This window comes from uncultured Alistipes sp., assembly GCF_949296715.1.
GTDB lineage: Bacteria > Bacteroidota > Bacteroidia > Bacteroidales > Rikenellaceae > Alistipes.
The window spans coordinates 1-57,671 of record NZ_CASFQD010000013.1 but is presented as its reverse complement, the minus strand read 5'-3'; the positions used below and the strand labels follow the sequence as shown (position 1 = coordinate 57,671).

47 protein-coding genes, 1 tRNA gene and 1 riboswitch (1 of these 49 running past the window's edge) are annotated in these 57,671 nt (G+C 60.8%); of the genes, 24 read left to right on the top strand and 24 right to left on the bottom strand.

Annotation, left to right across the window (positions count from 1 at the left end; genetic code table 11):
- From Q1Y33_RS01720 to Q1Y33_RS01710, 3 genes are all read left to right on the top strand, one after another.
- Nucleotides 1–82, top strand: partial view of a DNA alkylation repair protein gene (locus tag Q1Y33_RS01720; RefSeq protein WP_300797640.1) — the final stretch only. Its footprint begins 602 nt before the window's first position; 82 of the gene's 684 nt are visible here — the last part of the coding sequence; the start codon falls outside the window, past its left edge; it ends in the stop codon at nucleotides 80–82.
- Nucleotides 83–157: 75 nt separating this feature from the next.
- Entirely contained in the window at nucleotides 158–877 is a 720-nt protein-coding gene (locus Q1Y33_RS01715) for a polyprenol monophosphomannose synthase (RefSeq protein ID WP_300797638.1), read from the top strand.
- Nucleotides 878–886: 9 nt separating this feature from the next.
- A complete protein-coding gene (locus Q1Y33_RS01710) occupies nucleotides 887–2,098 on the top strand; it encodes a glycosyltransferase family 87 protein (protein ID WP_300797636.1) in 1,212 nt (403 codons plus the stop codon).
- A gap of 120 nt (nucleotides 2,099–2,218) precedes the next feature.
- On the opposite strand, the gene Q1Y33_RS01705 is transcribed toward Q1Y33_RS01710, so the two are convergent.
- Complete coding sequence (locus Q1Y33_RS01705; RefSeq protein WP_300797634.1) at nucleotides 2,219–2,587, bottom strand: GtrA family protein; 369 nt, start codon at nucleotides 2,585–2,587, stop codon at nucleotides 2,219–2,221.
- Nucleotides 2,584–4,299 (bottom strand): glycosyltransferase family 39 protein, encoded by a 1,716-nt coding sequence (locus tag Q1Y33_RS01700; protein ID WP_300797632.1) that lies wholly within the window; start codon nucleotides 4,297–4,299, stop codon nucleotides 2,584–2,586. The genes Q1Y33_RS01705 and Q1Y33_RS01700 overlap by 4 nt, the downstream gene beginning before the upstream one ends.
- A 130-nt stretch (nucleotides 4,300–4,429) precedes the next feature.
- A riboswitch (cobalamin riboswitch) is annotated at nucleotides 4,430–4,624 on the top strand.
- Between the two features lie 154 nt (nucleotides 4,625–4,778).
- Here Q1Y33_RS01700 and nrdD point away from each other — a divergent pair.
- From nrdD to Q1Y33_RS01660, 8 genes are all read left to right on the top strand, one after another.
- Entirely contained in the window at nucleotides 4,779–6,896 is a 2,118-nt protein-coding gene (nrdD, locus tag Q1Y33_RS01695) for an anaerobic ribonucleoside-triphosphate reductase (RefSeq protein ID WP_300797630.1), read from the top strand.
- The gene (nrdG, locus tag Q1Y33_RS01690; RefSeq protein WP_300797628.1) at nucleotides 6,880–7,350 is read left to right on the top strand and encodes an anaerobic ribonucleoside-triphosphate reductase activating protein; all 471 of its coding nucleotides are present in this window, start codon (nucleotides 6,880–6,882) and stop codon (nucleotides 7,348–7,350) included. The genes nrdD and nrdG overlap by 17 nt, the downstream gene beginning before the upstream one ends.
- A 67-nt stretch (nucleotides 7,351–7,417) precedes the next feature.
- Nucleotides 7,418–8,185, top strand: a complete 768-nt coding sequence (locus Q1Y33_RS01685) for a threonine/serine exporter family protein (RefSeq protein WP_300797626.1) — start codon at nucleotides 7,418–7,420, stop codon at nucleotides 8,183–8,185.
- Nucleotides 8,182–8,688, top strand: a complete 507-nt coding sequence (locus tag Q1Y33_RS01680; protein WP_300797624.1) for a threonine/serine exporter family protein — start codon at nucleotides 8,182–8,184, stop codon at nucleotides 8,686–8,688. Before Q1Y33_RS01685 ends, Q1Y33_RS01680 begins: the two co-directional genes overlap by 4 nt.
- 9 nt (nucleotides 8,689–8,697) lie before the next feature.
- The gene (locus Q1Y33_RS01675) at nucleotides 8,698–9,432 is read left to right on the top strand and encodes a DUF6064 family protein (protein WP_300797622.1); all 735 of its coding nucleotides are present in this window, start codon (nucleotides 8,698–8,700) and stop codon (nucleotides 9,430–9,432) included.
- A 71-nt stretch (nucleotides 9,433–9,503) separates the two neighbouring features.
- Nucleotides 9,504–11,189: a hypothetical protein gene (locus tag Q1Y33_RS01670; RefSeq protein ID WP_300797620.1), complete on the top strand. Its 1,686-nt coding sequence runs from the start codon at nucleotides 9,504–9,506 to the stop codon at nucleotides 11,187–11,189.
- Nucleotides 11,190–11,390: 201 nt separating this feature from the next.
- Nucleotides 11,391–12,542 carry a DUF5036 family protein gene (locus Q1Y33_RS01665; protein WP_300797618.1) on the top strand — a complete coding sequence of 384 codons (1,152 nt, stop codon included), beginning with the start codon at nucleotides 11,391–11,393 and terminating at the stop codon, nucleotides 12,540–12,542.
- Between the two features lie 51 nt (nucleotides 12,543–12,593).
- On the top strand, nucleotides 12,594–12,719 hold the full coding sequence (locus Q1Y33_RS01660; RefSeq protein ID WP_300797616.1) for a hypothetical protein: 126 nt from the start codon (nucleotides 12,594–12,596) through the stop codon (nucleotides 12,717–12,719).
- 45 nt (nucleotides 12,720–12,764) lie between these two features.
- On the opposite strand, the gene Q1Y33_RS01655 is transcribed toward Q1Y33_RS01660, so the two are convergent.
- From Q1Y33_RS01655 to Q1Y33_RS01615, 9 genes are all read right to left on the bottom strand, one after another.
- Nucleotides 12,765–14,297: a bifunctional GNAT family N-acetyltransferase/carbon-nitrogen hydrolase family protein gene (locus Q1Y33_RS01655; protein ID WP_300797614.1), complete on the bottom strand. Its 1,533-nt coding sequence runs from the start codon at nucleotides 14,295–14,297 to the stop codon at nucleotides 12,765–12,767.
- A gap of 547 nt (nucleotides 14,298–14,844) precedes the next feature.
- Entirely contained in the window at nucleotides 14,845–15,810 is a 966-nt protein-coding gene (locus tag Q1Y33_RS01650; RefSeq protein ID WP_300797612.1) for a DUF4999 domain-containing protein, read from the bottom strand.
- Nucleotides 15,811–15,859: 49 nt separating this feature from the next.
- Entirely contained in the window at nucleotides 15,860–17,059 is a 1,200-nt protein-coding gene (locus Q1Y33_RS01645; RefSeq protein WP_300797610.1) for a DUF1735 domain-containing protein, read from the bottom strand.
- Nucleotides 17,060–17,103: 44 nt separating this feature from the next.
- Nucleotides 17,104–18,207 carry a glycoside hydrolase family 18 gene (locus tag Q1Y33_RS01640; protein WP_300797608.1) on the bottom strand — a complete coding sequence of 368 codons (1,104 nt, stop codon included), beginning with the start codon at nucleotides 18,205–18,207 and terminating at the stop codon, nucleotides 17,104–17,106.
- 27 nt (nucleotides 18,208–18,234) lie between these two features.
- Complete coding sequence (locus Q1Y33_RS01635) at nucleotides 18,235–19,761, bottom strand: SusD/RagB family nutrient-binding outer membrane lipoprotein (protein WP_300797607.1); 1,527 nt, start codon at nucleotides 19,759–19,761, stop codon at nucleotides 18,235–18,237.
- A gap of 13 nt (nucleotides 19,762–19,774) precedes the next feature.
- Nucleotides 19,775–23,071 carry a SusC/RagA family TonB-linked outer membrane protein gene (locus tag Q1Y33_RS01630; protein ID WP_300797605.1) on the bottom strand — a complete coding sequence of 1,099 codons (3,297 nt, stop codon included), beginning with the start codon at nucleotides 23,069–23,071 and terminating at the stop codon, nucleotides 19,775–19,777.
- 192 nt (nucleotides 23,072–23,263) lie between these two features.
- A complete protein-coding gene (locus tag Q1Y33_RS01625) occupies nucleotides 23,264–24,202 on the bottom strand; it encodes a FecR domain-containing protein (RefSeq protein WP_300797603.1) in 939 nt (312 codons plus the stop codon).
- A gap of 102 nt (nucleotides 24,203–24,304) precedes the next feature.
- On the bottom strand, nucleotides 24,305–24,898 hold the full coding sequence (locus Q1Y33_RS01620; RefSeq protein WP_300797601.1) for an RNA polymerase sigma-70 factor: 594 nt from the start codon (nucleotides 24,896–24,898) through the stop codon (nucleotides 24,305–24,307).
- A gap of 5 nt (nucleotides 24,899–24,903) precedes the next feature.
- A complete protein-coding gene (locus Q1Y33_RS01615) occupies nucleotides 24,904–25,218 on the bottom strand; it encodes a hypothetical protein (protein WP_300797600.1) in 315 nt (104 codons plus the stop codon).
- 240 nt (nucleotides 25,219–25,458) lie between these two features.
- Here Q1Y33_RS01615 and Q1Y33_RS01610 point away from each other — a divergent pair, with 240 nt between their 5' ends.
- The 7 genes from Q1Y33_RS01610 (at nucleotide 25,459) to Q1Y33_RS01580 (ending at nucleotide 38,183) form a co-directional block, all read left to right on the top strand.
- Entirely contained in the window at nucleotides 25,459–26,073 is a 615-nt protein-coding gene (locus Q1Y33_RS01610; RefSeq protein ID WP_300797598.1) for a hypothetical protein, read from the top strand.
- Nucleotides 26,074–26,345: 272 nt separating this feature from the next.
- Nucleotides 26,346–27,989 (top strand): DUF6377 domain-containing protein, encoded by a 1,644-nt coding sequence (locus Q1Y33_RS01605; RefSeq protein WP_300797596.1) that lies wholly within the window; start codon nucleotides 26,346–26,348, stop codon nucleotides 27,987–27,989.
- Nucleotides 27,990–28,190: 201 nt separating this feature from the next.
- Nucleotides 28,191–31,208 (top strand): TonB-dependent receptor, encoded by a 3,018-nt coding sequence (locus Q1Y33_RS01600; protein WP_300797594.1) that lies wholly within the window; start codon nucleotides 28,191–28,193, stop codon nucleotides 31,206–31,208.
- Between the two features lie 13 nt (nucleotides 31,209–31,221).
- Entirely contained in the window at nucleotides 31,222–32,703 is a 1,482-nt protein-coding gene (locus Q1Y33_RS01595) for a RagB/SusD family nutrient uptake outer membrane protein (RefSeq protein ID WP_300797592.1), read from the top strand.
- 33 nt (nucleotides 32,704–32,736) lie between these two features.
- The gene (locus Q1Y33_RS01590) at nucleotides 32,737–34,197 is read left to right on the top strand and encodes a SusF/SusE family outer membrane protein (protein WP_300797590.1); all 1,461 of its coding nucleotides are present in this window, start codon (nucleotides 32,737–32,739) and stop codon (nucleotides 34,195–34,197) included.
- Between the two features lie 17 nt (nucleotides 34,198–34,214).
- Nucleotides 34,215–35,975: a glycoside hydrolase family 66 protein gene (locus tag Q1Y33_RS01585; protein ID WP_300797588.1), complete on the top strand. Its 1,761-nt coding sequence runs from the start codon at nucleotides 34,215–34,217 to the stop codon at nucleotides 35,973–35,975.
- Nucleotides 35,976–35,987: 12 nt separating this feature from the next.
- Nucleotides 35,988–38,183, top strand: coding sequence for a glycoside hydrolase family 97 protein (locus tag Q1Y33_RS01580; protein WP_300797586.1), 2,196 nt, complete (start codon nucleotides 35,988–35,990; stop codon nucleotides 38,181–38,183).
- 365 nt (nucleotides 38,184–38,548) lie between these two features.
- Here Q1Y33_RS01580 and Q1Y33_RS01575 read toward each other — a convergent pair.
- Together Q1Y33_RS01575 and uvrC are read right to left on the bottom strand one after the other, a co-directional pair.
- A tRNA-Leu gene (locus Q1Y33_RS01575) sits at nucleotides 38,549–38,632 on the bottom strand.
- A gap of 212 nt (nucleotides 38,633–38,844) precedes the next feature.
- The gene (uvrC, locus tag Q1Y33_RS01570) at nucleotides 38,845–40,668 is read right to left on the bottom strand and encodes an excinuclease ABC subunit UvrC (protein WP_300797585.1); all 1,824 of its coding nucleotides are present in this window, start codon (nucleotides 40,666–40,668) and stop codon (nucleotides 38,845–38,847) included.
- 167 nt (nucleotides 40,669–40,835) lie between these two features.
- Here uvrC and Q1Y33_RS01565 point away from each other — a divergent pair, with 167 nt between their 5' ends.
- Together Q1Y33_RS01565 and Q1Y33_RS01560 are read left to right on the top strand one after the other, a co-directional pair.
- A complete protein-coding gene (locus Q1Y33_RS01565) occupies nucleotides 40,836–41,774 on the top strand; it encodes a hypothetical protein (RefSeq protein WP_300797583.1) in 939 nt (312 codons plus the stop codon).
- Between the two features lie 13 nt (nucleotides 41,775–41,787).
- On the top strand, nucleotides 41,788–43,134 hold the full coding sequence (locus tag Q1Y33_RS01560) for a DUF5723 family protein (protein ID WP_300797581.1): 1,347 nt from the start codon (nucleotides 41,788–41,790) through the stop codon (nucleotides 43,132–43,134).
- A 553-nt stretch (nucleotides 43,135–43,687) separates the two neighbouring features.
- Here the strand turns inward: Q1Y33_RS01560 and Q1Y33_RS01555 are convergent.
- Nucleotides 43,688–44,482, bottom strand: a complete 795-nt coding sequence (locus Q1Y33_RS01555; protein WP_300797579.1) for a patatin-like phospholipase family protein — start codon at nucleotides 44,480–44,482, stop codon at nucleotides 43,688–43,690.
- Nucleotides 44,483–44,575: 93 nt separating this feature from the next.
- The gene (locus Q1Y33_RS01550; protein ID WP_300797577.1) at nucleotides 44,576–45,109 is read right to left on the bottom strand and encodes a 5-formyltetrahydrofolate cyclo-ligase; all 534 of its coding nucleotides are present in this window, start codon (nucleotides 45,107–45,109) and stop codon (nucleotides 44,576–44,578) included.
- Between the two features lie 118 nt (nucleotides 45,110–45,227).
- Between Q1Y33_RS01550 and Q1Y33_RS01545 the strand changes: the two genes are divergently transcribed.
- The 4 genes from Q1Y33_RS01545 (at nucleotide 45,228) to Q1Y33_RS01530 (ending at nucleotide 50,965) form a co-directional block, all read left to right on the top strand.
- A complete protein-coding gene (locus Q1Y33_RS01545; protein WP_300797575.1) occupies nucleotides 45,228–45,932 on the top strand; it encodes a succinate dehydrogenase cytochrome b subunit in 705 nt (234 codons plus the stop codon).
- 34 nt (nucleotides 45,933–45,966) lie between these two features.
- Nucleotides 45,967–47,913: a fumarate reductase/succinate dehydrogenase flavoprotein subunit gene (locus Q1Y33_RS01540; protein WP_300797573.1), complete on the top strand. Its 1,947-nt coding sequence runs from the start codon at nucleotides 45,967–45,969 to the stop codon at nucleotides 47,911–47,913.
- Between the two features lie 39 nt (nucleotides 47,914–47,952).
- On the top strand, nucleotides 47,953–48,696 hold the full coding sequence (locus Q1Y33_RS01535; RefSeq protein WP_300797572.1) for a succinate dehydrogenase/fumarate reductase iron-sulfur subunit: 744 nt from the start codon (nucleotides 47,953–47,955) through the stop codon (nucleotides 48,694–48,696).
- 166 nt (nucleotides 48,697–48,862) lie between these two features.
- Entirely contained in the window at nucleotides 48,863–50,965 is a 2,103-nt protein-coding gene (locus tag Q1Y33_RS01530; RefSeq protein ID WP_300797570.1) for a hypothetical protein, read from the top strand.
- Between the two features lie 132 nt (nucleotides 50,966–51,097).
- Here the strand turns inward: Q1Y33_RS01530 and fsa are convergent, their stop codons facing one another.
- The 9 genes from fsa to Q1Y33_RS01485 form a co-directional block, all read right to left on the bottom strand.
- Nucleotides 51,098–51,754 carry a fructose-6-phosphate aldolase gene (gene fsa / locus Q1Y33_RS01525; RefSeq protein ID WP_300797568.1) on the bottom strand — a complete coding sequence of 219 codons (657 nt, stop codon included), beginning with the start codon at nucleotides 51,752–51,754 and terminating at the stop codon, nucleotides 51,098–51,100.
- A 109-nt stretch (nucleotides 51,755–51,863) separates the two neighbouring features.
- Entirely contained in the window at nucleotides 51,864–52,865 is a 1,002-nt protein-coding gene (locus Q1Y33_RS01520) for an adenosine kinase (RefSeq protein WP_300797566.1), read from the bottom strand.
- A 27-nt stretch (nucleotides 52,866–52,892) separates the two neighbouring features.
- Nucleotides 52,893–53,873, bottom strand: a complete 981-nt coding sequence (pfkA, locus tag Q1Y33_RS01515) for a 6-phosphofructokinase (RefSeq protein ID WP_300797564.1) — start codon at nucleotides 53,871–53,873, stop codon at nucleotides 52,893–52,895.
- A 153-nt stretch (nucleotides 53,874–54,026) separates the two neighbouring features.
- Entirely contained in the window at nucleotides 54,027–55,361 is a 1,335-nt protein-coding gene (locus tag Q1Y33_RS01510) for a PspC domain-containing protein (protein ID WP_300797562.1), read from the bottom strand.
- Nucleotides 55,362–55,373: 12 nt separating this feature from the next.
- Entirely contained in the window at nucleotides 55,374–56,183 is an 810-nt protein-coding gene (locus Q1Y33_RS01505; RefSeq protein ID WP_300797560.1) for a head GIN domain-containing protein, read from the bottom strand.
- A gap of 22 nt (nucleotides 56,184–56,205) precedes the next feature.
- Nucleotides 56,206–56,544: a PadR family transcriptional regulator gene (locus Q1Y33_RS01500; RefSeq protein ID WP_300797558.1), complete on the bottom strand. Its 339-nt coding sequence runs from the start codon at nucleotides 56,542–56,544 to the stop codon at nucleotides 56,206–56,208.
- 4 nt (nucleotides 56,545–56,548) lie between these two features.
- On the bottom strand, nucleotides 56,549–56,755 hold the full coding sequence (locus Q1Y33_RS01495) for a PspC domain-containing protein (RefSeq protein ID WP_300797556.1): 207 nt from the start codon (nucleotides 56,753–56,755) through the stop codon (nucleotides 56,549–56,551).
- Nucleotides 56,756–56,759: 4 nt separating this feature from the next.
- A complete protein-coding gene (locus tag Q1Y33_RS01490; protein ID WP_300797554.1) occupies nucleotides 56,760–57,296 on the bottom strand; it encodes a PspC domain-containing protein in 537 nt (178 codons plus the stop codon).
- A 175-nt stretch (nucleotides 57,297–57,471) separates the two neighbouring features.
- Nucleotides 57,472–57,671: hypothetical protein (locus tag Q1Y33_RS01485; protein WP_300797552.1), on the bottom strand; the 200-nt coding region annotated here is incomplete at its 5' end.

Genomic DNA, 57,671 nt, shown 5'->3' with positions numbered 1-57,671 from the left:
GCTGCAGAAAATCACCGAGTCGTGGCGCGTGGAAAAGGCCGACAAGCAGCGCATCCGCGCCATGAAACGACCGGCAAAATAACGAACCTCGCGGACAAATCGGACAAATCGGCAAAATAGTATTATATTTGCGGGTGAAAAACGAAACACCGACGCCATGCGCAAACTGGTAATCATTCCGACCTACAACGAAAAGGAGAACATCTCGGCGATGATCTCGAAGGTCTTTTCGCTGCCCGAACCCTTCGACATGCTCGTCATCGACGACGGGTCGCCCGACGGCACAGCGGCAATCGTCCGCGAACGCCAGCGGGAGTTTCCCGACCGGCTGCACCTGCTCGAGCGCAAGGGCAAGCTGGGTCTCGGCACGGCCTACCTCGCGGGCTTCCGCTGGGGGCTGGAGCAGGGCTACGACTACATCTGCGAGATGGACTGCGACTTTTCGCACAACCCCGACGATCTGGTGCGCCTCTACCGCGCGGCGGCCGAGGGCTACGACGTGGTCGTGGGCTCGCGCTACGTGCAGGGCGTCAACGTCGTCAACTGGCCCATGGGGCGGCTGCTGATGTCCTACTTCGCCTCGATGTACGTGCGCATCGTCACGCGCATGCCGCTGCGCGACGCCACGGCCGGCTTTGTCTGCTACTCGCGCCGGGCGCTCGAGACGATCGACCTGGACCGCATCCGCATGAAGGGCTACGGGTTCCAGATCGAGATGAAATACTCGGCCTGGAAGCTCGGCATGAAGCTGCGCGAAGTTTCGATCATCTTCACCGAACGCCGCGAAGGGGCCTCGAAGATGTCGGGCGGCATCTTCGGCGAAGCGCTCTTCGGCGTACTCAAACTGCCGCTGCGCAAGATCCGCGGCCGCAAATAATCCGACACCATGACATTGAAAAACAGACTCGCGCGGGTCGGGGAATTCTTCCTCTCCCCGCGCAACCTCTTTTTTGCAGGCCTGCTCATCGTTCTGGCGCTGACCTTCTCGGAGGTGCTGCGCGGGCGGCAGCGCAACTTCATGATCTTCGCCGAGTCGACCCGCATGTTCTGGGACCACATCGCCCCCTACGGCTCCAGCTGGCGCGAGGCGGTCCCGCACCTCGACTACTACCTCTACGGGCCGCTCTTCAACATCCTCTTCGCACCGTTCGCCTACCTGCCCGACCGCATCGGCCCGTTCGTCTGGAACGTCTTTAACTTCTCGCTCTGGTTCGCGGCCGTCTTCTCGCTGCCCGCACGCTTCACGCGCGAGGAGAAGTGCCGGTCGTTCCTCTACACGTTCCTCATCCTCGCCTGCACGCAGCTCTCGTTCCAGTACAACGTCACCGTCGCCTGCCTCTTCCTGTTCGCCTACTCGCTGCTGGAGCGCGGCGGCGCGAAGGAGGCCTTCCTGGCCGTGCTGCTCATCATGATCTCGGGCTTCACGAAGATCTACGGCATCTTCCAGCTCGGACTGCTGCTCTGCTACCCCCACCTGCTGCGCAACCTCGGCTACGCCGTCGCGATCGGCGCGGTGCTCACGCTGGCCCCCGCCGTCAACATGCCGCTCGACGAACTTCCCGGCTGGTACGGCGCCTGGGCCGACGCCCTCCTCTCGCACAAGGAGACCCGCCCGTGGATGAACATCTTTTACCTGCGGCCGCTGGGGCTGCTGCCCTACCGCGTCTACGTGCAGGCGGGCGTGCTGCTCCTGCTGGCCGCCGGGCTGCTGGCCAAACACCGCAGCTGGGCGCGGCCCGAGTTCCGCATCGGGGCGCTGGCCGTACTGATGGGCTACGTCATCCTCTTCAGCAACTCGAGCGAGGGCCACACCTACGTCATCATGCTCATCGGCTACCAGATGTGGTACTGGACCATGAAGCGCCTCGGGGCGCTCACGCGCTTCGACCGCATCCTCTACTGGGCAATCCTGCTCGTCGTCGTGGTCATGCCCGTCGACGTGCTGTGCCCGCCCGCCGTCATGCGGTTCTTCTACGATCCGCAGATCAACCTGTGGCTGCTCGTCGCGCTCTGGCTGCGCATGTGCCTGTCGGTGCTGCGCATGCCCGCCGCCGAAGAGCCGGCCCTGCAGGGCGTGCAGCTGCAGAAGAACCGCTGACACAGTCCCGCACGTCCGGACCGCTCCCGGATACCGGTCGTTCAGCACACGAAACGAAAGGACGCCCCGCCGCATGGCGGAGCGTCCTTTCGTTTGGCGCAACCTCCGGTCCCCGGCGGATCAGAAGTTGAAAAAGTAGTTCATAAAGAAGTTCCAGAAGGTCACCACGCCGATAGCGAAGAGCTTGGCAAGGTAGAAGTTGAGCCGGAAGCGGTCGTGCAGCACGTAGATCGTCAGGTTGTTGATCGCAAGGCCCACGAGCGAGATGCCCAGGAAACGCAGGTACTGGGCCGCGACATGCGGGTCGCTGCTGCCGAAGGTCCACAGCCGGTTAAGGATGTAGTTCGTCGTGGCGGCACAGAGGAACCCGAGCGAATTGGCCAGGTACTTGTTCAGGCGCAGCCACTCCTTGCAGAGGTAGGTGATGCCGAAGTCGACGAAGACGCCCGACCCGCCCACGAGGCAGAATTTGATGAACTGTTCGATCATAGATGTGCAACCTCCACGCGGAGGGGTTTACCGTTGAACCAGTTGACGTAGCCCTCGCGGCGCAGGGCGAAGCCGGCATCGAAATCCGTCCCGGCGAGCTCGTCGGGGACGCGCAGGGGCACCTCCAGCGTCAGATGGCTGCGGGCCGGGAGGGTGAAGGGCGCCGCCTCCACGGGGAACTCCTCGACGCGGAAGCGGCCGTGCTTCCACAGCATGACGAGCGAAAGGGGGCGGCCGTCGACCCGGATGTCGTAGTCATAGGGATTCTCCAGGTGCAGCGTGAGCGTCAGCTCCTCGCCCGGCGCGACCCGTGCGGGCAGCCCCTCGCAGGCGATCCCGACACGCCGCGTCGGGAGGTAGCAGCTGTCGACAAGCCACGTGAAGCGCCTGCCGTTGGCCAGCGCGACGCTCCGCACGGCCGACGTCGTGTCGGAGGCCGGGCGCGCCGCGGTCTCGACGAGCACCTCGCGCCCGGCGAAGCGGTCGTCATCGTCCCGGAACTGCCACTGGTGCGTGCGGTAGCGGATATTGGGCTGGCAGTAGGCCTCGCAGCCCGTATAGAAGCGGTACTTGGCCGCCACGGCATACCCGTGGCGGAAGACGACCGGGCGACCGTCGGCCACGCGGGCGATCTCGCCGTAGCTCGCGGCGTTGTCGAAGACCTCGAAGCGGATGTGCAGCGGGTTGAAGATCATCTCCAGCCGCACGAGCGCCACCAGGGCGATCGTCACACCGCCGGCCCGCATCAGGTAGCGGCGTGTGCGGGGATGGCGGCGTGCGTAGTCGAAGAGCACCCACAGCAGGCCGAACGTCGCGACGATGATCCACTGCGGCTGCACGTAGCCGCGCAGCGACGAGAGGAGGAAGAAGCCGATGAAGGCGGGCGGCAGCAGCTTCAGTGCCCGCTGCAGGGCGTTCCGTGGCCGGGTCTTACGCCAGGCCTGAACATAGAGCGGCACGAAGAAGGGGTTGAAGACCACCAGCACGTTGAGCAGGAACTCCACGGGGTAGTTGGGGCGGAAGACCGAGTTGCGCCCCGCGAGGTGGTAGGCGAACGACGCCCAGTCGTGTTCGTACTGCCAGAGCAGGTGCGGGACGAGGAGCACGAGGGCCACGGCGCCGGAGGCGTAGAGCCCGGGGCGCAGCAGCAGGCGCGGGTTGGCCGCCAGGCAGAAGATCACCACCAGCGCCCCGTGGTACTTGCTGTAGGCCATCGCGGCCATCGCCACGCCCATCCAGAGCCAGGCGAGGGGCCGCCGCTCGGCGAAGTTGCGGAAGGTCCAGAGGAAGAGCGCCGCGGTCATCATCAGCGGGCCGTCGGGCACGGCGATGAAGCCGTAGAGCTCGAGGATGAGCGTCGCGGCCGACAGCACGACATAGAGCGCCGCATCGCGGCGCGTGGCCTCCGCCGGGCGGATGAGCCGCCAGAAAACATAGAGGTAGAGCGGCTGCAGCAGCGTGAAGAAGAGGCGCACGCCCAGTTCGCCGCCCGCCATGAGGCCGCCCAACCGCACGAGCAGCGCCGTCATCGGGGGATGGTCGAAGTAGCCCCATGCGAGCCGCTCGGCGAACATGTGGTAGTAGGCCTCGTCGTTGGCCAGCTCCGTCAGGCCGGCCTGCAGCAGGTTGCACATCCACCACACGCCCAGCCACAAGGCCACCAGCGCGTCGGCTCCCAGCTGCGGAAATCTCTTTCGGACAATACGCTCCATAGCTGCGGCCAAAGATACGAAATTTTATCGCATTTCACGCGCACGAAGGCCACAAACCTTCGGCGCGGCGGCTGTTTACAATTTGTTCATTAAAAATCCGCGCCGCGGCTTGCCGATCCGGAAACTCTCCCTATCTTTGTCACGGCAAGGTTCCCAGCCGGCGGCTGCCGGCACGGGATCAAAAGGGAACGCCTGTGCGAATCAGGGACTATTCCCGTAGCTGTAAGCTCCATGCGGGCTGCGCACTCTCAATGCCACTGTCCTCGGACGGGAAGGCGCGCAGCGGGAGCGAGTCAGAAGACCTGCCTTGCCGCGAATGGGGTCCGCCTTCGGGATGTGGGGCGACACCGGAACTTTTGACTGACAATACACGATCTGTCGGAGACGCCACCTTTCCGCCCGTCGCAGGATACGCGGAGAGGAGGAGGGGGCGAACACTCCGCATGGAAGAGAGACAACAACCAAACACCGGGTGAACCATGGGTATTTCGGAACTTTATATCGTCAAGCGCGACGGCAAACGCGAGGCGTTCTCCGTCGAGAAGATCAAGCGGGCCGTGAGCAAGGCCTTCCTTTCGGTCGGGGGTTACGCCACGGACGACGACCTCACGGCCGTGTTGAGCCGCGTGCACATCGCCGACGGCATGTCCGTCGAGGAGATTCAGAACCAGGTGGAGGTGGCCCTCATGGCCGAGCGCTACTTCGCCGTGGCGAAGAGCTACATGCTCTACCGCCAGAAGCACACCGAGGAGCGCGAGGAGCGCGAGAAGCTGCGCTTCCTGACCGACTACTGCGACGCCTCGAACCCCGCGACGGGCTCGAAGTACGACGCCAACGCCAACGTCGAGAACAAGAACATCGCCACGCTCATCGGCGAGCTGCCCAAGCAGAACTTCATCCGCCTGAACCGCCGCCTGCTGACCGACCGCCTGAAGGAGATGTACGGCAAGGAGCTCGCGGACCGCTACCTCTACCTGCTGCGCAACCACTTCATCTACAAGAACGACGAAACCTCGATGGCCAACTACTGCGCCTCGATCACGATGTACCCGTGGCTGCTCGGCGGCACGCTCTCGATCGGCGGCAACTCGACGCGCCCGACGAACCTCAAGTCCTTCTGCGGCGGCTTCGTCAACATGGTCTTCATCGTCTCGTCGATGCTCTCGGGCGCGTGCGCCACGCCCGAGTTCCTCATGTACATGAACTACTTTGTCGAGCAGGAGTACGGCGAGGACTACTACCTGCACGCCGACCGCGTCGTCGACCTCTCTACCAAACGCCGCACGATCGACAAGGTCATCACCGACTGCTTCGAGCAGATCGTCTACTCGATCAACCAGCCCACCGGCGCACGCAACTTCCAGGCCGTCTTCTGGAACGTCGCCTACTACGACCGCTACTACTTCGAGAGCCTCTTCGGGGAGTTCGTCTTCCCGGACGGCTCACGCCCCCACTGGGAATCGCTCTCGTGGCTCCAAAAACGCTTCATGCGCTGGTTCAACCGCGAGCGCACGCGCACGGTGCTGACCTTCCCCGTCGAGACGATGGCGCTGCTCACGCGCGACGGCGACGTCATGGACCGCGAGTGGGGCGACTTCACGGCCGGGATGTATGCCGAGGGGCACTCGTTCTTCACCTACATCAGCGACAACGCCGACTCGCTGTCGTCGTGCTGCCGCCTGCGCAACGAGATACAGGACAACGGCTTCAGCTACACGCTCGGCGCCGGCGGCGTCTCGACCGGCTCGAAGAGCGTGCTGACGATCAACCTCAACCGCTGCGTGCAGTACGCCGTGAAGAACGGCATGCACTACCTCACCTTCCTGGGCGAGATCACCGACCTGGTGCACAAGGTGCAGCTGGCCTACAACGAGAACCTCAAGGAGCTGCAGCGCAAGGGCATGCTGCCGCTCTTCGACGCCGGGTACATCAACCTCGCGCGGCAGTACCTCACCATCGGCGTCAACGGACTGGTCGAGGCGGCCGAATTCCTCGGGCTGAAGATCGACGACAACGACGACTACGCCCGCTTCGTGCAGGAGGTGCTGGGGCTCGTCGAGCAGTACAACCGCCGCTACCGCTCGCGCGAAGTGATGTTCAACTGCGAGATGATCCCCGCGGAGAACGTCGGCGTGAAGCATGCCAAGTGGGACCGCGAGGACGGCTACGCCGTGCCGCGCGACTGCTACAACTCCTACTTCTACGTCGTGGAGGACCCGTCGCTGAACGTCATCGACAAGTTCCGCCTGCACGGCCGCCGCTACATCGAACACCTGACCGGCGGCTCGGCCCTGCACATGAACCTCGAGGAGCACCTCTCGAAGGAGCAGTACCGGCAGCTGCTGCGCGTCGCGGCGGCCGAAGGGTGCAACTACTTCACGTTCAACATCCCGAACACGGTCTGCAACGCGTGCGGACACATCGACAAGCGCTACCTGAAGGAGTGCCCCGCATGCCACTCGGCCAACGTCGACTACCTCACGCGCGTGATCGGCTACATGAAGCGCGTGTCGAACTTCTCGGCGGCGCGCCAGCAGGAGGCCGCACGCCGCTACTACGGGCACATGACCCCCACAGAGGATGGTGCGCTATCATAACTTCGACGTGGTCTTCGCGGAGATTCCCGGCGAGACGACCCTGGCGATCAACATCACGGGCTGCCCGAACCGCTGCCCGGGGTGCCACAGCCCCCACCTGCAGCGCGACGCGGGGCGCCCGCTCGACGACACGGAGCTGCGCGCCCTACTCGGCCGCTACGGCGCCGCGGTGACGTGCGTCTGCTTCATGGGCGGAGACGGTTCGCCGCACGAGATCGCCCGCCTGGCACGCCTTGTGCGGCAGGAGCGGGCGGTGCTGCGCACGGCGTGGTACTCCGGGCGGGCCGACCTGCCCGAAGGGTTCGACGCCGCGGCCTTCGACTACGTGAAGCTCGGGCCGTGGATCGAACGGCTCGGGCCGCTGACTGCACCGACGACCAACCAGCGCCTCTACCGGCGGTCGGACGACGGGACGCTGTGCGACATCACGGAACGGTTCCGGCGCCGCCGATAGATTTTTTCGGGTTTTTTCCGTCCCGACGGCAGGAACTTCGCGGGAAAAACCTATTTTTGCACCTGCCATGAAGACCAGACAAGAGTTGATCGAAACGCTCGACTTCGTCGCCGAGTATGCGACCTACCTGCTCGGATCGGGCGTGCACACCTCGCGCGTGATCCGCAACTCGCAGCGCATCGGCACCTCGCAGGGGGTCGACATCCAGTTGTCGAGCTTCCAGCGCAGCACGATCCTCACCGTGCGCGACGAGGCGAGCGGCGAGGCCGTCACCCGCGTGGTGCGGATTCCGGCGCTGCCCGTCAGTTTCGAGCGCAATTCCGACCTGAGCGCCCTGAGCTGGGACGCCCTCGACGAGGAACTGCCGCTCGACGAAGTGCGCCGCCGCTTCCGGGAGCTGATCGACAAGCCCCGCATGGACCCGGTCTTCGTGCTGCTGACCGTGGGGCTGGCCAACGCCTCGTTCTGCCGCCTGTTCGGCGGCGACTGGACGGCCGTGGGCATCGTCTTCACCGCTACGCTCGTGGGCTTCGCCGCGCGGCAGCGCATGCAGGCGCACGGCGTCAACCACTACCTGATCTTCATCATCTCGGCCTTCATGGCGTCGCTCTGCGCCTCGGTGGCCCTGCGCTTCGACTGCACGGCCGAGATCGCCCTGGCCACGAGCCCGCTCTTCCTGGTGCCGGGCGTGCCGCTCATCAACGGCGTCATCGACATCGTCGAGGGGCACATCCTGATCGGATTCAGCCGCCTGATCAACGCCCTGCTGCTCATCATCTGCATCGCCGTGGGGCTGGCGGCCACGCTGCTGATGGTAAAGGACAGCCTGCTATGATCGCTCTGGACATCCTGCTCGACGGACTTTTCGCCGCCGTGGCCGCCATCGGCTTCGGCGCCATCTCCGATCCCCCGATGCGGGCCTTCCCGCGCATAGCGCTGCTCGCCGCCGCAGGACACGCCCTGCGTTTCGCGCTGATGAACTACGCGGGTGTGGACATCGCCACGGCGTCGCTCGCCGCCGCCGTCACGATCGGCATGGGAAGCCTCTGGCTCGGGCGCGGCATCTGCTGCCCGATGACGGTGCTCTACATCCCGGCGCTGCTGCCGATGGTGCCGGGCATCTACGCCTACAAGACGGTCTTCTCGCTCATCATGTTCCTCCAGTCGCTCAACGACCCCGGGCAGGGACTCCAGTACATGCAGCAGTTCTTCCTCAACGCCACCGTCTCGCTGAGCGTCATCGCCCTGCTGGCCGCGGGAGCCACGCTGCCGATCTTCATCTTCAACCGCCGGGCCTTCTCGCTCACGCGCCGCCGACGCCCCGGCTTCGACCGATAACCGCCCGACATGGAGACATTCTGGGAAACGATAGCCGCCTATAACGAAGGAACCTGGACCGCACAGATTGTCTGGGTGGCGGCGGGCGCCCTGCTCACCGTGCTGCTGCGCCTGCGCCCGTCGCGCGGGGTGCGCATCGCCATGAAACTCTACATGGCGGGGCTCAACTTCTGGATTGCGGGCGTCTACTACCTCGTCTACTGCGAGCCGCGGCAATACAACGACATGCTGGCACTCTTCTGGGCCGTCATGGGATGCATCTGGATCTACGACCTCGCACTGCGCCGCGCCACGCTCGTCCGCACGGGACACCACACGGCCTTCGCCCTGCTGCTCATGGCCATGCCGCTCATCTATCCGCTCGTATCGCTGCTGCTCGGCCGCTCGTTCCCGATGATGACCTCGCCGGTGATGCCCTGCTCGGTAGCGGTCTTCACCGTGGGGCTGATGCTCGCCTTCTCGGAGCGGGTCAACATCGTGCTGGCGATGTTCCTCTGCCACTGGGCCCTCATCGGGCTGTCGAAGGTCTACTATTTCGGCATTCCGGAGGACTACCTGCTGGCCTGCAGCGTCGTGCCGGCGCTGTTCCTCTTCTTCCGCGAGTATGTCGCCGAACGCAGCGACCGGCCGGGCAAGCCCTCGCCGCGGATGCTCAAGGTACTGCTTGCCATCGTCAGCACGATCATCGGCATCTTCTTCGCCACCACGCTCCTCCACCAGTTCGACCTCTACACGGATATCTGACCGGCAGCCGGCAACCCGCCGGAGCACCGCCTGCCCCACTCTTACAACCCAGCAACCCGAACGCCGAAGCAATGAAACGACTGATTTGCGCAATCCTTATACTCGCCGCCGCACTGGGCGGATGCTCGAAATCCGACCATGCGGCGGAGATACTCTCTCTCGCCGAGAAAATCGTGCAGGAACACCCCGACAGCTCGCTGCACCTGCTGCTCGGGATTCCGGCCGAACGGCTCGGCAGCCGTGCGCTGAAGGCCCGGCACGCCCTGCTCGTCGCGGAAGCCGCCGCACGCAGCGGAGCCGATGCCGACTGCGACTCGCTGCTCGGACAGGCATGGGAGTACTACCGGACCCGGGAGCACGACATCCGCAACCGCTGCAAGACCCGCTACTACCTCGGAAGGTGCAAATTGAAGCAGGGAGACAAACCCGGGGCCCTGCGGCTCTTCCTCGAAGTCGAGGAGGAGCTGCGCCGCATCGACGAACCCTACTACCTCGGGCTGCTCTACCTGCGGATCGGCGAGGTGTACCATGCCGAGCTGAATTTCGCAAGGGCCTACCGCTACTGCCGGGATGCGCGCAACCTCTTCATCCGTTCGGAGGAGCCCGCACGGACGGCCGACGCGCTGCTCGGAATGGCTGCGGCGGCACTCCGCATGCGGGACCCGTCCCGGGCGCGGCGCGACTGCACGCTCGCACTCGAACTGGCGGACGAGCTGCGCGACGACACGCTCGTCAGGCGCTGCCTGGCCTGTTTTGCCACGCTCCATACCGTTTCGGCCGAGGAGGCCGTCCCCGAGACGCTGCTGCGGCGCATCGAACGTTCGGCCGCCGGCGACACGTCCGCAACGGGCCTGCGCATGCAGGCACAGGCGCATCTGCTGCGCCACTGGCCCGACAGCGCCCGCCACTACCTCCGCCTGGCCGAGAGCCGCACGACCGACCCCGGGGAGCTGCCCGCCCTGCTCTTCACGGCCTATCGCAGCGATACGGAAGCCGGACGTTACCGCGAAGCGGCGCAGGAGATCCGTCGGTTCATCTTTCTGAACGACTCCATGACCCGCGCCGCACTGCACACCTCGGCCGGGATGATCGAAAAGGAGTATTTCCGCGAACGGGCCGCCTTTGCCGACTACCGGATGCGGAGCCGCCGCATCGGCGAGATCGCCGTCGCGGCGGTGGCCCTCCTGCTCGCCGGCGGCGGGCTGCTGCTTGTCCGCCAGCGCATGCGGCTGCAGCAGGAGCGCTACGAACGCGAACTGCTGCTGGCCGGGGAGGTTCGGGAAAAATACCGGGAGCTCGTCCGCCAGCTGGAGCAGAAGCACCGGACGGAGAACAGCATGAAGGGGATTCTCGCCTCCCGCTTCGACATCGTGGACCGCCTCGGCAAGGCCCTCTACGAGCGGGAGAATACCGCATCGGAGGCGGCCGCCATGACCCGGCAGGTAAAACGGCTCATCGAAGGGTTCGCTGCCGACGGCGAGATGCTGCCCGAACTCGAACGCATCGTCGACATGGTCCATGACAACGCCATACAGCGGCTGCGCCGCGACTTCCCGAAGATGAAGGAGACCGACACCCGCCTGTTGTGCTACCTCTTCAGCGGGTTCTCGCCCCAGGTCATCAGCCTCTTCATGCACGACAGCGTCGCCAACGTCTACGCCCGCAAGTCGAGACTGAAAACCCGCATCCGGAACTCCGAAGCCCCCGACCGGGAGTTCTTCGTCGCACTGCTCGAGCAAAAGTCAGAGAGCTGTTAGAAATCCGGAAAAGAGAAGACCGCAACACACTGACTTACAGATCGTATTTTTTCAAACTGTCAGAACCTCCGTGCCGTATTGCAACCGAAAAACGACACGGGGGTTCTAATTTTGCACCCGGAATCCGGCTCCGCAGTATCCGTCCGATACCGAAACGGGGACCGGAGAGCAATTGCAAACACGAAAAAACGATTCGGCCCCATGCAAACGAAAAAACTCATGACCCTGCTCTTCGTCGGCATCTTCTCGTTCACCGCCTGCAAGAAGGAAGAGGCGCACTCCGGTTCGAAAGAGGCTGTCGTGGAGATCACGGTACTCGACGACCAGGGTAAACCGCTGGCAGGCGTTCCCGTCAAGTTCTACGATGAACGCACATACGCGGAGTTTCGGAAGAGCAACCTCACGCCGCCCCTGCGCGTCGAACAGACCGACGGCGACGGTAAAGCCACCTATCGCTTTCTCAATTCGGAATGGTTCCGCCGCGGCGCCAGCCGGGAATTTTCCTTTGTCGTACAGGAGGGCGGCGGCACGGAAAACTACCGCATCTGGGCCGCGACGCGGACCATCGCACCGTCGCAGCGGATCAGGATCAGGCTCCAACTGAAAAACCTGTCGGAGATGCCCGGCATGCCGGGCTCTCCCGAAGAGCCGGGAACAACCGAAGGGCCGGAACAACCGGGAACGCCGGAAGAGCCCGGCATGCCGGGAACGCCCGAAGTACCGGGAACGAGCGCCGGGGAGTGGCTCGACATGTACGACGAGCAGAACGGACGGACGCTCTTCGGCGAGGCGGTATACATCGACGTCGCACACGATTTTGTCGGGAGCAACCGCTATTCGTTCGTCGATGCGGGCCCGGCGGCCGGACTGGAGGCGCTGGGAATGCTGACGCTCGACCGTCCGGCGGAGCGGATCGCCGTCGAACCCCGGCACGGGTACTTCATCTGCAAGGATATTGCGCTGGCGCAGTTCCCGTCGGGAGCCTGGGCGCTCGCAGTCTCCTCCGAATATGCCCGGGTCTACGTTTCGGAGTGGCTCGTGCGCGACGGCCGGGAGGTCGGGGCACGCATCCGCTCGGCCATCGGGCAGGTGCAGCCCGAAGGGCTGCCCGCATGGGGGATGCACTACGAACTTCCTGCCGCCGGAGAGCGGAGCCTGCGCGTGGCGCTGCCCGGAAATTCCGAAGAGAGCGAATTCATGGCGCTGCGGAGCAACTACCTGCAGTTCGTCGCGGGGCACGACGACGTGACGATCCGCATCAATGATCCCGCGGCAGCTCCCGGAAAGGAGTACCGGGCCCGCATCCGTTCGGGAGCCCGCTACACCGAAATCACCTTAAAGCTGACACGATGATCCTGCATGACAAGAAGATGCCGGCCGCTCCGGCTTCCGAAAACGAACCCGATGAAGAGCAAGATGCTGCTGTTGCTGTTTTTCACGCTGCTGCGTTTCTGCGTCGGCAACTGCCGGCGGTTCTCGGCCGCCGGCCGGAAGAGGAAAATCCCGGCAGGAGAAGGCCCGGCGGCCTGAATGGACAAAGGCGCCGCAAAAGTTCCGGACGGGGTCCCCGCCGGGTCACTTCCTGATACGCAGCTCGTAGAGGTCGTGCCGGCGGTCGCGCAGGTTGCGCACGCTGCCGTAGGTGTGCAGCTCGTTGAGCAGGTCCAGATCGACGTCCGAAATGAGGATCATCTCCGTATTGGGCGTGGCCTCGGCCCGCTTGCCGTCGGTCGGGAAGGCGAAGTCGCACGGCGTGAAGACGCCCGACTGCGCATACTGGATATCCATGTTGTGGACCCGCGGCAGGTTGCCCACGCTGCCGGCGATCGCCACGAAACACTCGTTTTCGATGGCCCGGGCCTGGGCGCAGACCCGCACGCGCGAATAGCCGTTCTGCGTGTCGGTGAGGAAAGGGACGAAGAGTATCTGCATGCCCTGGTCGGCCATGATGCGCGACAGCTCGGGAAACTCCACGTCGTAGCAGATCAGCACGCCGATGCGCGCGCAGTCCGTATCGAAGGTCTGCACCATGCGTCCGCCGCTCAAGCCCCAGCTCTTCACCTCGTCGGGCGTGACGTGCACCTTCTCGTACATGTCGTAGGTACCGTCGCGGCGGCAGAGGAAGCCGACGTTGTAGAGCCCGCCGTCGGACTTGATGTAGGGCATGCTGCCGGTGATGATGTTGATGTTGTAGCTGATGGCCAGTTCGACGAAGCGGTCGCGGATCTCCTCCGTGTACTGCGCCAGGCCGCGGATCGACTGCGCCTCACCGAGGTTGTTGAAACGCGCCATGAGCGGGGCGTTGAAGTACTCGGGAAAGAGGACGAAGTCGCTCTTGTAGTCCGACACGGCGTCGACGAAGAACTCGACCTGCTCGAAGACGTCGTCGAGGGTCTTGTAGGTACGCATCTGCCACTGCACCAGCCCGACGCGCACGGTGGTCTTCTTGTCGACGAACTCCTGCGTGGGCGGCTGGTAGTAGATGTTGTCCCACTGCAGGAGCGTCGCGCAGTGGCACGACTCCTCGTCGTTGGGCAGGTAGTTGGGCATCACGCGCCGCACGTGAAAGTCGTTCGAGAGCTGGAACGTCAGCACCGGATCGTAAATCTCGCGCGAACGCACCTTCTCGATGTACTCCTTCGGGCGCATGCGGTCGGCGTACTTGTGGTAGTTCGGGATGCGCCCGCCGAACATGATGGCCTTCAGGTTGAGCTTCTCGCACAGCTCCTTGCGGTAGTCGTACATGCGCCGTGCCAGCCGCAGCCCGCGGTAGTCGGGATGGATGAAGACCTCGATGCCGTAGAGGATGTTGCCGCCGGGATTGTGCGTCGAGAAGGTCTCGTTGCCGGTCACCTTCGCATAGGTATGGTCTCCCTTGACCATGTCGTAGTCGACGATGATCGAGAGGGCGCATCCGACAATCCGGTCGCCGACGACCGTGACGATCTGTCCTTCGGGAAAAATCTCGACCAGCTTGTGAATCTGCTCACGGGTCCAGAAGACATCCTTGTCCGCATAGACGCGGGTAAACGACTGCGCCAGCTGCGCATAGTCCTCCATCTGCAGGTTGCGGACCTCGACCCGATTGATTTTGTGCGTGTCTGCCATAGATGCGATAAGATATTTCGGGAACGGCGCAAAATTATAAATTTATCCGTTCCGTTATTCTCCGCAGTCGGACTTTCACGCCAAACGGCCGGTGCGACGGGAGCCGGCGGCTGAAAAAGAGGGCGGAGCAGATGCTGCGGGAACGGAGGGTCCGGATACCGGAGCCGTGAAGAGGAACGGTGAATAGAGAGTACCCCGGAAACGGGGACTGTGGGGAGTGACAATGGGCAAAGGGTGTCCCGAAAACGGGAACAGTGGTGAGTGACAGCGGGAAAGAAGATTTCCGGGAACGCGGTCTGTGAAGAGAGATGGTGGTAAAGAGCGTTTCCGGAAACAGGGGCTGTGAAGAGGGACGGTGGGAAGGGAAGCCCCGGAAACGGGCCGGAACAACCGACGGAGGGAAGAGGACGGACATCATGCCGGACTCTTTCGCACCGCCGGCAAACGGTCCGGAGACCGGTCTCGGAGACCGGTTGCGGAGTGACTCCGCAAAAGAATGGGGGTTGTCCCGTGTGAACAACCCCCATTTCCGTATGGCGGACAGCGCCTATTTCCGATAGACGTAAATCTCGGAGCAGAGAACCGCCGATCCGAACATCTGCCAGATCACATAACGGGTCTCGATCGGCGAGATGAACTTCAGATACTGCGTATTGCGGAGAGCCCCCATCTCCAGACCCTCTTTGGGGGTTCTTTCCGTCCACAACTCGCCGTCGTCGCTCGTAAAGAGCTTGCAGCGGGTGAAGGAGTAGGTCGATGCGTCGTAAAAGCTGTAATACTCCAGTCCGCTGATCGAGCGGGACTCGCCCATGTCGATCCTGACCGAAAGCAGCGGCGTACTGTACCAGACATAACTGTTACCGCCCGTATCGCCGTCGATAAGGGCATCCTGGACATTCGACCAGGGGCCGTCCAGCGACTCGTCGTAGCACGAGCGGACCGACCATCCCGTATAGTCCGTAATCCGGCTGCCGTCGGGCACCTCGTTGGGCAGGATGTCGCAGTACTCGGCCTTGTTGATCGTACAGGTCAGTTCACCCTGCTTCGTCGAAATGCGAAGATCGTCCGAAGCGGGCGAAACCGACGCAACCGAAACCCGGATCGTATAGCTCTCGGCATCACGCGAGACGAAGCTCCAGTCCGAATTGACCGACAGCGTCGTGGCGACGCTCGTCTCCCCTGCGGGGATGACCACGTTCCCGTCGAGGGCCACATCGTCAGCCGGGAGATCCCCTTCGATCGACGCCGCCAGCGTCACGGCCACGTCACGGCCGTAGGGCTGCGCGAGGCAGACGGTGAGGGGAACAGAAATCTCTTCGGAGCTTATGACTCCCAGCGAAGAGTGCGACAGGTTGTACACCCGGTTCGATACGCCAAGTCCGAAACGCTGGAGGTAGACGTAATTCGAGGTCCATTCGTCGACTGCGGTCTCATCGTCGTCGCAAGCCGTGAATACCGTACCGATTGCGGCAAACGCGAGGACCATCGACAGACATTTCAATTTTCCAAACATATTCGTTCGTATTAAAGATTCAATTGTATGGGTTTGTTCGCCCGTCCGGTCATTCGGGCCATGCGGTCTCCGTATCGGTCGACTTGATGCCGTCCACCCAGATCGGAGCCACCTCGGTCTTCAGCGTATAGCCGTGTCCGGTGCAGTCCTCGAAGGTATAGAGGGTCTTGCCGTTCTCCGTAGTGGTACCCGCCCAGGTGCTGGACATACGCCAGTAACCCACCAGGCCTTCCGAAGAGGAGCCGGTCGTGGTCATGTTGTTCTGAATCTGGGCCTCCGTGCGGCATACCGACCATACGCGCAGTTCCGAGCAGAGAATCTTGCAGCCGGCCCACCACGCAGGGTCTCCCGTACCGTGGCCGCCGCCGGCATCGCCGCCGAACCAGGCCAGAATTGCAAACGTCGGGTCGCAGACACCCTCCTTCGTTCCGGCCTTGGCACCGTTGACATAGAGGGTGATGGCCTTGCCGTCATAGGTCAGCGCCAGATGCTGCCACTTGTTCGTGCGGAAGTAGTCCGAGGGATTGTGATACCAGCCTTCACCCTGGAACTGCACGTAGGAGTGTGCCGGAACGCCGTCCGTATCATTCTGCGGGTCCTCGAAACGCAGCAGGACCGATCCGCCGTTGGTAAAGACGGCACGGTTGCGGTTGTCCGTATTGCTGACCTGGAAGCGGCATTCGATCGTATACTGCGGGAGCGACAGCGAGACTTCACCCGACGTAAGCCCCGCATTGCCGATGAACATCGGAAGCGACGACGTGGTAACCGTCTCGGTGGTAATGATATAGGTCGAAGTGGTCGACGTAACGGGAACGCCGCCCGACACGCTCACCAGACGCAGCGGAATGGCGTAGCTCTCACCGATCTGTTCAGCGCTCAACGGCAGGATATGGATGCGGGTGGCGCTGGCGCTGTAGCTTCCGGCCGGGATCGTCACCTCGGCCTCCATTTCGAAGTTCGAGGCGGGCAGGGGGACGAAACTCGAAGCCTGTGCCTTGTTGTAGGTATCGAGAATGCTCTCGTCGATCTCGAAGCGCAGGGTGACATCCTGCGACACGGCGCTGCTTAGGCAGGCCGTCACCTCGACGTCGGCACCGTCGTCGGTGATGGTCACCTTTTCGCTGCGGCTCGAGGAGGAGGTGCTTTCACTGATGAAAGCCCGGGCACCGAGCGTATCGTATTCGGCATCGTCGCACGCACAGAGCAATCCTGCCGCGCCCACCGCTCCCAGAAGGAGCGCTTTCATAATGCTGTTTTTCATTTTCGTGTTCGTTGTTTAATGGTTCGACGCTAATTCACGGCAGGATTGGCGGCCTGGATAGCCGTGCGCATCCATTTGTACGAGGGCGAGTTGGAGGCCTCGTAACCGAACTGGTAGGCTCCGAAACCGCCCTTGCGGTAGCCGTTTTCCGGCTCCCACATGGCCATGCCCACCAGCGAGGGGTAGCTGGCCAGGTTGCCCGACGCATCATAATACCGATATCCGCCCTTCAGGCAGTCGAGGGCCGATTCGAGATTCTCGGTCATCACGTAGCGGTTGGTCACCGTCTCCTCGCCCAGCAGGGCGCCGAACTTGGCGATGCCCTGCTGCAGTCGGGCATTCAGGTTCACATCCGAATTATACCAGAGGCTCGTATCGCCCGACGTGCCCGAATAGGCCTGAATGACGAAGTAGCTGATGTACTCGCCCGTCTCGGCGTCGAGCGACTGCGGCTCGCCGTCGACGATGAGCAGCTTCCCGGGATTGGGAGACTTCGGGCCGATGTGCTTGCCGAGCTCCGAGATCAGGATGTGCATCCGGTCGTTGTAGCTGGCCAGTTCGCCGCTGTAGCCGTAGTGAGGCTCGAAGTCGATGTCGAATCCGTCGTAGCCGTACTTGTTGAGCGTGTCGATGATCGCACCGGCATACTTGCGGATGGCAGCGGCGATGGCCTCCTCGTCCCCGTCGACCCAGCCCCAGAAGGCATGACGGTCCTCGACGGTCGCATTGTGCTCCTCGGGCGTGAAGTTCTGCCCCACCGTCTGGGTGAAACTGCAAAATACGATCTTCGTACCCTTGGTCTGCTGCACGTGCTTCAGGTCCTGCTTGCGCTCCTCGGTCAGGTTCGACCAGTTGCCCCACAGCGAGACCACGTCCATGCTGTCGGGGATGCCGGCCAGCATGTTGGTCGTCGAGGCCGAATGCTCGCCCCAGCCGCTGAACCAGCCGAACGAGATGGCGTGATCGCTCTTTTTCCACTCCCGCAGCGCCTTGTAGTAGGAGTCGGGACGGGCCACCTCGGTGTTGTCATAGTCGGTCAGCCGCTCGGCCTCGATTTCCGTCCAGTCGCTGCACGCGGCAAACGGCACGATGGCCAGCGCCGCGACAAATGCCCATATCTTGTTTTTCTTCATGGTATTCGATGTTTTGTTAGGTGCGCACTAATTCTTTTTGGTCCAGAACAGATCCACCGACTCGTTGTCGACGCCGCCCAGCATCGCAACGGCTGCGGCATAGTTGGCCGCATTGAGGTTCTTCTCCGTGTAGGGGTAGCGCAGACGGCGCATGCCGCGGAAATTGTCGGTGATCGTGCCTCCGCTCAGGTTGTCGATGGCCGGAGCCAGCTCGGGATAGCCCGTGCGGCGGAACTCGGCCCACGCCTCGAGGCCCATCGGGTAGTTGGCGATCCACTTCTGGGTGATGATCCGCTCGAGGTTCTTCTCCATGCCGTCGGCATCGTTCCACTTGATCTTGACGTCGGTCGCACGGTCGTAGTCGTAGAGCGCGCCACGCGGGTCGTCATGCCCGGCAGGGGTCGAGGTCTCGTCGGCCAGGTAGGCCTCGATCGACTTCGTGTCGATACCGTACTGCTCCATCGACAGCCGGACACCCGCCTCGTAGTAGCTCTGTGCCGTGTTGCTGACGCTCCAGCCCCTCAACGCCATCTCGGCCTTCAGGAAGCTGGTCTCGGCGGCCACGAAGACCGGCAGGGCGTCGCCCGACTCGATGTTGGGCAGCGAATAGGAGGCCACGTCGAGTTTCTCGAAGGAGGCCGAACCGGCACGCATGCCGATATAGCCGCCGCCGGAGAAAGTCGACGCCTGGAAATAGGCGCTGCAACGGGGATCGTTGTAACCGGTCATGTAGTCGACGATCGAGGCGTTGACGCGCAGGTCGCCCCACGAGGCCGAGGCCAGCTGGTAGGGGTTGCCCTGCGTGCCGGGGTCCATCATCGCGTTCTGCGCGTTGGTCTCGATCAGTCCCGCGGGATGGGTGACGGCACTCTCGGCCGCCTCGCGGTCACCGATCCGCACCGCCAGGCGCAGGCACAGCGAATTGGCCAGACGGGCCCACAGCCCATAGTCGCCGCCGTAGATCGGGTCGTTCGAGGCAAAGGGCTTCGACGACGGATAGAGCAGTGCGTAGTTGTTCAGCGTCGTGGCCGCATCCGACAGGTCGGCAAAGATGTTGGCATAGACCTCCTCCGGAGCGTCGTACTCCACGTAGAACGATCCGTCGTTGACCTTGCTGTAGGGGATCGGGCCGTACATGTCGGCCACGCGCATCATCACGGCGGCACGCACGAGCTGGGCCATGGCGTAATAGTGGCCCGAGCCGCTGGTGCTCTCCTTGATGTCGAAGAAGTTGGCATAGATGTCCTCGAACATCGTGTTGTAGGGCGTGGCGTTCCACGCATCCGAGGCGTTGAACGTATCGAAGTTCTGACCGCCCCAGCGGTTCGAGCAGGTGAAGTAGCCGCCGAGCGACCCGACCATCTGATCGACCATCTGGGAGTCGTTCTGCTGTACGTACATCATGGCGTCGAGCATCGTGGGAAGCAGGACGTTGGGCTGAGCTTCGTAGATCGCATACGGATCGCTGTTGTACTCTTCGAAGTTGCCCGTACATCCGACAGCTCCGCATCCGAGCATCAGAACCAGGCCTAAAACTTTATAAATGCTTTTCATAATGAGGATCGGTTTAGAATTGCAGTTTCACATTAAATCCGAAATTGCGCGTGCTCGGCTGCATGAAGTAGTCGACATTCTGGTAGTAGGTGTTGTTCGTCGCCGACGAGAGTTCCGGATCGAAGGGCGCCTTGCAATAGATCATCCAGAGGTTGCGGGCCACCAGACCCACCGTAAGCCGGGCCTTGTTGCGGAACCACCGCTGCGGAAGCGTGTAGGCAAGGCTCAACTCCTGCAGACGCACGTTCGTCGCGCTGTACAGATAGTAGGCGCCGTAACCGCCGTAGGCCGTCGAGATCGTCTGATAGTAGCTCCGTGCATCGACCTTGCCGTAGTTGATCGCCACGCCGCCGGCCTCGCGCGCGTCGGCCGTGGCCTGCGATGCGCCGTAGTAGTCGAGGATACCCTGCGTTGCCGAGTAGGCCAGGCCGCCGATGCGGGCCGTCAGCACGACGCCCAGCTCGAGTCCCTTCCAACCGAAGTTGTTGCTCCAGCCCATCGTGTAGTCGGGCGAGAGGTGGCCCACCTTGCGGAAGTCGGTCTCGGTCATCGAGAGTTCGCCGCTCGAGGGGTTCACCAGGATGTTGCCGTTCAGGTCGCGGGCCAGTTCGTGGTTGATGTAGATGTCGCTCATCGTACCGCCCGTGCGCAGGATCACCTGCGGAGCGACGTTCGACTGTCCGAGCCAGTCCTTCTGGATCTCGTCGCCGGCCAGGGTCTCGCCCGTCACGGGATTGAGTTCTCCGGCACCCAGGCTGTTGATCCGGTTGCGGTTGAGCGTGAAGGTGTATGCGCTGCCCCAGGTGAAGTCGCCCCACTTGTTGTTGTAGCTCAGGGCCAGCTCGACGCCCTGGTTCTGCACGTCACCCGTCTGCACGACCACCTGGTTGTATCCCGACGAGGAGGGAAGCGTGGCGTAGATCGTCTGGTGGTAGGTGTTCGAACGGTAGTAGGTCACGTCGAGGTTGAGGTGCCCGAAGAAGCGGGCGTTCAGACCGACCTCCCACGACTTGGTGTCCTCGGGCTGCAGGTCGTAGGCCGGGTAGGTCGAGGGCTTGGACCAGTTCTGCGTCTGGCTGTTGAACGAGTAGGCCGGATTCGAGAGGTAGCGGTCGAAGGCCGAGGCCACGCGCGAATACGATCCGCGGACCTTCAGGAACGAGAACCAGTCGGGCAGCTCGACCATGTTCGACACGACGGCCGAGAGACCTGCCGAAGGATAGAAGAACGAGGAGTTGTTCGAGAAGGCCAGCTGCGACGACCAGTCGTTGCGGCCGGTGACCGTCAGGTAGAGCATCGAGCGCCAGCCGATTTCGGCCGAAGCGAAGATCGACTGCTCCTGATCGTGCCAGCCGCTCTGGATGGGTTTGTACTTGCTCTCGTAGTTGACGTTGTTCATGGTGAACAGGTTGGTGATGTTCAGGTTGCCCGAACCGCCCTGCTCCTCGAAACGCTGGTCGTCGATCGACGCACCGATGTTGGCCGTCAGGGTCCAGTCGTCGCCGAAGCGCTTGTCGATGTTGAGCATCACGTCGCCGTAGAAGCTGCGGTCATGCTGCGTATAGTCCTCGTATCCGCCGTTGGCGTCGCAGAAGGTCGTCAGCGTCGAGGCGTAGAGCTTCTTCGTCATGCGGTACTCCGAGTTGTCGACGCGCACGCGGCCCGTCACGTTCATCCAGTCGGTAATGTTCCACTTGAGCGACGCGTTGAGCATGTAGCGGCGCTTGTTCGTCTCGCGCTGCATGCGCTTCTGAATCCAGTAGGGGTTCTGCATGTTGTGCGCACCCTCGCCGTAGGGCCAGTACTGGGTCATGTAGCCGCGCACGGGGTCCCAGCGCTCGAACAGGCGGATTTCGTCGAAGTCGTCGCTGCGCGGGAAGAGGTAGAGCGACGGCAGCGGGTTGTAGTAGCTGCCCTGCGAAACCATATTGGCATCCTGCTGGATGATGAAGCTCGCACCGAGGTCCAGCACCAGCTTGTCCTTGGCGAACGTCGTGGTGTTGCGCGCCGTGAAGTTGTAACGGTCATACGAGTTCTCGGGGATGATGCCGGTGCTGTTGGTCGTCGAGACCGACAGGTAGGTCTGGTTCTTCTCGTTGCCCGTCGAGACGGAGGCCGAGTTGATGATGTTGGTTCCCGTGTTGAAGAACTTGCGGACGTCGAAGTTGCTGTTGATCCTGTCGCCCCAGTTCTCCATACCGGCATTCGTACCGTAGCTGGTCTGCATTTCGGGCAACATGTAGACCTTCGAGAAGGTCGTGCTGTTGCTGATGTTGACGATCGTGCGGTTCTTTTCGCCCCGCTTGGTGTTGATGAGCACCACGCCGTTGGCGGCATCCGATCCGTAAAGGGCCGCAGCCGAGGGACCGGTCAGCATGTTGATCGACTCGATGTCCTCGGGGTTGATGTCGGCGATGCTCTCCGAACCGGTCTGCACGTCCATCGTGCCGCCCTCGCCGCCGAAGTTGCGGTTGTACATCGGAATACCGTCGATCACGTAGAGCACGTTGTTGCTCTTCTCGATGGACTTCTCACCGCGCATGATCACGCGCACGCCGCCGCCGGGGCCGTTCGAGCCGCTGTTGATCTGTACGCCGGCGACCTTGCCCACCAGCGAGTTCATGAAGCTGGCGTCCTTGACCGTGGTCAGCTCCTCGGACTTGACCTGCTGCACGTTGTAGGCCAGGGCCTTCTCCTCGCGCTTGATACCGAGGGCCGTCACCACGACGTTCTCCACGACGACCGAGGAGTTCTGGAGCGTCACCCGGAAATCGGTGCGCGAGCCCACGCTCAACTCCTGGGGCTCGTAGCCGAGGTAGTTGACCTCCAGCACGGCCTCGGCCGCAGGGGCGGGCACCGTCAGGGCGAAGGAGCCGTCGACACCCGTCGAGACGCCGATCGTCGTGCCCTTCACGATGACCGAGGCCCCGATGACGGGCTGTCCGTCGCTGTCGAGCACCACGCCCTTCACATGGGCGGGTTCATTGCTGACGGGCGAAAGCGAAATGTATTTGCCGTCGATCTGGTAGGAGACGCCGGCAGCTTTGGCCATCTGCGCCAGCGCCTCGGACAGCGGCCGGGACACCACGTCGACGCTCACCTGTTTCTCGATGTTCACGTCGCGCTTCGAAAGGAAAAGGAACGGAGTCTGTTTCTCGATCTCCGTCATCACCTGCTTCAGGGGTACGTTCTGCAGCTGAATGGTCACGTTTTCGGACTGGGCGAATCCCCGCGCGCCCGAAAAAAGCATGCATAGAAGCAAAAGGAGGAAGTACGGGCTTTTTATCGGCCGTACATGTTTTTTAATCATACTGTTGGCTTTAGGTTAATGAAGTTTTAGCTGGACAACCGAATCGGAGTGTCATCCTTTCCGGCAGACGGCCTGGCGTCTGCCGTTTTCCCGCATGGAAACGGGCGGTGTGGAGGCGTTATTCTGACATAGGGTTCGAAGTTTGGTTTAATCGGGTTAGGTGTGGTTGGACGGGTGGTTGCAAGAGGACGGTCACCGGATGGTTATGTGCCGGTTGTCCGCGCTCTTCTCGTAGGTGAAGTCGCACGACATCTGCAGCAGCCGCAGGGCCGAGTCGATGCCGTCCGAGACACGTATCTTGCCGTAGTTGTATTCGATTACGGGCGGGATGTTCCGTTCGACGGCGATCTCGACGTCGAAGCTCCGCTCGAACTTGGCCATCAGCTCGAAGAAGGTCAGCCCGCGGATGCTGATGATCCCCTCGGTCCAGAGGAACTCGTCGGGGTCGTCGATGGGGCTGACGAGCAGCCGCCCGTGGCAGAGGCTGCAACATTCGTCGGGACGGAGCACGACGGGGGTGTTGCGCCCCGTGCGGTCCTCGACCCGGACGCTGCCCCGGAGCAGCGATGCGGAGAAGAGCCCGCGTGAGGCATCCGCCTCAACGGCGAATTTGGTGCCCAGCACGCGGACGTCGCAGGCGAAGGTCTCGACGACGAACGGACGGTCGGCATCGTGCGCGACATCGAACATCGCCTCGCCCGTCACCTTCACGCGGCGTTCGCCGCGCAGGAAGGCCGCAGGATACTCCAGCCGTGCCCCGGCATTGAGCCATACCTTTGTGCCGTCGTCCAGATTCAGGCTCAAATAATGGCCTGCGGGCACCTCGAGCGACGTCATGCGGCCGGCGAGGGAGACAAGGCAGTACTCGGACACGAGGTAGCCGACGCCCAAGATGAGCGCCACGACGGCCGCGGCCCGGAGCACATGGCGGACCACCCCGCGCAGCATCGGGAAACGCCGCGCGCCGGCTTTCTGCCGCGGCGCATGGAGCACCGAGGCGCAGAACGCCTTGTCGAGGGCGTTCAGTTCCTGCCGGTTCTTCTCGTCGGCAGCCAGCCAGGCGAGCACCTCCCGCATTTCGGCTTCCGACGCGGTATTGTCGAGGTATCTGTTGAGCTTGTCGAGGTCCATTTTCCTTCCGGATTTATAATAAAAACGAACGCGCCCGATTCCCAATCGAAACGCGTCATTTTGATTAAAAAATATTTTTAGGAACTCCCTCTTCCGACCGGCTTACGGCCGCAGGGTGCCCGTCAGGAGAAGGAGCACGGGCAGGTAGTCCTTCAGATGCAGCCGCAGCTGTTTCACCGCCTTCACCAGCTCGAACTCGACCCGCCGTTCCGAAATTCCGAACCGCGCGGCGATTTCGCGGTAGCTCTCGCCCGAGAAGCGGTGCGCAATGAAGATCAGGCGGGTCTGCTCGGGAAGCGTCTCCAGCGCACGGTTCACCAGATCGTGGACCTCTCCGGAGAAGAGCTCCTTCGGCTCGATGGCCTCCAGCGAGTGGATATCCTCGGCGATCAGCTGCTTGCGGAAACGGTTGATCTCCGATTCGATCTTCAGGTGGAGGCTCTGGGCCCGGAGATGGTCGAGGCATCGGTTGCGCAGGATCGTGAAGATGAGTGAGGCGCAGGCCGAGTCGGTGATCGGCGGAGTGATCCGCGCCCGCGACTCCCAGAAAGCCATGAAACTGTCGGAAACCAGGTCCTCGGCCACGGAAGCGCTCCGCACGTAGCGGCGGGCGATGATTTCGAAACGCTCCCTGTAGTCGACAAACAGGCGACCGAACTCCGCCGCCGTCAATACCATATGTTCCGGGTTCTGCATAACGCTCATTTTTCCGGCTTTTCCGGTGCAACCCCCTCCCACAGCCTCTCTCCCGCATCCATTCCGGAGAGCCCGGTCTTCGGAAAGAGCGGGCTCATACAGCCTGTTCGAAAGACAAAAATAACCAACTTTTCGAGGATTCGGCTAAAAATTTCACCTCTTTTTTGTTTTTGCCCCTCGCCGCCGGCAGCCGGGAAGACCGCCATCGGGAGGATTCGGCCGGCGGCGAAGCGACATAAGCGGCCTCCTCTTTTCCACACCGGACCGTATACGGTCCGAGGCAGCATGCCGGCCGCGGGCGCCGGGTGCAGCAGGGCCATAAGCAATCCGGCCGGAGGGGGGGGCGGTCCGGACGCGGCCAACCCGGCTTTGGACAGTGCAGAGCCTTTTTTTGGAGGGGGAGGGCAACAGGAGAGAGCCTCCGGCGATACAGGGGTTCCGGAGGCTGCGGCCGGACACACTCACCGATAAAATCCGCGATTCGGGCCCGGAAGCAGAAAAAAAGACGGAACCGGCCGTTTTTTTCGTATCTTTGTAAATACTTATAAATTTCTACTGCCATGAAACCGCTGATTTGCACCCTCCTGACGGGTCTGCTGTGTCTCCTGTCGGTTTCGGATGTTCGTGCGGACAACGAAGGCGACGGCTACACGTTCGATTTCGACTCCTTTTTCGGGACCTCCTACGTCTCTTCGCCGACATTCCACGAATCCGGCGGCACGGACCTTACCTTCACGCTCTCCTATGAACTCGGGCAGGCCCCGCTTCTGTCGATATCCATGGACAGCGCCCGGAAGGCCTTTTTCCTGCTGCGCGAGCAGGCATCGGACTATACGTATCTCTATTTTACGCTGTCAAACGGAGAAATCATACAGGTCCGGAATCTGATGGGGTCCATCAGCGCAACGCTGAACGACGATGGCGAGACCGTCTGTGTATCGGCGACGTTCCAGGTCGACAAGTGCCAGTCGGACTCCTCGGCCGCGCATCCGGATGCGGCCTATTTTCTCCAACGCTTCTCGCGGTACGACATCCGGCAGATATCGATCATGAAGAGCCCGTCGGAAGGGTTCAATTTCGGCATAGAGACCCCCTCGGCCGCCGTCATCACCAGGATGTGCGACCTTCTGAAGGAGAATATCGAGGTAAGGCCCAGCGACGGATTCGGCGAATAACGGGCCGTCCTTTCCCGGAACGGAGACAAACGAAAAACCTCAAATGGCTGCGTGTCATTTGAGGTTTTTCAGCATCAGCACCCGGAGCTGCCGGTGATTCACCCCGCGGCTGCAGGCAACCGGGGCCTTACGACGGATTATTCCTGAAAAGGGAGGAGCCCCTTCCCGAAATGGATATTCTTGCCGGCCGAAATTGCAGCAACAGATCGGCAGTATGAAATTTTTTGTTTATTTTTACAAAAAATATCGTCTTTTTTATCCGCTTTCCCGCCATGATCGAACGACCCATCGGAATCATACTCCTGACCTTTATGGTCTCGGCCTGCAGCCCCAATACTCCGTATCCGCGCGACGTCGAACGGCAGATCGAGGAACTCGACCGCACGATCGACGAACGGGACCGCTTCGAGACAATCAAAACCCAGTATATCGACCGAATCAAGGCCAAACTCACCCCGGGATGCACCGATATGCAGCGTTACGGGATTTACGACAACCTCTACGACGAATACTATCAGTACAATCTCGATTCGGCCACTTTCTACGCCCGGGTGAAGCTCGACGTGGCACGCAGAATCGGAACCCTCGCCATGAAGTTCGACGCCATACTCGACATTGCGGACCGCTATGTCCTCTCGGGCATGTATGTCGAAGCCCGGGAGTATCTCTCCCAGATCGACTCGACACAACTACCCTACGACCTCATGCCGCGTTACTATCACGTCTACCACGCCTTCTACGACGGAATGGCCACCAACGCCGCAGACCCCCTCTGCCGGGACGAATATCGCCGTCTGAAAAGGACCTACCAACGGCTGCTCTACGAAAAACTCGGCGAGGACGACATCGCGCGACTCTATCTGCTCACCGACATGCTCTGCGAGGCGGGGAGAGCATCCGAAGCCCTGCAGGGTCTGAAGGACCGCTACGACGCCGCCGCAACCACTCTCCACGAGCGGGCCATCCTCACCTATCTCATCGCCACGGTCCACCAGCAGAACGGAAACACGATGGATGCCATCCGTTATTACACGGAGAGCGCCATTCACGATCTGAAAACCCCCGTACACGAATACCGCTCGCTCTACGAACTGGCCTCGCTGCTGTACAAAGCCGGGGACGTCGAACGCGCCTACCGTTATATCACCTGCTCGGGAAACGACGCCATGACGGTCAACGCCCTGAACAACATCCACTCGATCAACCGCCTGCTGCCGATCATCTCCGAATCCTACAACAAACAGATGACTCGCAAACGGACGCAGCTCAACCGGGCGCTATGGAGCGTCAGCATTCTCTCGCTGCTCTTCATTGCCGTGGCCCTCATTGCCTTCCGTGACAAGCGGCGCGCCTCCGAGGCCGAACGGAAAACCCGCGAAATCAACGAAAAGCTCAGTCTCGCCAATACCCGTCTCCAAAAGTACATCGGACTCCTGCAGGAGTCGAACAATATCAAGGAGTCCTATCTGGGACGCTATCTTGATCTCTGTTCGGAGTATATCGGGCGAATTGAGACCTACCGCTCGCAACTTCTGCACATCGCCCGGGAGGGCGGAATGGCCGAACTCCAGAAGGTCCTCCGATCGACGGCCTTCATCGAGTCGGAACTCAACGAATTCTACGCCAAGTTCGACGCCACGTTCCTGCACCTCTTCCCCGACTTCGTGGACCAGTTCAACCAACTCCTCCAGCCCGACAAACGCATCGAAACCATCCCGGGTGAGATGCTCCTGACAACCGAATTGAGAATCTTCGCTCTGATCCGGCTCGGGATCAACGATTCGGTGAAAATCGCCGAATTCCTCCGGCGCTCCGTCTCCACGGTCTATAACTACCGCGTCAAGATGAGAAATGCCGCACTCGTCAGTCGCGAAGAGTTCGAAAAACAGGTCATGTGCATCGGACGTCTTTCATAAACAACTACTATTTTCCCCCTGAACGGCTCGATTAACATATTGTTAACGAGCCGTTTGATTTTCAAACGACACTACTATTGCATTCCAAGTCTCTCGTTCGGCAAACTATGTCGGCTAATTTTGATATACCGCTGTACAAAGCCTCGTTTCGAGGCGCTGCAGAGGACCGAAACCCCAAAATTCAAACCTAAAACAACTCGTATGAAAAGGTTGTACCAAACCTTGCGCTCCGGATTCACGCTCTGCGTGGGGAGCCTTCTCCTCACTCTGGCGACAGGCCTCCCGGCCATGGCCCAGAAGATCACGGTAAACGGTACGATCCGCGACGCCGCAGGAAGTCCCGTCGTCGGCGCCTCGATCGTCGACCTGAAAAATCCCGCATCGGGAACCTCGTCCGGAATCGACGGCGTCTTCTCGCTCTCGGTCGATCCGAAGGCCGAACTCGAAGTCTCGTTCATCGGATACCGCTCGCAAAGGATTCCCCTGAACAACCGGACCCAACTCGAAATCATCCTCGAAGAGGATAACGCACAGATCGACGAAGTGGTCGTTGTCGGATACGGCACCATGCGGAAGAACGACCTCACGGGCGCCATTGCCTCGGTCGGCAGCAAGCAGATCCGCGATACCCCGGTGGCAAACGTCGGACAGGCCCTCCAGGGCAAGATATCCGGTGTGCAGATCGTCGACGCCGGAAAACCCGGTGACAACGTCACGATCAAGATCCGCGGTCTGGGAACCATCAACGACAGCGATCCGCTCGTCGTGATCGACGGTGTCCCCACCGACCTCGGACTCACCTCGCTCAACATGGCCGACATCGACCGCATCGACGTGTTGAAGGATGCCTCGGCAACGGCCATCTACGGAGCCCGCGGAGCCAACGGCGTGGTGATGGTCACCACCAAACGCGGACAGTCGGGCGAAGGGAGACTCTCCGTGACGGCCAACTGGGCCATACAGAACGTCACGAGCATTCCCGAAATGCTCAACGCCTCGGAGTATGCCGCCTATTCGAACGACATGCTCTCGGCCGCAGGCCTGGCCACAAACCCCTCCTGGAGCAATCCTTCGTCGCTGGGCAAAGGCACCGACTGGCTCAAAGAGCTTTTCCAGACCGGCGTCATGCAGAACTACACGGTCAGTTATTCCGGCGGCAACGAAAAGTCGCACTACTATGTCTCGGGAGGATTTCTCGATCAGAGCGGCACGGTCCGTTCGGTGAACTACCAACGCTTCACCTTCCAGAACAACAACGACACGCAGCTCTTCCGCTGGCTGAAGCTCTCGAACAACATCACCTTCTCGACCGACAAGAAATCGGCCGGGTCCTACTCGATCAGCGACGCCATGAAGGCCCTGCCCACCCAGTCGGTAAAAGATGCTGACGGCTCGTGGAGCGGCCCTGAAGGGAACTCCTACTGGTACGGCGACATCCGCAACCCGATCGGCACGCTCTACACCAACGACAACGTCACCAAGGGCTACAACTTCCTGGCCAACATCTCGGCCGAAGTGACCCTCTTCCCCTGGCTGCGATTCAAGAGCACATTCGGATACGACGCCAAGATGTGGTACAACGACAACTTCTCGCAGGCCTACGACTACAGCCCCACGCCCGTCGAGGAGACGACCCGCTATCAGGACACGAACAAGTCGTTCACCTATCTCTGGGACAACTACTTCACCTTCGAACGCACGTTCGCCGACAAACACGACGTAAGCCTCATGGTCGGAAGCTCCGCCCAGTGGAACCGCACCGATGCGTTCAACGCCACGATGGCGGGATTCCTGTTCGACAGCGTCCATGAATTCGACAACGGAACCACGATGAAGGACATCGGAGGTTCGTCGAGCGACTGGGCCCTGCTCTCGTTCATGGCCCGTCTGAACTACACCTATGACGACCGTTTTCTCCTGACGGCCACCTTCCGCCGCGACGGTTCTTCGCGCTTCGGCCCCGACCACCGCTGGGGCAACTTCCCCTCGGTATCCGCCGCATGGCGAATCTCCCGCGAACGCTGGTTCCCGCAGGATTCGTTTGTCAGCGACCTCAAGCTCCGGGCCGGATACGGAATCACCGGTAACGAAAAGATCGGTTCCTACTCCTACATCTCGACCTACAGCACCGGCTCCTACATCTTCGGTTCGAACATTGTCTCAACGCTCATGGCCAAGACCATGGCCAATCCCACGATCCACTGGGAGGAGGTCCGCCAGAGCAACATCGGCCTCGACGCCTCACTCTTCAACTCGCGGCTGAACTTCTCGGTCGACGCCTACATCAAAAACACGGCCGACATGCTCGTCAAGGCCGCCATTCCGATCACTTCGGGATTCGAGGACACGACCACGACCTACACCAACGCCGGCAAGGTGCGGAACAAGGGTGTCGAGATGTCGCTGCGCTCGATCAACTTCGACGGACGCAACGGAGGCCTCCGCTGGGAAACCACCGTGACGGCCACCTTCAACCGCAACCGCATCGTAAGCCTGAACAGCGACACGCCGCTCTATCAGAACGAGATCAACGGAGCCTACGTAACCATGCAGCGCAACGGTTCGCCCATCAACGTCTTCTACGGGTATGTCACCGACGGACTGTTCCAGACCCAGGAGGAGGTCGACAATCACGCCTTCCAGGAGAACGGGACCGCCCCGGGCGACATCCGCTTCAAGGACCTGAACAACGACGGCGTGATCAACGACGAGGACCGCACCATTATCGGCGATCCCAATCCCGACTGGATGTTCTCGATGATCAACGACTTCTCGTGGAAGGGATTTGACCTGTCGATCTACCTTCAGGGCGTCACCGGGAACGACATTTTCAACGCCACCAACATCACCACCGAAGGCATGTCCTCGGCTCACAACCAAACCGCTTCGGTCCGCTACCGCTGGGTAGGCTACGGCACGAGCACCGTAATGCCCCGCGCCGTCTACGGAGACCCGAACCATAACGCCCGCATCTCAAACCGCTTCGTCGAGGACGGGTCCTACCTGCGAATCAAGAACATCACCCTCGGGTACACCCTTCCCGCACGGTGGGTGAAACGCCTGCACATCCAGAACGCGCGGATCTACTTCTCATGCGAAAACCTCGCCACGCTGACCAAATACACCGGATTCGACCCTGAAATCGGAATCAACGGAATCGACAACGGAACCTATCCGGTTTCCCGCACCTTCAGCCTGGGTGTTAACTTCAACTTCTAAACCGACGCGAACCATGAAAAAGATTCTCATATCCCTGTATACAATTCTTGCGCTGTCGGCCACTTCGTGCAGCGATTTCCTCGACAGCCATCCCTCCTACGCCGTGGATACCGACGTCGCCGTCACGGACGAGGTCGCCGAGGCGCTGACCAACGCCTGCTACACTCCGCTGCAGTCGTCAAATCTCTACAACATGCGCATCTGGTCGCTCGACATCATCGCCGGGAACTCCGATGTCGGCGGAGGCGGAGGCGAGGACGGCATCGAAACTGTCCAGTGCGCCAACTTCGCTGCGGCCAGCGACAACGCCTACGCCCTCTACGTATGGCGCTCGCCGTGGGTCGGAATCGGCCAGTGCAACATCGTGATCAACAGCCTCTCGCCCGAAGGCCTCTCTACGGATATCTACAACCGTTCGATGGGTGAAGCCTACTTCCTGCGCGCCCACTACTACTACATTCTCGTTCGGCTGTTCGGCGGCGTGCCCCTGCGGCTGGAGCCCTACAACGCCGGTGAATCCACGGCCATCGCCCGGGCTTCGCTCGCCGATTGCTACGAGCAGATCATTGCCGACTGCAAGCAGGCCATCTCGCTCCTTCCGGCCAAGAGCAGCTACTCGTCCGAGGACTACAACCGCGTCTCGAAGGATGCCGCCCTCACGATGCTGGCCGACATCTACCTGACCTGGCAGCCCGAAACCCACTACGGCGACGTCGTCTCGCTCTGCGAGCAGATAGAGGCCCTGGGGTATGACCTCACCCGCTGCAACTTCGCCGACAACTTCGGGATCGCCGCCGAAACCAGTCCCGAAGCGATCTTCACGGTGGGCTACTCGGGCAGCACGCAGTATGACTTCTGGGGCAGCGACAACCAGGCGTCGTGGCTCTCGACCTACATGGGCCCCCGTAACTCGAACCTCGTGGCCGGCAGCTACGGATGGAATCTCCCGACCGACGAATTCATGGAGCAATGGGAGGAGGGCGATCTGCGCAAGGACGTCACGGTGCTCTACGACGGATGTCCGGCATTCGACGGCACGGAGTATCAGAAATCGTGGTCGAATACGGGGTACAACGTCCGCAAGTTCCTCGTCTCGAAGAGCGATTCGCCCGAGTACAACACCAACCCCTCGGATTTCATCGTCTACCGCTATGCCGACGTTCTGCTCATGAAAGCCGAAGCGCTCAACGAGCAGGGGCTGACCGATGACGCCTGCACGCCGCTCAACATCGTCCGTGCGCGCGCCGGGCTCCCCTCGATCGGCAAGGGCCGCACGCAGGAGGAGATGCGCGAACTGATCATCCACGAACGCCGCATGGAGCTTGCCTTCGAAGGACACCGCTGGTTCGACATGGTGCGCATCGACGACGGCAACTATGCCCTCGAATTCCTCCAGTCGATCGGCAAGAGCATCACCCGAGAACGACTGCTGCTCCCCATTCCCCAGACCGAGATCGACTCGAACAGCGCCATGGAGCAAAATCCCGGTTATTGATCCCCCTCAACCCGAAAAAAACAAATACCAAAGATGAAACGCACATTCTTACAGATACAGCTGCTCCTGACGGTGCTCTGCGCAGGAGCCTGCTCGGAGAGGCTGACCGAGACTTCGAAGGGTGAAACGCCGCTGGCCCTCACCGCTTCGCAGACGGAGATTCTGCTCGACGAACGCCAATACGCCACGACGGCCCTCTCGCTGACCTGGACCACCGGAACCAACTACGGTACCGGAAACGCCATCGACTATACGCTCGAAATCGCCCCCGCGGAATCCGACTACGCCGACGGAGTGGCGATCGAGGCCGGACGCAGGGTCTATGCCCAAAGCTACACGGTCACCGAACTGAACGACCTGCTGCGCGGAGAGTTCGGCGCCGCAAGCGGTGTTGCCGCCGAATACAAGGCTCGGGTGACGGCCCGGGTGGCGGCCGACGAGAGGACGCAGCAGTCCGAAATCCGATTCGAAGCCACGCCCTACGAGCCCGTAACCGAGACGCTCTATATGATCGGCGACGCCACCTCTACGGGATGGTCCGTCGACGCCCCCGAGGCGCTGAAACGCTCCCAGCCGGGACTTTTCACCTGGACCGGCAACCTCAAGGCCGGTGAACTGAAGTTCATCACCACGCAGGGCGCGTTTCTCCCTTCGTACAACCGCGACGCCACGGCCGACGACGACTGGACACTTGTCTACCGCGATTCGGACGACGATCCCGATGAAAAGTTCATCATCGCCGAGGAGGGCGGCTACACCCTGACGGTGGACTTGCTCAACCTCACCCTCGGGATCGAGACGGCGGACGTCAACACCCCTCCCTTCAGCCGCATCTATTTCGTGAGCGAGGCCAACAGCTGGAGTTTCGAACCCATGACGCAGGACCCCGTCAACCCCTTCATCTTCCGCTACGGCGCCGAGATCGGGAACGGTCAGTTCAAGTTCGGAACCGCCGAGGGTTCGTGGGAGAACATGTACAAGACCGACGTCGACAACGCGGACTACACCCACACGACCGTGGTCTTCGTCCCGGGATTCGACCCCGACAACAAATGGCTGCTTTACGCCGACACTCCCAACAAGCCCTACAAGATCGCGCTCGACATCACGCCCGACGCCGAGTCGATGGTCATGACGGAGTTCACCCCCTACGCACAGATCTGGATGATCGGCGACGCCACGCCGAACGGCTGGTCGCTCGATGCAGCAACCCCAATGCAGAAGGGCGGGGACAACTACACCTTTACCTGGACCGGGACGCTCTCCAGCGGTGAATTGAAATTCACCTGCGACTGCCAAAGCGACTGGAACGGGGCCTGGTTCATGGCATCGGAGGAGAACAAAGTCTTCGAGGCCGGCAGCGAAACGATCTGTTTCGTGGACAAGCAGCTCCCCGAAAACGCCAGCGTCGACCGCAAATGGAAAGTCTCGGCCGGAAACTACACCATTGTCCTGAACCAGCTGACCGAAACCATGACCGTCACGAAAAACTGACACGAACGAACACGATTATGAAACGGAATATGTTTTTAAGCGCAATTCTCGCAGGATTCCTGCTGGTATCCTGCAACAAGGAGGAAGGATACACGGGATTCGTGGATCCCGATGCCGGCAAGAACGTCGAAATTACCCTCTCGACCGACAAGGCGGCATACGCCCCCGGGGAGACCGTCTTTTTCACGGCCAGCCAGATGCCCGCCGGGGCCATCTACATCCGTTACCGCCACCTGGGCGAGAACCTCGGCGAACAGGCCGCAACGGGAACCTCCTGGACCTGGACGGCCCCTGACGAGGACTTCACCGGATACCTCGTCGAAATCTACCGGAAGAGCAGCGAGGGGGAAACCACCCTGGCAACGATCGGCGTCGACGTCTCGAGCGACTGGAGCCGCTTCCCGCGCTACGGATTTCTCTCGTCGTTCGGTGAGATGCCCCAGAGCGGCATCGAGGGGGTGATCGACAATCTCAACCGCCACCACATCAACGGCGTGCAGTTCCAGGACTGGCACTACAAGCATCACTGGCCGCTGGGCGGCACGCGCGAGAACCCGCTGTCGAGCTATCTCGACATCGCCAGCCGCACCACCTATCTCTCAACCCTGCAGGCCTACATCGAAAAGATACACTCTTGCGGCATGAAGGCCATCTTCTACAACCTCTGCTTCGGGGCGCTGGACGACGCGGCCCAGGACGGCGTCAACGAACGCTGGTACATCTTCCAGGACAACAAACACACACAGAAGGATGTACATGCATTGAGCGCGCCGTTCAAGAGTTCGATCTACCTGCTCGATCCCGGCAACGGCGAGTGGCAGGAATATATCGGCGAGCGCAACGACGACGTCTATGCGGTCCTTGACTTCGACGGATACCAGATCGACCAGCTCGGAAACCGCGGGACCCGTTACAACTACGACGGGCAGACGGTCGACCTGCCGGGCGGATACGCCTCGTTCATCCATGCCATGAAGGGCCTCCATCCCCAAAAGCGGCTTGTGATGAACGCCGTGAGCGGCTACGGAGCCGAACAGATCGCCGGGACCGGCAAGGTCGACTTCTGCTACAACGAGATGTGGGGCGGCGAGGATCAGTTCACCGACCTGCGCGCCACGATCGAAGCCAACGACACCTACAGCGGCGGAACCCTCAAGACCGTCTTTGCGGCCTACATGAACTACGATCTGGCCAACAACATGGGGACGTTCAACACCCCGGGCGTGCTGCTGACCAATGCCGTGATCTTCGCGCTCGGAGGTTCACACCTCGAACTGGGCGAACACATGCTCTGCAAGGAGTATTTCCCGAACAGCAACTTAGGCATGAGTTCCGAACTGCAGGAGGCCATGATCGCCTATTACGACTTCCTGGTGGCCTACGAGAACCTGCTGCGCGACGGCGGCGAGCTGAACGACGTGACGGTCCGATCGACCGACGGCAAGCTGAACTTCGCCGCATGGGCTCCGACGCTGGGAAATGTCGTCACGCTGGGACGCCGGGTCGGCGAGCGGCAGGTGATCCATCTGCTGAACTTCTCGCAGGCCAATTCGCTCTCGTGGCGTGATCTGAACGGCACGATGCCCGAACCGCAGACCGTGGAGTCGGCTACCGTGGAGATCGACACGCAACAACCCGTCGACCGGGTCTGGATGGCCTCGCCCGACATCAACGGCGGCGCCGTGCGCGAACTGGCCTTCGAGAAGACCGCCTCGGGAATCTCCGTCACCCTTCCCTCGATCAAATATTGGGACATGCTCGTGCTCGAACAGGACTAACCCCGACATACGATGAAATCTCTGCTGACAACGCTGGCGGCTCTGCTGCTCTCGGGAGCCACAGCACAGGCTCAGGAACTCCGGTCCCCGGACGGGAATCTGCTGATGCGCTTCTCGCTCGACGAAGCCGGTACGCCCCGTTACGAACTCCGCCGCGGCGACAAGGTCGTCGTAAAACCGAGCCGCATGGGCTTCCTGCTCCGCGGCAAGAGCGGCGCGGTACAGTTCGGCGGCGACGTGACGGCCGCGGCCCCTGCACGGCCGACCGAATCGCTCTGCAACGAATTCGAGGTCCTCGACACGCAGACCGACACGTTCGACGGGACATGGCAGCCCGTCTGGGGCGAGGAATCCTCGATCCGGAATCATTACAACGAACTCTGCGTCACGCTCCGGCAACCGCAGAGCGACCGCCGGATGGCGATCCGCTTCCGGCTCTTCGACGACGGGCTCGGATTCCGCTACGAATTCCCCGTACAGCCCAATCTGGTCTACTTCGTCATCGCCGACGAATGCACGGAGTTTGCCATGACGGGGGACCACACCGCCTGGTGGATTCCCGGCGACTACGACACCCAGGAGTACGACTACACCTGTTCGCGTCTCTCGGAGATCCGCGGCCACATGAGCGGGTCGATCACCGACAACCTCTCGCAGACGGCCTTTTCGCCCACCGGGGTGCAGACCTCCCTGCAACTGAAGACCGACGACGGACTCTACATCAACCTCCACGAGGCCGCACTGGTCAATTTCCCGGCCATGCACCTCGAGCTTGACGACCGCACGATGGTTTTCAAGGCACACTTGACACCCGACCCCAACGGCGACATGGCCTACATGCAGACCCCGGCCACGACCCCCTGGCGGACGGTGATCGTCTCGGACGATGCCCGCGACATCCTGGCCTCACGGCTCACGCTCAACCTGAACGAACCCTGCAGGATCGAGGATACGTCGTGGATCCGCCCCTGCAAATACGTGGGTGTCTGGTGGGAGATGATCACCGGCCGGAGCAGCTGGTCCTACACCGACGATCTGCAGAGCGTCCACCTCGACACGGATGACCTGACAAAGGTCAAGCCCAACGGCCGCCACGGCGCCACGACCGCCAACGTGAAACGCTACATCGATTTCGCAGCGGCTCACGGCCTGGATGCCGTGCTGGTCGAGGGTTGGAACATCGGCTGGGAGGACTGGTTCGGCAACATGAAGGACTACGTCTTCGACTTCGTGACCCCCTACCCCGACTTCGATGTCGAGGAGATTCAGCGCTACGCCGCCGAAAAGGGCGTGAAGATGATCATGCACCACGAGACTTCTGGGTCGGTCCGCAACTACGAACGCCACCTCGATACCGCCTACCGCTTCATGAACGAACACGGCTATCCGGCCGTCAAGTCGGGATACGTCGGCGACATCATCCCCAAGGGTTGCAACCACTACAACCAGTGGATGGTGAACCACTACCTCTACGCCGTGCAGAAAGCCGCCGACTACCGGATCATGGTCAATGCCCATGAAGCCGTGCGCCCAACGGGACTGTGCCGCACGTGGCCCAACCTGATCGGCAACGAATCGGCCCGCGGCACGGAGTACCAGGCTTTCGGAGGCTCGAAACCCTCGCACGTCACCGTACTGCCCTTCACGCGCCTCATCGGCGGCCCGATGGATTACACCCCGGGTATCTTCGAAATGGACATCTCGAAGATCAACCCTGAGAACCATTCGCACGCCAACTGTACGATCGCCAACCAGCTGGGCATCTACGTAGTAATGTCCTCGCCGTTGCAGATGGCCGCAGACCTGCCCGAGAACTACGAGCGTTTCCCCGATGCCTTCCGCTTCATCGAGGAGGTGGCGCTCGACTGGACGGAGAGCCGCTATCTGGAGGCCGAGCCGGGAGCCTACATCACCGTGGCCCGCAAGGCCAAGGATTCGGGCCGCTGGTTTGTGGGCAACGTCGCCGGCAAGGAACACCTCTCCGACATCCGCTTCGACTTCCTCGACCCGTCGAAAACCTATGTAGCGACGATCTATGCCGATGCCGAAGATGCCGACTACCGGAACAACCCGCAGGCCTACACGATCCGCGAGGTGCGCTGCACGTCGAAGAGCCGGCTGCGGCAACGGGCGGTCGAAGGGGGCGGCTATGCCATCTCGTTCCGCGAAGCAACCCCCGAGGACAACAAACTTCTCCGGCTGAAGTAATATCCCGCAGACAGATCGGGGCATGATTGCCCTGTTCAGGAAAAAGGAGCCATCCCTAATGCAGGTGATGGCTCCTTTTGCACGGAGGCTCCATGACATTCATTGAAAACGGGGGATTCCTTTGCGGCCGGTTTCGACCTTGATATTCGAAGCCGTCCTTGAGCATAATGCCTCACACTCTATCAGAATTGCTTTTTTGCACCATTAACGCATGCAAGCACAAAAGGAATCAAGGGAACAGCCAATTAAAAAACAAGCAACCATAGACCGAATCTCTCACAAAAATGAGAACAATTCGGGGACAAACGCAGAACAGCAAAGAGGCAATTATTTGATTTTCAAATAATTGCCTCTTTATTATTGTGTACCCGGAGCCGGGGTCGAACCGGCACGACATTGCTGTCATTGGTGTTTGAGACCAACGCGTCTACCGATTCCGCCATCCGGGCAATAATTTTCCGGAACGCCTTTCCACATTCGCCAACCCCTTCGTGAAAACCTGTCAGGCAAACTCCTCCAAAAAAGAGCATCTCCTTCATAAAAAGAGCCTCTTCCTCGCCATCCGGGCATCTCCCATGCGGAAAGAGCAAATGCGGCGCCGTTCCATAAGAATCGGGACGACAAAGATAGGCCTTTTCGTGCAAAATCCAAAGTCCGGGGGTTATTTTTCAAAAAATTCCCGGATTTTTTTCGCTTTCACCGGCCCGACAAGCGCCGAAAGCTCTTCGATATTCGCCGTGCGGACCTTCTCCACCGTGCGGAAATGCTGCAACAGTGTGCGGACCGTCTTCTCCCCCACCCCTTCGATCTCCTCCAGCTCGCTGTGGATGAAAGCCTTGCTGCGCTTCTGGCGGTGGAACGCAATCGCAAACCGGTGCACCTCCTCCTGAATACTTGCCAGAAAATGCAGCAGCGGCGACGTAGGCCGCAGCCCGACGAGCAGCGGCGGATAGCCACTGTAGAGCTCCGCCGTGCGGTGCCGGTCGTCCTTCGCCAGGCCGGCGATCGGGATATCCAGCCCCAAAGCCTCCAGCACCTCGTGAATCACCCCCATCTGCCCCTTGCCGCCGTCGGCGATAATCAGGTCGGGCAACTCGGCTCCCCCGGCCTGCAGGCGGCTGTAACGCCGAAAGACCACCTCGCGCATCGAAGCGTAGTCGTCGGGGCCCTCCACCGTCTTGATATTGAAATGGCGGTACTCCTTGCGCGAGGGCTTGCCGTCGCGGAAAACGACGCACGACGCCACGGGATGCGCCCCCTGCAGGTTCGAGTTGTCGAAGCACTCGATGTGGCGCGGCTGCCGCTCGAGACGCAGCTCCTTGCGCAGCGCCTCCATCAGGCGTTCGGTATGGCGCTCGGGATTCTTGATCTCGAGGTTTTTGAGCTGCTCGGCCCGGTAGATGCGGGCGCTCTTCTGCGAGAACTCCAGCAGGTCGAGTTTCTCGCCCCGCTTGGGCACGGTGAAGGTTACGCCGTCGAAGAGCAGCGTCGTCGACGGGAGAAAGGGCACGATGACCTCGCGGGCCAGCTCACCGCCCGCAACCTGCTCGACGACGTGCTGGATGGCCAGCGTCAGCATGTCGCGCGGATCGCCTCCGACGCCTGCCGTGAGCCGCACGGTATAGACCCCGACGACCGAACCGTGGCGGATGCGCACGAAGTTGCAGTAGGTCACGTCGTCGTCCTCGAGCAGCGAGAAGACATCCACATCGACAATCTTCGCGCTGACAATCACCGACTTGCCGGCATAGTTATCCAGCGCGTCGAGACGCTGCTTGAAGCGCTGCGCCACCTCGAAGCGCAGCTCCGCGGCCGCCCGCTCCATTTCGCCCGTAAGGTACTGCCGCACGGGCCGCAAATCCCCCTTGAGCACCGAGACGACCAGTTCGACCTGCCGCGCATACTCCTCCTCGCTCTGCTGCCCCACGCAGGGACCCTTGCAGTTGCCCAGGTGGTACTGCAGGCAGACGGCGTATTTTCCGCGGGCGATTTTCGCGGGCGAGAGGTCCAGCTTACAGGTGCGCAGCGGCACCACCTCGCGCACGAACTCCAGCACGCTGTGCTGCATCATCACCGAGCCGTAGGGCCCGAAATACTGCGAGCCGTCGCGCACGATCTGCCGCGTGGACTGCACGCGCGGGAAGTGCTCGCGCCGCACGACAATCCACGGATAGGTCTTGTCGTCCTTGAGCAGGATGTTGTAGCGCGGCTGGAGGGTCTTGATGAGCGAGTTCTCGAGCAGCAGGGCATCGGTCTCGCTGCCGACGACGATGTGGCGGATGTCGGCGATCTGCCGCACCAGCGCGCGCACCTTCATGCTGTGCTCCTTCGACTGCACGAAGTACGACGAGACACGCTTGCGCAGGCTCTTGGCCTTGCCCACGTAGATGATCGTGCCCGTGCGGTCCAGGAACTGGTAGACGCCGGGCGAGAGGGGCAGCAGCGAAACCTGCTCCCGCAGATGATCCTGTAGTGTTTCGGCCATGGGCTGTGCGGATATGGGTCGTGCAAATGTAGCAAATATTTCGGAAACGGAATACCCGGCATCCGTCCCGTCGCACAGGATAACGTGCATATTATTTTGTATTTTCGGTTCAAAAGGTTATATTTGTATCATATCTCATCATCACCCCATTAAAAGTCACCTCTTTTATGAAAAAATTGCCACTTCTGATCCTTGCCGCAACGCTCCTTGCAGGATGCGTCGACAAGGAGTACGATCTGAAAGAGATCGAGACGGAGAACGTCACCATCGGCAACGATGAAAGCGAGTTCCGCTGCCCGCTCATGACCATCCGCGTGAGCATGCAGGAGATCACCGACAACGGCATCGACATCGAGAACGTCTTCCGCGAAGCGGACATCTGGCTGCCCACCGAACTGCCCGGCTCCTATGTCGAAATCCGCCGGCTCGTCTCCGACGAAGCCTACCTCGGCGAGATGCTCGACCTGCTCGCCGAGGAGCTGCTGGTCAGCGACACGAAAATGGACGAGGTCATCGAACTGATCTGGAATACGTCCCTCTACCGGGAGTCGGTCATCGGCTCCGTGCCCGAGCTGGACCTGAACGACGTGGAGGCGTTCCGCCCGCTGTTCCGGACCTTCTACCGCTCCAACGCCGCAGTGCGTGAAACGCTCGAAGAGCTGGTCCGCACGTTCGCACACGACTACCTGTCGAGGTTGCAGGTCGACGACATCACCTATGACATCGACCGCATCGACCTCGACGACAACATCGTGGACATGCTCGCCGAGAACCTCGATCCCGAAGGGACGCCCGACGCGAAAAACACGCTGCACATCTACGGCACGATCGCCAACCGGCTGCCGTTGAGCGCCGAGATCCAGGCCCGGCTCCGCCCGACGCTCATCGAGGTTCCGGTGCAGATCGACGCCAAGAGCGAGGAGAACGTCATCGCCGAGACGCCGATCTACGGCGAAGACCTGCGCACGCTCATCCACGGCTGCCAGGTCGTCATTCCCGTGACGCTCGACCGCTACTACCGCAACGGATTCGACAATACGGCCGACTGCCAGCTGCTCATCGAGCTGCACCTGGTCAAGCGCGGCGGACTGAAAATCAACTTCTAAACCACCTCCGACCATGAAAAAGACATTCGCACTGCTCCTGTCACTGATGATCGCGGCCGGAGTGTCGGCACAAAGCAGCACAGCCTACTTCATGGAGGGTTCGACCCTCCGCAGCCAGCTCAACCCGGCCCTCGCACCCCAGCGCGGCTACCTCAACATTCCGGGACTGGGCGGCATCAACGTCGCGACGAACGGCAACATCGCCCTCAACGACATTCTCTTCTCCCGCAACGGGAAGCTCGTGACGCTGCTCGACAGCTCCGTTTCGGCAGCCGACGCCCTCGGGGGGCTGAAGGCCGAAAACTACCTCGGGCTGGAGACCCGCATCAACATCCTGGGCTTCGGCGCCTATACGAAGAACCGCCGGAGCTTCTGGTCCTTCGACCTGAACCTCCGCACGGCAAGCGACGTCGACATGCCCTATTCGCTCTTCGAGTTCCTCAAGACGGGACGCGAAGGGGTCGTGCGCAACATCGGCCTCTCGACCGACGCCTATCTCGAAACGGGATTCTCCTACTCGTTCCCGCTGATTCACAACAAGCTCTACATCGGCGCCCGCGCCAAGTTCCTCATCGGCATGGCCCGCGCCCGGTTGAACTACGACCGGCTGGACATCACGCTCGACGAGAACCGCTGGAGCGTTGACGCCTCGGGCTCGCTCGACATCACGGCCAACGGCGCGGCGACCGACGACATCGACTGCGGCGACACGGGCACCTACACGCTCGAAGACCTCTCGCCCAAACCCTACAAACCGGCCGGATACGGATTTGCCGTCGACCTGGGCGCCACCTACGACATCCTGCACAACCTGCAGGTTTCGCTGGCGGTCACCGACCTGGGATTCATCTCCTGGAACAAGAAGTACAACAGCATCGGACGTTCGGTCAAGAGCATGGAGTTCACGGGCGTGCAGATCGAGAACGGCGAGACGCTCGAACAGCCCGACTTCGACATGAACCTGCTGGAGTTCACGCCGGCCGGGGCGCAGGGTACGACCAAGAGCCTCAACGCCTCGCTCAACGCCGGTGTCCAGTACAAGGTATGGCGCGACAAAATCGGATTCGGACTGCTCTATACGGCCCGTTTCTGGGAGTTCAAGACGCGGCACAACCTGACCGGATCGGTGAATTTCCAGCCCGTTAGGTGGTTCACGCTGACGGGAAGCTACACGGTCATCGACAACCGGGGCGGCTCCGTCGGTCTGGCCATGAACGTGAGTCCCAGCTGGATCAACTTCTTCATTGCGACCGATCTGCTGACGGTGAAGCACACGCCGCAGTGGGTTCCGATCAAGAAGAGCTCCGTACACCTCTCGCTCGGACTGGGCATTCCCATCGGCCGGAACGGCATCCGATAAGGGGCTGATGCGGGCCGGTGTCGCCGAACGGCAGGACCGGCCGCCCGGTCCTGGACGAAGATGCGGAAAAGCATCCGGGCACAGGGACGGCGCCCGGAACACGTTCCGGATACGAGGGCCATCCGAAAAACGGCATTGCCGGGAGTCTCCGCAAGGAGGACTCCCGGCAATCATGTAGAAAGGGTGCCGCATGAAGGCTGCGCCGCCGCGCCTCCGGCACCGTCCGGAAAGCCGCCCGCGCCGACAGTTGCGTCAGCAGCGCATTCAGACGCATTCATGACACATCCGGACAGTCCCGATTTATGCACGCAGATGCGTTGTCAATCAAGGAACTTTCACTATCTTTGCCCTCGTGAAGATACCGGAATCGTACCGGCAAAACGATTCCGACGGCTTTCCGGTGCAGGGTGCAGACGGAAACTACCGCATTCCGATCAAACGATTTGCGACGGCCCCTTCTGGAATCTCTGTGAAGTTGCGTCACTACTTGAATTCTTCAATATAAGGGCCGTCGCATCTTTTTTACGCCTTCTCCCGGGACAAAAACCGTGCCTCAACGGCCGGTGGAAAAACGGTCCAGCACCGCACGCGTCGCCCTGCGCCCCGCCTCGATGAGTTCCGCGGCGCGGTAAAACTCGAACATGCCGTAGCTGTCGGCGGGCAGCCCGACAAGCAGGTCGGGCGGCGTCAGGCGGCACATGAGCTGCGCGATGTGCTGCTGCATGATCTGCGACGAGGCCGTGAGGAGCTTGTAATAGTTCAGCGACGCCCCGGCACGCGGTGCGGGGTCGGCGGCAAAGGGGGCGCAGACGTCGACCGCAACCAGCAGATCGCCCTCCGTGCGCCGCACCCGGTTGAGCGGCAGCGGATTGACCGTTCCGCCGTCGATGAGCACCATGCCGTCGCGGCGCACCGGGCGGAAGACCGACGGGATGGAGATCGAGGCCCGGATGGCGTCGTAGAGCCCGCCGCGGTCGAGTACCACCTCGCGTCCCGTCAGCAGATCGGCCGCCACGGCGGCGAACGGCAGCGGCATCTGCTCGATGCGCACGTCGGGAACCAACTCCTCCAGGGTCCGGATAACCCGGTCTCCCTTGACGAAGCCCTCCGAACTGAACGAAAAATCCATCAGCGAGAAGACCTTGTAACGGTCCAGCGAACAGAACCACTCCTTGAAGGATTCCAGATGTCCCGCGGCGTACATGCCGCCGACGAGCGCCCCCATCGAGGTCCCCGCAACGGCCGTGATCTCGAACCCCCGGCTCTCCAGCTCCTCGATGGCGCCGATGTGCGCCACCCCTCTTGCTCCTCCGCCGGACAATACCAGCGCCGCTCTCTTTCGCTCCATATTCTGTTTTCAGGTTAATATCCACGCTTCCGCGGTTCATCCGCAGACCGATCGCTGCTGCATACTCCGTGCCGGAAGTGCGAACCGCGCATCTCAATCCGTACAGACCGCATCCATCCGCACGTCGTGCGGCTCGACGGGCAGCTCCCCGACCAGCTGGTGGGCGAAGCAGACGCCGACCTTCACGGCGTGCATGCCCTCGCGCGAGAGGTAGCGGTCGTAATAGCCGCGCCCGCGGCCCATGCGCTCTCCGGCCGCCGTGAAGGCCACGCCGGGCACCACGATGAGGTCTATTTCCGACGGGTCGCACGGCACGGCCTCCGGTCCGGGCTCGGCGATGCCGAAAGCCCCCGCAACGAGCGTCGCGGGGTCGTATTCGAAGAAGTCCATCTCCTCGCCCGCGACGCGCGGCACGACGATCCGCTTCTGCATGCGCCAGCGCGCCAGCACCTCTTCGGTCGGCGGTTCGTCGGGCAGCGAACAGAACAATGCCACGCAGCGCGCGGCACCGAATGCGGGCAGGGCCCCGATGCGGCGGAAGATCCGCCGGGCCGCCGCGGCGCGCCCTTCGGGCGTCATGGCCCGGTTCCGCCGTTTCATCTCCCGGCGCAGCTCCTTTTTCTCCATAAAACCACTCTTTCGGGGCGCAAATTTCCCGCCTCCGCTATTGTTATTCCGCAAACAATGGCTATCTTTGCAACGATGAACACAAATCTTTAACAAATATAAACAAATTTAATCCACTATGAGCTGTTTTCTATCCAATTCCTCTCTTGGCAAGAAGTTAGTGATGAGCGTGACGGGCTGCTTCCTCGTGCTCTTTATCCTCTTCCACATGGCCATGAACGTGACTGCGATCATCTCGCCCGAGGCGTATAACGCGGTCTGCGCATTCCTGGGGGCAAACTGGTATGCACTGGCCGGTACGGTCGTCCTGGCCCTCGGCGTGCTGATCCACTTCATCTACGCCCTCGTCCTCACGCTGAACAACTACCGCGCACGCGGCACGCAGCGCTATGCCGTCACCGTGCAGGAGCCGGGCGTGGCCTGGGCCTCGAAGAACATGCTCGTGCTGGGCGTCATCATCCTGCTCGGCATGGGTCTGCACCTCTACAACTTCTGGGCGAAGATGCAGCTCGTGGAGATTCTGGGCAGCCACACCAACTCGCTGGGCTACGGCCCCACGGACGGCGCCGCACTGATCGCCTACACCTTCTCGCAGTGGTACTACGTCGTCCTCTACCTCGTGTGGTTCGCCGCCCTGTGGTTCCACCTCACGCACGGCGTGTGGTCGATGTTCCAGACCGTGGGCTGGGCCAACGACACGTGGTATCCCCGCCTGAAGTGCATCGCGAACGTCGTGGCCACGATCGTCTTCCTGGGCTTCGCCGCCGTCGTGGTGGTCTATTTCATCAAGAGCGTATGCCCCTGCTGCGCAGGCGCCTGCTAATCCATCATTGTAGAACGATAAACACACAAACGATATGGCTTTCAAATTAGATGCTAAAATTCCTGCCGGCGCTCTCGCAGAGAAATGGAGCAACCACAAGGCAGCTATCAAGGTCGTAAGCCCCGCCAACAAGCGCAAACTCGACATCATCGTCGTCGGAACCGGTCTGGGCGGCGCCTCCGCAGCCGCTTCGCTGGGCGAGCTGGGCTACAACGTCAAGGTCTTCTGCATCCAGGATTCGCCCCGCCGCGCCCACTCGATCGCCGCGCAGGGCGGTATCAACGCCGCGAAGAACTACCAGAACGACAACGACTCCGTATACCGTCTCTTCTACGACACGATCAAGGGCGGCGACTACCGCGCCCGCGAGGCCAACGTCTACCGTCTGGCCGAGGTCTCGAACCTCATCATCGACCAGTGCGTGGCCCAGGGCGTACCCTTCGCCCGCGAGTACGGCGGCCTGCTGGCCAACCGTTCGTTCGGCGGCGCGCAGGTATCGCGTACCTTCTATGCCCGCGGCCAGACGGGACAGCAGCTCCTGCTGGGTGCCTACGCCGCACTGAACAAGGAGATCGCCGCCGGCTCGGTCAAGAGCTACCCGCGCCACGAGATGCTCGACATCGTCATCGAGGACGGCGAGGCACGCGGCATCATCGCGCGCAACCTCGTCACGGGTGAGATCGAGCGCCACGGCGCCCATGCCGTCGTGCTGGCCACGGGCGGCTACGGCAACGTCTTCTTCCTCTCGACGAACGCCATGGCATCGAACGGCTCGGCCGCATTCCAGTGCTACCGCAAGGGTGCCGGCTTCGCCAACCCCTGCTTCACGCAGATTCACCCGACGTGTATCCCCGTACACGGCGACCAGCAGTCGAAGCTGACCCTCATGTCGGAGTCGCTGCGCAACGACGGCCGCATCTGGGTTCCCAAGAAACTCGAGGACGTGAAGGCCATCCGCTCGGGCGCCAAGAAGCCTTCGGACATCGCCGAGGAGGACCGCGACTACTACCTGGAGCGCCGCTACCCGGCCTTCGGAAACCTCGTGCCGCGTGACGTCGCCTCGCGTGCCGCCAAGGAGCGCTGCGACGCCGGCTACGGCGTGAACGAGACGGGTCTGGCCGTCTTCCTCGACTTCAAGACCGCCATTGAGCGTCTGGGCAAGGACATCATCAAGCAGCGCTACGGCAACCTCTTCGACATGTACGAGGAAATCACCGACGTGAGCCCCTACGAGCAGCCGATGCAGATCTTCCCGGCCGTGCACTACACGATGGGCGGCCTGTGGGTCGACTACAACCTGATGACCACGATCCCGGGTCTGTACGCCATCGGCGAGGCCAACTTCTCGGATCACGGCGCCAACCGTCTGGGCGCCTCGGCCCTGATGCAGGGTCTGGCCGACGGTTACTTCGTCCTGCCCTACACGATCGGCGACTACCTCTCGCACAAGATCCAGGCTCCGAAGGTGAAGACCGACACCAAGGCCTTCGACGAGGCCGAGAAGGGCGTGCGCGAGAAGATCGCCAAGCTCTTCGCCATCAAGGGCAAGCAGTCCGTGGACGACATCCACAAGAAGCTCGGCCACATCATGTGGGAGAACGTCGGCATGGCCCGCACGAAGGAGTCCCTCGAGAAGGCCATCACCGAGATTCAGGCCCTGCGCAAGGAGTTCTGGAAGGACGTGAAGGTCGTCGGCCGCGAAAACGACTTCAACGTCGAGCTCGAAAAGGCGATCCGTCTGGCCGACTTCCTCGAGCTGGGCGAGCTGATGGCCCGCGACGCCCTCAACCGCGAGGAGTCGTGCGGCGGTCACTTCCGCTCGGAGCACCAGACCGAAGAGGGCGAGGCCAAGCGTGACGACGAAAACTTCGTATACGCCGCCGTCTGGGAGTACAAGGGCATGGACCAGGCACCGGAGCTGACCAAGGAGCCGCTGAACTTCGAGTTCGTACACCCGGCACAGCGCAACTACAAGGATTAAGTTTTTCTGACGTTCAACATTGACAACAAATTTGGAATTATGAATTTCACATTGAAGATATGGCGTCAGAAAGACGCCAAAACCAAGGGTGCTTTCGAGACCTACAAGGTCGAAAACATCTCGGCCGACACCTCGTTCCTCGAGATGCTCGACATCCTGAACAACAACCTCATCCATGAGGGCAAGGAGCCCGTGGCCTTCGACCACGACTGCCGCGAGGGTATCTGCGGCATGTGCTCGCTGCACATCGACGGACATGCCCACGGCCCCGGCCAGGGCGCCACGACGTGCCAGATCTACATGCGCAAGTTCAAGGACGGCGCCACGATCACCATCGAGCCGTGGCGTTCGGCAGCCTTCCCCGTCATCAAGGACCTCGTGGTGAATCGCTCGGCCTACGACCAGATTCTCCAGGCCGGAGGCTTCATCTCGGTGCGCACCAACTCGGTACCCGACGCCAACGCCATTCCGATTCCGAAGGCCGACGCCGACGAGTCGATGGATGCCGCCGCCTGCATCGGCTGCGGAGCCTGCGCCGCCACCTGCAAGAACGGTTCGGCCATGCTCTTCGTCGCAGCGCGCGTGTCGTCGCTGGCCAAGCTGCCGCAGGGCCGCGTCGAGGGTGCCCGCCGCGCCAAGGCGATGGTCGCCAAGATGGACGAGCTGGGATTCGGCAACTGCACCAACACGGGTGCCTGCCAGGCCGAGTGCCCGAAGCAGATTTCGATCGCCCACATTGCCCGCCTGAACCGCGAATTCCTCTCGGCGAAGTTCGAGGACTAATCCGCACGATACATCCGAAAAAGAGAGCCTGCACCATAGCGGTGCAGGCTCTCTTCATGTATACGGACAGGAGTGATGAATACGTTCTCGTTCAGTTTATTGTATCCTCCATATTTTTGTTTAATCAAAAAATCATTATATTTGTTTCACACCAAAAACTTAAATTATGAGAAGCTTGATTTTGGGAGTGCTTGCCTTCACTCTAATTCTGCCATTTACGGCAACCGGTCAGCATAGCGATAAAAGCAACAGAGTTTTTTGGGATGGCGGAACAATACCGGACAACAGGTTCCGGGAATATGTATTGATCAATTTTGACACAGACCATAACGGAACCATAGACCAGACTGAAGCTGATGCTGTTACTGAAATGCGTCTTAATCCGTTAGTCATAAATGAAGACAAGACAAAACCGGAAATTACTTCTCTGCAGGGGATAAGTTATTTTCAGAATCTTGAAACTTTAATGCTTACGAGCAATGAAATCAAACTTACAGACTTATCATATCTCTCACAGAACGGTAAGCTTAAACAGCTTGCTATCGATAATTCGGAGCTGTTAACCCAGCTCGACCTTTCCGTTGTTCCAACATTAGAAAGGTTTATCTACACCGGGACAAAACTCAAATCTTTAATTCTGGACAACCCGGAGTTAAAAGAAGCATATCTGTACAACGATGATTGGAAAGGAGAAGGGCATAGCGGTCTTACTCAACTTGATTTTTCCGCACGCACCACAAATTTGGAGACACTGGTTATCAGCGATAATTTCATTACCAAGATAGATCTCTCCCATTTAGTGAATTTGAAAAAGGTTTCCATTTCCTGCAAAAACCTTTCATCTCTAAATCTTCCGGCCAGTCTGAAGTTGACCGAATTAGCGTATTGGGGCAAAACGAAGTTTCCGGGAAATCTTGCCGATTTCCCGAATCTAACACGACTTTCCATTAGAGGTGTGGAAACGCCTTTGGATTTATCCAAAAACTCCAAACTGAAAGATCTGGACTGTTCATACAACGGACTGACGAGACTCGATGTGTCCGTTCTTCCCGATTTGGAGAAGTTGGTGTGCAAAGGGAACGAACTTGTATCTTTGGATTTATCCAGGAATCCCAGGCTGAAAGAGTTGGAGTGTTCAAATAACAAATTACCGGAACTCGACGTCTCCGCTCTTCCCGATTTGGAGAAGCTGGTGTGTGATGGGAACAAACTTGTATCTTTGGATTTATCCAGGAATCCCAGGCTGAAAGAGTTGGAGTGTTCAAATAACAAATTACCGGAACTCGACGTCTCCGCTCTTCCCGATTTGGAGAAATTAAAATGCAAGTGGAATGCCATTACATCTTTAGACCTGTCCCAAACTACCAAGCTGGTAGAATTAGACTGTTCAAATAACAAATTGACGAGCCTCGATATCTCATGCTGCCCAGCAATTAAAGATGTAAGATTAGACTTCAATAATTTGACAGAATTCAATTTTTCGCATACAAAACTGGAGAACCTCAATAGCCGGGGAGCCTTCAAATCATCAAATCTGACTTTCTACGACGGAAATGCTATAGCAGACTATATGATAGACTGTTGGGTGTTTACAGGAGCTGCAGAGCCCAAACAGATCGACGGAGAGGCTAACAGAAACCTGCTTCAGTCAATACGGGATTACAAAAGAGATATCGCCGCCAAAGAACATGTTGCTGCCGAAGAACAACGTGCAAAGGCTCATCGTATGGCCGCAGAATATAAAAGGCAGATTATGCCATACATAACAAGCAACGATTGGAACGAGGCAGACAAATTCGCAGCCGAGGCACTCTCCAACCTGCCGGAAGGAGATGCCTTTCTCTACTATGTCAGAGCAAAGGCGTATTATCTGAACAATCTCGACTTTGAGGTGGAGGATAGCGAAAATATGACCGATTATTTCAAGGCATACCGCAGAGAGGCGGAACATTTGGCTGAACTCTGCCGTAAATCCATCACATGCGACCCATCTGACGGCAATGAAGCCTATTTTTACAGAGGACTCGCATATATCGTGTTAGGAAGGGCGAATGACGCAGCAAATGACTTTATGCGATGTGCAAGAGGAAACGAGTCCATCAAAGCTGTCTGTTACTACAATATAGGCATAGCATATAAAAATGCCGGGCGGTACAATGCGGCTCTCCATCAATTCAAAAATGCCCGCCAATACTTTTCCGATGCAGATAGCAAAGAACGGTGCCTCAGAAAGGTAAAAGAGTGCCAGCAAAAGATTAGCGGCAAATAAGGAGAAAAACAATTTGCAGAACCAGTCAAAAACCGGGGAGCCATAATGGTTCCCCAGTTTTCTGCAATAAAAAATAGCTCTATCAAGTTCCGCCCTCTACGGTTCCGCTACACGCGCCTTCCGCTCCGGGCGCTACCCGTTCACGCGGGCATGGTCGGCAAGGAACTGCGCCAGTCCGCTGTCGGTAAGCGGGTGTTTGAGCAGCCCCTTGATTGCCGAGAGCGGGCAGGTGGCAACATCCGCCCCGGCATCGAGGCACTGGATGATGTGGTGCGTATGGCGGATCGACGCGGCGAGCACCTGCGTGCGGAAGCCGTAGGTGCGGTAGACCCGCACGATGTGGGCCACCAGTCCGATGCCGTCCTCCGAAATGTCGTCCAGGCGTCCGACGAAGGGCGAGACGTAGGTCGCCCCGGCCTTGGCCGCGAGCAGCGCCTGCCCGACGGAGAAGACCAGCGTGCAGTTGGTCCTAACGCCCCGCTGGGCAAAGTACTTCACGGCCCGGATTCCGTCGGCCGTGCAGGGGAGCTTGACGACGATCTGCGGATGGAGCGCCGCCAGTTCGGTGCCCTCGCGGACCATGCCGTCGAAGTCCGTCGCGATCACCTCGGCGCTCACGTCCCCTTCGACCAGGTTGCAGATTTCGACATAATGGCGGCGGCAGGCCTCTTCGCCGCGGATGTTCTCCTTCGCCATGAGCGAGGGATTGGTCGTCACGCCATCGAGCACGCCCATTTCACACGCTTCGCGAATCTGGGCGAGATTCGCCGTGTCCAGAAAGAATTTCATGGCAGTAAGTCAGGTTTGGTTACGGAAAGTTACGAAAAAAAGTGCGACCCCGCAATGCGGAGCCGCACAAATAATTTGCCGATGACGCCGGGCCGCCCCGGCGCGGCGGTCAGAAGAGGTATTTCTCGTTGCGGACCTTGTTGACCAGCCGGAAGATATCCGACCACGCCTCCTCGCCGAAGGTCGTGCCGACAACCTCGATCACCTTGCCCGCCGTGATGGCGCCGATCGTGCCGCACTGCCGCAGCGTCAGTCCCTCGCAGAGGCCCGCCATGAATCCTGCGGCGTAGAAATCGCCCGCACCCGTCGTATCGACGCGCCTGGCGGCCGCCATGATGCCCACGTGCACCACCTCGTTGCCCTGCTTGATGAGCGCCCCCTTGATGCCGATCTTCACGACGGCCAGTTCGACCATCTCCGAGATGGCCTGCAGGGCGTTGAGCGGCTCGGCCTCGCACGTGAAGGTCTTGGCCTCGTCCTCGTTGGCGAAGAGGATGTCGACGCATTCGCGCACCAGCGAGCGGAGGAACTCGAGGTTCTCGGCCACGATGTTGAAGCTCGCCAGGTCGATGGCCACCTTCAGTCCGCACTGCTTGGCCGTGCGCGCGGCCTTGAGTATCAGGTCGTGGTTCTGCACCAGATAGCCCTCGACATAGAGGCAGTCGTACCCCTCGAAAATTGCGGGGTCGATCTCCTCGGCCACGAGCTCCAGCGCCGCACCGAGGTGCGTGACCATCGTGCGCTCGCCGTCGGGCGAGATGAGCGACACGCACTTGCCCGAACGCTCCGTACCGCGGAATATCACCGGCTCGACACCCAGATTCTCAAGCGCCTGAATGAAGAAGTCGCCCGTGGTATCCGGTCCGACCTTGCCGATGAACCCGACGCTGCATCCCAACCGCGCCATGGCCCGGATGGTGTTTCCCGCCGAGCCGCCGAGCGACAACGAATAGGGAAGGCCGGCCACGGATTTCGAAATCTCGGTCTGCAATTTCGTATCCACGAGACTCATCGAGCCTTTGGCCAGTTTGAACCGGCTCAACACGGAGTCGGTTTTCAAGTTGACCAGCATGTCGGTCAGGGCATTGCCGATGCCTATTACGCGTTTCATTCGCTAAAGTCCGGGTTGTTTAGGGTATTATATCGAAAGAATCTTCACCAGTTCCAGATCGTTGCGGTTGATCCCCTTGTTGTGGCGCACGGCCTTGGCAAAGGGCACGTAGACGATCTTGCCGTTCTCGATGCCGATCATCACGTTGCGCTGCCCGTCGAGGATCGCCTCGATGGCCGCCTCGCCCATGCGCGAGGCGAGGATACGGTCCGTAGCCGTCGGCGAACCGCCGCGCTGGATGTGGCCCAGGATCGTGACGCGCGCGTCGTACTGCGGGAACTCCTTTTTCACACGCTCGGCCAGCGCCGCGGCACCGCCCGTCTTGGGGTTCTCGGCCACGATGACGATCGCCGAGTTCTTGCTCTTGCGGAAGCCGTGGTTGATGAGTTCGGCCAGCTGGTCGACCTCGGTCTCCATCTCCGGGATGATCGCCGCCTCGGAACCCGTGGCCATGGCGCTGTTGAGCGCCAGGTAGCCGGCCGTGTGGCCCATCACCTCGACGAAGAAGAGCCGCTCGTGGCTCGAGGCCGTATCGCGCAGTTTGTCGACCGCCTCCATGATCGTGTTGAGCGCCGTGTCGTATCCGATCGTCGAATCCGTGCCGCCCAGGTCGTTGTCGATCGTACCGGGCAGTCCCACGATCGGCACGTTGTACTCCGCGGCGAAAATCCCGGCTCCCGTGAGCGAACCGTCGCCGCCGATCACCACCAGCGCGTCGATCCCTGCGGCAACCATGTTCTCGTAGGCCGTCCTGCGGCCCTCGGGTGTGGCGAACTCCTTGCAGCGCGCCGTCTTGAGAATGGTTCCTCCCAACTGGATGATGTTGCTCACGCTCTGGGACTTGAATTCCACGATCTCATTGAAGACCAGTCCCTTGTACCCTCGCATGATTCCCTTCACGGCAAAGCCGTTGTAAATGGCGCTGCGGGTCACCGCACGAATCGCCGCATTCATGCCCGGGGCGTCACCGCCCGAGGTCAGGATGCCTATGCATTTGATTTCGGCCATACTCTCATCATTAAAATAACAAAACCGCCCAAAGGTAGTAATTTATTTGCTTATTTCAAAGAACGCAGGCGGCACCTTTCGGCCCGCCCGCATCCGGAAACTTTTTATTTTGAAAATCCTGCGCTCCCCCCCCCGTTCCGGGGTCGGAGCGCGTCATCTCGACGCATCGCCCTTCTCCGTCACGACCGAACCGCCGATCTGCACGGAGGTGCGGCGGCCGTCCTCCTCCACGGCACGGATCTGCACCGACCCCTGCACGACGGAGTCCGCACCCGAGACCGTCATGCCGCCGTGCCCCTTGTCGACGGTGATGTCGATCGACTTCGACGGCACGCTGATGTGCAGCATCTTGCGGCCCTCCTCGATAACCGGCTCGTCATCGTACTCCTCGAGCAGCTCCTCGAGCGTCATGAGCCGGCCGTTGACACTCACTTCGGTGTTCTCCAGCACCCGTTCGAGCGTCACGCGCTTGCGGCGGAACTTCTCGCCGACATCCTCGCGGATGGCGATCACCGAGCAGGCAATGACCGAAGCCAGCCACAGCAGGAAGATAATCAGCACGGTACGTCCTCCGGGCTTGCGCGAGGCGATCAGGCACATGAGCACGTAGATGAGCAGCATCACCGGAATGAGTACAATAAGTATGCCCAACATCGGCACCCAGAGCGAGAAGTCCTCGAGCTTGCCCAGGTGCGCGTACTCGGGACCGCCGATCAACAGGGCGAACATGCCGATAATCAGGGCGCAGGCACAGAGAATCAGTCCGAAGACGATCGCCCCGGCGAGAATCTTCATCAGGATGAGCACCACCTTGCCGAAAAGCGACACGGCCTCGGCGACGATGGGTTTGGCCCGTGCGTCGGGATCGCTGCCCGCGGCGGCCGAGGTGACCTCGCCGATCGACTGCGCGGTGATGCGCTCGCCGTTCATTTCGAGCTTCTGGCGCGCCGTGCGGGCCGCCGGCACGGCAAACCACATGATCATGTAGCAGATCACGAAGACCCCGAAGAGGTTGCCCATCATCGGGCCGGTCCAGCGCAGAAAGGGCACCGCCCCGAAGCAGGAGAGGATCAGCGGCAGGAACATCGCCAGCCGGATCCACACGGGATCGATGTCGAAATACTTGCCGATGCCGGCGCAGACGCCGCCCAGTTTGGCGTTCTCCGTATCGCGGTAGAGGCGGCGCGGAATGCGCGGCTCCTCGCGGCGCTCCGACCCGTCGGCACTCTCCTCGCAGATGTCCTCGGCCGAACCCATCTGCCGGATAATATTCAGGATCAGCGGCTTTTCGACGACCTGCCGGTTGTCCTGCGCCGAAAGGATCAGTTCCGCAATGCGGGCCTCGATGTCGGCGACAATCTCTGCGCCGTCGGGCGAATCCTTGTAGGTATTCTTGAGGCTCTCCAGGTAGGAGGACAAGGTCTCGTAGGCCTCGACGTCCATCGTGAACGCCACACCGGAGAGGCTGCATTTCTTCACTTCGTTCATGGTCGTAACGGATTAACGGTTAATGGAATGTACGCTGCCGCCGCTCGACCGCTCCGCGAACGCTTCGCAGCCGCCGCAATAGGTGATGCGCGCACCGCTCGAAGCCGAGGCCCGGAGCGTGCCGGTGCAGTGCACGTCGGCCGAAGCGCCGCTCGAAGCTTCGACCGTACAGTCGGCAGCGACGAAACGTCCGGCATCAAGTTTTGCCGCGGAGCTGACCTCCGCATTGCACTTGTCGGCCTTGCCCGAGAGTTCGGCCTTTGCGGAACTCGATGCCTCGACCGAGCAGCTGCCGACCTCCATGGCCGCCGTGACACGGCCGGCACTCGACACTTCGATCGAACAACTCGATGCTTTCAGCGCCACTTCGACCACCGCGGCACTCGACACGCCGATTGCAAAGCGGTCGGCGCCCAGCGCCTTTTCGCAGACGATCTTCGCGGCGCTCGACGCATCCAGGGCGCGGATCTGTCCGTTGGCCGGCACGCGCACCGTCACGCTGAAGGCCGAGATGCGGCGCACCGACTTGTCGATGCTGACAAACAGTGTTCCGCGGCGGTTCTCGACCAGCACCTTTTCCATCACGTTGTCGTCGGCCTCGATGACGATCGCATCCGTCAGGTCGTCCGTGACGACGACCTTGACGGCGCGCGAGGCATCGACAGCCGTGAAGTCCGGCGCTTCGATCCGTTTCGTGGCGATGTTGCCGCTGCCGCGGAGACGCCCGGCGGCAAAGAGGTTCGTGGCCGTGACGCCGGCAATGCCGACCAGCACGGCACAGACGATGACCAGCGACAGGATGACTGCTAAAATCTTTTTCATGACGTATGGTTCTTTTTGATGGTTAATCTTCGGTTTTGCCGTGGCGGATCACCCGGATCTGCCCGACGAGCTCCTCCCAGGCGGCGTCGAGCGTCGCCAGGTATTCGCGGCCCTTGTCCGTCAGGGCGTAGTACTTGCGGGGCGGGCCCTGCGGGGACTCCTCCCAGCGGTAGGTGAGCAGCCCGGCGTTCTTCTGCCGGGTGAGGATCGGGTAGAGCGTACCCTCGACTACGATCATCTCGGCCTGCTTGAGCTCGGCGATGATCTTCGGAGCATACGATGCCTCGCGGGAGAGAATGGCGAGGATGCAGTACTCCAGGATTCCCTTGCGCATCTGCGCTTTTACGTTGTCTTCAGCCATAATGCTATTCGTTTAACCGTTGCGGGGCTTTGGGCACGATCAGCCAGAGAATGATGTACACCCAGAGCGAAAGGCCGCCGAAAAGGATCAGAATCAGGGTCATCAGCCGGATGAGCGAGACGTTGAGCCCGAAAAACTCGGCGACGCCGCCGCAAACGCCGGCCACGATGCCGTCCCGGGTTCTGTAAAGGCGATTGTTGTTCGTTGTCATGGTCTTATCGTTTTTTATCGTTGCTGCTGAATGAGAACCGTCGGGCGGGCTCCTCGGGAATGACGATCCAGAGGATGATGTAGAGCCAGATGGAGATTCCGCCGAAGAGGATCAGGAAGAGGGTCACCAGACGGATCATCGTGGGGTCGGCATCGAAGAACTCGCCGAGACCGCCGCAGATGCCGGCGATCGAACGGTTCGAGCGCGAGCGGTAGAGCCGTCGGCGTTCGGGCTCCGCCGCGGAAGGGCTGTCGCAGGGGTCCGACGTCCGGGTCCCGCCGCGGGGTTCGCCGAAGTCGGCGGGTTGGCCCATCTGCGCCATCGCCGCCCGTACCACGTCGAGCGAGATGACCCGCATGGGCGAGGAGACGCGTTCGCGGAAAATCTCCGCCACGCGCGCCTCGATATCGTTCATCGTCTCCGCATCGCCTTCGGGCAGGCGGCTGCGGATATCGTCGAAATAGCTGCGCAAGGCGAAATAGGCATCTTCGTCGAGGGTGAATGCCACGGAGCCGATATTCACGTTTACAGTCTCTTTCATGGTCGTAAGGTTGTTTTCCGAGTTAATATTTTGCGGGTTTTACTATTTTCACATTGCAAATATAATACACTTTTTAGTATTATGCAATACAAAGTACCTATTTTTTTCTGTTTTTTCACATGGGAATTCCCGACTTGGTTCCGATGGCGGGGAAGCGGATGGGCGGCTGAAAGCGTCAGCGGCGGGGACGGTTTGCTTGCAAACCCGCGAACAATCGCCCGACGCCGCTTTCAGACGACCGGACGCCGTCATCGGAATCGGTCGGGTGGCTTTTGCTGCTTTTCGCCACCGAAAAGCAGAGAAAAAGAAAAGCGTTTTCCCTTTGTACTTTTGGGGCCAAAAGTACCAAAAGCCTCCGCACGTCGTTTTCCGCGG

What these genes read in the sequence shown, in the direction of transcription:
- Q1Y33_RS01620 (WP_300797601.1), bottom strand. Translation starts at nt 24,898, where the DNA reads ATGCAGAACCCGGAACATATGGTATTGACGGCGGCGGAGTTCGGTCGC.
- Q1Y33_RS01580 (WP_300797586.1), top strand. Translation starts at nt 35,988, where the DNA reads ATGAAATCTCTGCTGACAACGCTGGCGGCTCTGCTGCTCTCGGGAGCC.
- Q1Y33_RS01615 (WP_300797600.1), bottom strand. Translation starts at nt 25,218, where the DNA reads ATGGCCCTGCTGCACCCGGCGCCCGCGGCCGGCATGCTGCCTCGGACC.
- Q1Y33_RS01540 (WP_300797573.1), top strand. Translation starts at nt 45,967, where the DNA reads ATGGCTTTCAAATTAGATGCTAAAATTCCTGCCGGCGCTCTCGCAGAG.
- Q1Y33_RS01550 (WP_300797577.1), bottom strand. Translation starts at nt 45,109, where the DNA reads ATGGAGAAAAAGGAGCTGCGCCGGGAGATGAAACGGCGGAACCGGGCC.
- Q1Y33_RS01605 (WP_300797596.1), top strand. Translation starts at nt 26,346, where the DNA reads ATGATCGAACGACCCATCGGAATCATACTCCTGACCTTTATGGTCTCG.
- Q1Y33_RS01650 (WP_300797612.1), bottom strand. Translation starts at nt 15,810, where the DNA reads ATGTTTGGAAAATTGAAATGTCTGTCGATGGTCCTCGCGTTTGCCGCA.
- pfkA (WP_300797564.1), bottom strand. Translation starts at nt 53,873, where the DNA reads ATGGCCGAAATCAAATGCATAGGCATCCTGACCTCGGGCGGTGACGCC.
- Q1Y33_RS01710 (WP_300797636.1), top strand. Translation starts at nt 887, where the DNA reads ATGACATTGAAAAACAGACTCGCGCGGGTCGGGGAATTCTTCCTCTCC.
- Q1Y33_RS01660 (WP_300797616.1), top strand. Translation starts at nt 12,594, where the DNA reads ATGAAGAGCAAGATGCTGCTGTTGCTGTTTTTCACGCTGCTGCGTTTC.
- Q1Y33_RS01495 (WP_300797556.1), bottom strand. Translation starts at nt 56,755, where the DNA reads ATGACAACGAACAACAATCGCCTTTACAGAACCCGGGACGGCATCGTG.
- Q1Y33_RS01625 (WP_300797603.1), bottom strand. Translation starts at nt 24,202, where the DNA reads ATGGACCTCGACAAGCTCAACAGATACCTCGACAATACCGCGTCGGAA.
- Q1Y33_RS01600 (WP_300797594.1), top strand. Translation starts at nt 28,191, where the DNA reads ATGAAAAGGTTGTACCAAACCTTGCGCTCCGGATTCACGCTCTGCGTG.
- Q1Y33_RS01635 (WP_300797607.1), bottom strand. Translation starts at nt 19,761, where the DNA reads ATGAAAAGCATTTATAAAGTTTTAGGCCTGGTTCTGATGCTCGGATGC.
- Q1Y33_RS01490 (WP_300797554.1), bottom strand. Translation starts at nt 57,296, where the DNA reads ATGAAAGAGACTGTAAACGTGAATATCGGCTCCGTGGCATTCACCCTC.
- Q1Y33_RS01560 (WP_300797581.1), top strand. Translation starts at nt 41,788, where the DNA reads ATGAAAAAGACATTCGCACTGCTCCTGTCACTGATGATCGCGGCCGGA.
- Q1Y33_RS01530 (WP_300797570.1), top strand. Translation starts at nt 48,863, where the DNA reads ATGAGAAGCTTGATTTTGGGAGTGCTTGCCTTCACTCTAATTCTGCCA.
- Q1Y33_RS01545 (WP_300797575.1), top strand. Translation starts at nt 45,228, where the DNA reads ATGAGCTGTTTTCTATCCAATTCCTCTCTTGGCAAGAAGTTAGTGATG.
- Q1Y33_RS01520 (WP_300797566.1), bottom strand. Translation starts at nt 52,865, where the DNA reads ATGAAACGCGTAATAGGCATCGGCAATGCCCTGACCGACATGCTGGTC.
- Q1Y33_RS01505 (WP_300797560.1), bottom strand. Translation starts at nt 56,183, where the DNA reads ATGAAAAAGATTTTAGCAGTCATCCTGTCGCTGGTCATCGTCTGTGCC.
- Q1Y33_RS01610 (WP_300797598.1), top strand. Translation starts at nt 25,459, where the DNA reads ATGAAACCGCTGATTTGCACCCTCCTGACGGGTCTGCTGTGTCTCCTG.
- Q1Y33_RS01705 (WP_300797634.1), bottom strand. Translation starts at nt 2,587, where the DNA reads ATGATCGAACAGTTCATCAAATTCTGCCTCGTGGGCGGGTCGGGCGTC.
- Q1Y33_RS01645 (WP_300797610.1), bottom strand. Translation starts at nt 17,059, where the DNA reads ATGAAAGCGCTCCTTCTGGGAGCGGTGGGCGCGGCAGGATTGCTCTGT.
- Q1Y33_RS01565 (WP_300797583.1), top strand. Translation starts at nt 40,836, where the DNA reads ATGAAAAAATTGCCACTTCTGATCCTTGCCGCAACGCTCCTTGCAGGA.
- Q1Y33_RS01595 (WP_300797592.1), top strand. Translation starts at nt 31,222, where the DNA reads ATGAAAAAGATTCTCATATCCCTGTATACAATTCTTGCGCTGTCGGCC.
- fsa (WP_300797568.1), bottom strand. Translation starts at nt 51,754, where the DNA reads ATGAAATTCTTTCTGGACACGGCGAATCTCGCCCAGATTCGCGAAGCG.
- Q1Y33_RS01715 (WP_300797638.1), top strand. Translation starts at nt 158, where the DNA reads ATGCGCAAACTGGTAATCATTCCGACCTACAACGAAAAGGAGAACATC.
- Q1Y33_RS01665 (WP_300797618.1), top strand. Translation starts at nt 11,391, where the DNA reads ATGCAAACGAAAAAACTCATGACCCTGCTCTTCGTCGGCATCTTCTCG.
- Q1Y33_RS01500 (WP_300797558.1), bottom strand. Translation starts at nt 56,544, where the DNA reads ATGGCTGAAGACAACGTAAAAGCGCAGATGCGCAAGGGAATCCTGGAG.
- nrdD (WP_300797630.1), top strand. Translation starts at nt 4,779, where the DNA reads ATGGGTATTTCGGAACTTTATATCGTCAAGCGCGACGGCAAACGCGAG.
- Q1Y33_RS01590 (WP_300797590.1), top strand. Translation starts at nt 32,737, where the DNA reads ATGAAACGCACATTCTTACAGATACAGCTGCTCCTGACGGTGCTCTGC.
- Q1Y33_RS01685 (WP_300797626.1), top strand. Translation starts at nt 7,418, where the DNA reads ATGAAGACCAGACAAGAGTTGATCGAAACGCTCGACTTCGTCGCCGAG.
- Q1Y33_RS01630 (WP_300797605.1), bottom strand. Translation starts at nt 23,071, where the DNA reads ATGATTAAAAAACATGTACGGCCGATAAAAAGCCCGTACTTCCTCCTT.
- Q1Y33_RS01585 (WP_300797588.1), top strand. Translation starts at nt 34,215, where the DNA reads ATGAAACGGAATATGTTTTTAAGCGCAATTCTCGCAGGATTCCTGCTG.
- Q1Y33_RS01655 (WP_300797614.1), bottom strand. Translation starts at nt 14,297, where the DNA reads ATGGCAGACACGCACAAAATCAATCGGGTCGAGGTCCGCAACCTGCAG.
- Q1Y33_RS01675 (WP_300797622.1), top strand. Translation starts at nt 8,698, where the DNA reads ATGGAGACATTCTGGGAAACGATAGCCGCCTATAACGAAGGAACCTGG.
- Q1Y33_RS01535 (WP_300797572.1), top strand. Translation starts at nt 47,953, where the DNA reads ATGAATTTCACATTGAAGATATGGCGTCAGAAAGACGCCAAAACCAAG.
- Q1Y33_RS01700 (WP_300797632.1), bottom strand. Translation starts at nt 4,299, where the DNA reads ATGGAGCGTATTGTCCGAAAGAGATTTCCGCAGCTGGGAGCCGACGCG.
- nrdG (WP_300797628.1), top strand. Translation starts at nt 6,880, where the DNA reads ATGGTGCGCTATCATAACTTCGACGTGGTCTTCGCGGAGATTCCCGGC.
- Q1Y33_RS01510 (WP_300797562.1), bottom strand. Translation starts at nt 55,361, where the DNA reads ATGAACGAAGTGAAGAAATGCAGCCTCTCCGGTGTGGCGTTCACGATG.
- Q1Y33_RS01555 (WP_300797579.1), bottom strand. Translation starts at nt 44,482, where the DNA reads ATGGAGCGAAAGAGAGCGGCGCTGGTATTGTCCGGCGGAGGAGCAAGA.
- Q1Y33_RS01670 (WP_300797620.1), top strand. Translation starts at nt 9,504, where the DNA reads ATGAAACGACTGATTTGCGCAATCCTTATACTCGCCGCCGCACTGGGC.
- uvrC (WP_300797585.1), bottom strand. Translation starts at nt 40,668, where the DNA reads ATGGCCGAAACACTACAGGATCATCTGCGGGAGCAGGTTTCGCTGCTG.
- Q1Y33_RS01640 (WP_300797608.1), bottom strand. Translation starts at nt 18,207, where the DNA reads ATGAAGAAAAACAAGATATGGGCATTTGTCGCGGCGCTGGCCATCGTG.
- Q1Y33_RS01680 (WP_300797624.1), top strand. Translation starts at nt 8,182, where the DNA reads ATGATCGCTCTGGACATCCTGCTCGACGGACTTTTCGCCGCCGTGGCC.